At 33.3% G+C, this 57,671-nt stretch carries 36 protein-coding genes (1 of these 36 running past the window's edge); 30 read left to right on the top strand and 6 right to left on the bottom strand.

What is annotated here, in order from left to right; all coding sequences use genetic code 11:
* The first annotated feature begins 63 nt into the window (after positions 1-63).
* The 3 genes from pyrE to ABI657_RS05015 all read left to right on the top strand — a co-directional run bounded on the left by pyrE (position 64) and on the right by ABI657_RS05015 (position 1,975).
* The gene (gene pyrE / locus ABI657_RS05005; protein ID WP_348096202.1) at positions 64-708 is read left to right on the top strand and encodes an orotate phosphoribosyltransferase; all 645 of its coding nucleotides are present in this window, start codon (positions 64-66) and stop codon (positions 706-708) included.
* A 24-nt stretch (positions 709-732) separates the two neighbouring features.
* Entirely contained in the window at positions 733-1,125 is a 393-nt protein-coding gene (locus ABI657_RS05010; protein WP_348096147.1) for an SRPBCC family protein, read from the top strand.
* A 193-nt stretch (positions 1,126-1,318) separates the two neighbouring features.
* Positions 1,319-1,975, top strand: a complete 657-nt coding sequence (locus ABI657_RS05015; RefSeq protein ID WP_348096148.1) for a hypothetical protein — start codon at positions 1,319-1,321, stop codon at positions 1,973-1,975.
* A 65-nt stretch (positions 1,976-2,040) separates the two neighbouring features.
* On the opposite strand, the gene ABI657_RS05020 is transcribed toward ABI657_RS05015, so the two are convergent.
* Positions 2,041-2,769: a biotin--[acetyl-CoA-carboxylase] ligase gene (locus ABI657_RS05020; protein WP_348096149.1), complete on the bottom strand. Its 729-nt coding sequence runs from the start codon at positions 2,767-2,769 to the stop codon at positions 2,041-2,043.
* Between the two features lie 93 nt (positions 2,770-2,862).
* Between ABI657_RS05020 and rsfS the strand changes: the two genes are divergently transcribed.
* The 7 genes from rsfS (at position 2,863) to ABI657_RS05055 (ending at position 8,482) form a co-directional block, all read left to right on the top strand.
* Positions 2,863-3,234 (top strand): ribosome silencing factor, encoded by a 372-nt coding sequence (gene rsfS / locus ABI657_RS05025; RefSeq protein WP_348096150.1) that lies wholly within the window; start codon positions 2,863-2,865, stop codon positions 3,232-3,234.
* 15 nt (positions 3,235-3,249) lie between these two features.
* Complete coding sequence (ftsH, locus tag ABI657_RS05030) at positions 3,250-5,175, top strand: ATP-dependent zinc metalloprotease FtsH (RefSeq protein WP_348096151.1); 1,926 nt, start codon at positions 3,250-3,252, stop codon at positions 5,173-5,175.
* 114 nt (positions 5,176-5,289) lie between these two features.
* Positions 5,290-5,895, top strand: coding sequence for a lactate utilization protein B/C (locus ABI657_RS05035; RefSeq protein WP_348096152.1), 606 nt, complete (start codon positions 5,290-5,292; stop codon positions 5,893-5,895).
* Between the two features lies 1 nt (position 5,896).
* Positions 5,897-6,784 carry a phosphatidate cytidylyltransferase gene (locus ABI657_RS05040; RefSeq protein WP_348096153.1) on the top strand — a complete coding sequence of 296 codons (888 nt, stop codon included), beginning with the start codon at positions 5,897-5,899 and terminating at the stop codon, positions 6,782-6,784.
* Positions 6,774-7,427, top strand: coding sequence for a phosphatidylserine decarboxylase family protein (locus ABI657_RS05045; RefSeq protein ID WP_348096154.1), 654 nt, complete (start codon positions 6,774-6,776; stop codon positions 7,425-7,427). Before ABI657_RS05040 ends, ABI657_RS05045 begins: the two co-directional genes overlap by 11 nt.
* Complete coding sequence (locus ABI657_RS05050; protein WP_348096155.1) at positions 7,427-7,696, top strand: acyl-CoA-binding protein; 270 nt, start codon at positions 7,427-7,429, stop codon at positions 7,694-7,696. The genes ABI657_RS05045 and ABI657_RS05050 overlap by 1 nt, the downstream gene beginning before the upstream one ends.
* A gap of 6 nt (positions 7,697-7,702) precedes the next feature.
* Complete coding sequence (locus ABI657_RS05055) at positions 7,703-8,482, top strand: superoxide dismutase (RefSeq protein ID WP_348096156.1); 780 nt, start codon at positions 7,703-7,705, stop codon at positions 8,480-8,482.
* 80 nt (positions 8,483-8,562) lie between these two features.
* On the opposite strand, the gene glmM is transcribed toward ABI657_RS05055, so the two are convergent.
* Positions 8,563-9,951 carry a phosphoglucosamine mutase gene (gene glmM, locus ABI657_RS05060; RefSeq protein ID WP_348096157.1) on the bottom strand — a complete coding sequence of 463 codons (1,389 nt, stop codon included), beginning with the start codon at positions 9,949-9,951 and terminating at the stop codon, positions 8,563-8,565.
* 192 nt (positions 9,952-10,143) lie between these two features.
* Here glmM and ABI657_RS05065 point away from each other — a divergent pair, with 192 nt between their 5' ends.
* From ABI657_RS05065 to ABI657_RS05095, 7 genes are all read left to right on the top strand, one after another.
* Positions 10,144-10,737, top strand: a complete 594-nt coding sequence (locus ABI657_RS05065; protein ID WP_348096158.1) for an acyl carrier protein phosphodiesterase — start codon at positions 10,144-10,146, stop codon at positions 10,735-10,737.
* Positions 10,738-10,830: 93 nt separating this feature from the next.
* Positions 10,831-12,615 (top strand): chloride channel protein, encoded by a 1,785-nt coding sequence (locus ABI657_RS05070; protein WP_348096159.1) that lies wholly within the window; start codon positions 10,831-10,833, stop codon positions 12,613-12,615.
* A gap of 140 nt (positions 12,616-12,755) precedes the next feature.
* Positions 12,756-15,587: an excinuclease ABC subunit UvrA gene (gene uvrA / locus ABI657_RS05075; RefSeq protein ID WP_348096160.1), complete on the top strand. Its 2,832-nt coding sequence runs from the start codon at positions 12,756-12,758 to the stop codon at positions 15,585-15,587.
* A 128-nt stretch (positions 15,588-15,715) separates the two neighbouring features.
* On the top strand, positions 15,716-16,075 hold the full coding sequence (locus tag ABI657_RS05080) for a cupin domain-containing protein (protein ID WP_348096161.1): 360 nt from the start codon (positions 15,716-15,718) through the stop codon (positions 16,073-16,075).
* A gap of 150 nt (positions 16,076-16,225) precedes the next feature.
* Positions 16,226-16,954 carry a TIGR00730 family Rossman fold protein gene (locus ABI657_RS05085; protein ID WP_348096162.1) on the top strand — a complete coding sequence of 243 codons (729 nt, stop codon included), beginning with the start codon at positions 16,226-16,228 and terminating at the stop codon, positions 16,952-16,954.
* A 290-nt stretch (positions 16,955-17,244) separates the two neighbouring features.
* Positions 17,245-19,995, top strand: coding sequence for an aminopeptidase (locus tag ABI657_RS05090; RefSeq protein ID WP_348096203.1), 2,751 nt, complete (start codon positions 17,245-17,247; stop codon positions 19,993-19,995).
* Positions 19,996-20,183: 188 nt separating this feature from the next.
* A complete protein-coding gene (locus ABI657_RS05095; RefSeq protein WP_348096163.1) occupies positions 20,184-22,592 on the top strand; it encodes a thiamine pyrophosphate-dependent enzyme in 2,409 nt (802 codons plus the stop codon).
* A gap of 182 nt (positions 22,593-22,774) precedes the next feature.
* Here ABI657_RS05095 and ABI657_RS05100 read toward each other — a convergent pair whose 3' ends face one another.
* The 4 genes from ABI657_RS05100 to ABI657_RS05115 are packed head-to-tail and all read right to left on the bottom strand — an operon-like array spanning position 22,775 to position 26,274.
* Complete coding sequence (locus tag ABI657_RS05100) at positions 22,775-23,194, bottom strand: hypothetical protein (RefSeq protein WP_348096164.1); 420 nt, start codon at positions 23,192-23,194, stop codon at positions 22,775-22,777.
* Positions 23,195-23,214: 20 nt separating this feature from the next.
* Positions 23,215-23,955 carry a 3-deoxy-manno-octulosonate cytidylyltransferase gene (gene kdsB, locus ABI657_RS05105; RefSeq protein ID WP_348096165.1) on the bottom strand — a complete coding sequence of 247 codons (741 nt, stop codon included), beginning with the start codon at positions 23,953-23,955 and terminating at the stop codon, positions 23,215-23,217.
* A 57-nt stretch (positions 23,956-24,012) separates the two neighbouring features.
* Positions 24,013-24,843 (bottom strand): 4,5-DOPA dioxygenase extradiol, encoded by an 831-nt coding sequence (gene ygiD, locus ABI657_RS05110; RefSeq protein ID WP_348096166.1) that lies wholly within the window; start codon positions 24,841-24,843, stop codon positions 24,013-24,015.
* Positions 24,844-24,849: 6 nt separating this feature from the next.
* A complete protein-coding gene (locus tag ABI657_RS05115; protein ID WP_348096167.1) occupies positions 24,850-26,274 on the bottom strand; it encodes an AAA family ATPase in 1,425 nt (474 codons plus the stop codon).
* 185 nt (positions 26,275-26,459) lie between these two features.
* Between ABI657_RS05115 and ABI657_RS05120 the strand changes: the two genes are divergently transcribed.
* The 13 genes from ABI657_RS05120 to ABI657_RS05180 all read left to right on the top strand — a co-directional run.
* Positions 26,460-27,281 (top strand): DUF3822 family protein, encoded by an 822-nt coding sequence (locus ABI657_RS05120; protein ID WP_348096168.1) that lies wholly within the window; start codon positions 26,460-26,462, stop codon positions 27,279-27,281.
* Positions 27,278-27,880: an RsmD family RNA methyltransferase gene (locus ABI657_RS05125; protein ID WP_348096169.1), complete on the top strand. Its 603-nt coding sequence runs from the start codon at positions 27,278-27,280 to the stop codon at positions 27,878-27,880. The genes ABI657_RS05120 and ABI657_RS05125 overlap by 4 nt, the downstream gene beginning before the upstream one ends.
* 220 nt (positions 27,881-28,100) lie before the next feature.
* Positions 28,101-32,846, top strand: a complete 4,746-nt coding sequence (locus ABI657_RS05130) for a hypothetical protein (protein ID WP_348096170.1) — start codon at positions 28,101-28,103, stop codon at positions 32,844-32,846.
* Positions 32,847-32,848: 2 nt separating this feature from the next.
* Positions 32,849-34,921: a hypothetical protein gene (locus tag ABI657_RS05135; RefSeq protein WP_348096171.1), complete on the top strand. Its 2,073-nt coding sequence runs from the start codon at positions 32,849-32,851 to the stop codon at positions 34,919-34,921.
* Positions 34,922-34,925: 4 nt separating this feature from the next.
* Positions 34,926-36,197: a hypothetical protein gene (locus tag ABI657_RS05140; RefSeq protein WP_348096172.1), complete on the top strand. Its 1,272-nt coding sequence runs from the start codon at positions 34,926-34,928 to the stop codon at positions 36,195-36,197.
* Between the two features lie 3 nt (positions 36,198-36,200).
* Positions 36,201-37,655 carry a hypothetical protein gene (locus tag ABI657_RS05145; protein WP_348096173.1) on the top strand — a complete coding sequence of 485 codons (1,455 nt, stop codon included), beginning with the start codon at positions 36,201-36,203 and terminating at the stop codon, positions 37,653-37,655.
* A gap of 120 nt (positions 37,656-37,775) precedes the next feature.
* Entirely contained in the window at positions 37,776-38,864 is a 1,089-nt protein-coding gene (locus tag ABI657_RS05150; protein ID WP_348096174.1) for a hypothetical protein, read from the top strand.
* A gap of 1 nt (position 38,865) precedes the next feature.
* Entirely contained in the window at positions 38,866-40,218 is a 1,353-nt protein-coding gene (locus ABI657_RS05155; protein WP_348096175.1) for a hypothetical protein, read from the top strand.
* Between the two features lie 3 nt (positions 40,219-40,221).
* Complete coding sequence (locus ABI657_RS05160) at positions 40,222-41,511, top strand: hypothetical protein (RefSeq protein WP_348096176.1); 1,290 nt, start codon at positions 40,222-40,224, stop codon at positions 41,509-41,511.
* A gap of 20 nt (positions 41,512-41,531) precedes the next feature.
* Entirely contained in the window at positions 41,532-42,569 is a 1,038-nt protein-coding gene (locus ABI657_RS05165) for a hypothetical protein (protein ID WP_348096177.1), read from the top strand.
* 21 nt (positions 42,570-42,590) lie between these two features.
* Complete coding sequence (locus ABI657_RS05170) at positions 42,591-49,145, top strand: T9SS type A sorting domain-containing protein (RefSeq protein WP_348096178.1); 6,555 nt, start codon at positions 42,591-42,593, stop codon at positions 49,143-49,145.
* A gap of 86 nt (positions 49,146-49,231) precedes the next feature.
* A complete protein-coding gene (locus ABI657_RS05175; protein ID WP_348096179.1) occupies positions 49,232-51,682 on the top strand; it encodes a hypothetical protein in 2,451 nt (816 codons plus the stop codon).
* 32 nt (positions 51,683-51,714) lie between these two features.
* Positions 51,715-57,671 carry the 5' portion of a fibronectin type III domain-containing protein gene (locus ABI657_RS05180; protein ID WP_348096180.1) on the top strand. 187 nt of this gene lie beyond the right edge of the window, so 5,957 of the gene's 6,144 nt are visible here — the first part of the coding sequence; the start codon lies at positions 51,715-51,717; the stop codon falls past the right edge of the window.

Below are 57,671 nucleotides of genomic sequence, written 5' to 3' on the forward strand. Positions count from 1 at the left end.
CTTGAGATTTCATTTGTCAAAAAAAGTGGTTTGTCGTTCACAAAAACTTTATACATTTGTACTATGATTTTTAATAAAGATACTGCCGAAAAAACAGCCGAATTGCTTTTGCAAATAAATGCAATTAAATTGAATCCAGAAAATCCTTTTACATGGGCTTCTGGATGGAAATCACCTATTTATTGTGATAACAGGCTAATACTCTCTTTTCCAATGATAAGAAATTATGTCAGAGATGAATTTGCAAAAAACATTGAGAAACAATTTGGAAAACCCGATGTTATTGCAGGGGTTGCCACAGGGGCAATTGGAATCGGTATTTTAGTAGCAGAAAGCCTTGGATTGCCATTTGTATATGTTCGTCCGGAACCAAAAAAACACGGAAGACAAAATCAGGTTGAAGGCTTTTTGCAAAAAGGCCAAAATGTGGTTGTAGTTGAAGATTTAATTAGTACCGGAAATAGTAGCCTGATGGCTGTAGAAGCATTACGTAATGAAGGAGCGAATATTAAAGGAATGGCTGCCATTTTTACTTATGGTTTTAATGTTGCCGAGGAAAACTTCAAAAAGGCCAATGTAGATTTGTATTCATTGAGCAATTACGCTAATTTATTAGAATTGGCTGTAGAAAAACAATACATTTCTGAAGATAACCTGAGCGCTTTGCAGGAATGGAGTGTTACACCATCAACTTGGGGTCAGGAATAATTGTAGAAACAAAAAATAAAAAATATGAACTTAGAAAGTCCAAAAGTTACTGTTCAGAAATCAGCCCAGGAATTATTTGATTTATTATCTGATGTAAAGAATTTTGAAAAATTAATGCCTGATAATATCGCTAAGTTTGAAGTGACCGGCGAAGATGCTTTTATTTTTGGACTGAAAGGTATGCCGGAAATAAAACTGAAAATGAAAGAGAAATCAGCACCAAGCCAAATTGTTTTAGGAGCAGCAAGTGATAAGCTTCCTTTTACTCTGGTTTCTGACATTGAAAGTATTTCAAATTCGGAAAGTGCTGTTCAATTAAAATTTGAAGGAGAGTTTAACGCCATGATGGCCATGATGATCAAAGGACCGATTAGTAAATTTATTGAGACTTTGGCCAACAATATGACTAAGCTTTAATCAATTATTAATTTACTCACATAAACAAAAAAGTCCGATTTTACAATCGGACTTTTTTTGTCTATTACTTTTCCAACTACTTTAAAAACTTCATAAAAACAATTCGTCCTCAAAAAAATACAGTTCAGAAATATAAATTATTTTCCCGCCAATTAATAATCGAAGTTTGGACTATCAAACTAAAATACATCAAATGGAACCAGCTATTAAGATTTTAATTTACATTCATGCCTTTTTTGGAGGACTTGGGTTGATTACAGGGATTGGAAGTGTCATTGTAAAAAAAGGCAGTATCCTGCATAAGAGAATGGGAAAACTATTTTCTTTGGGAATGATAACCAGTTCTCTTATTTCAATACCTATTTGCTGGATGCCAAATCATCAAAATGTATTTTTATTCCTTATCGGATTGTTTACGATTTATCTGGTTATCTCCGGCAACAGAGCGTTAACTTTCAAACATAAATTAAAAGCAGATTTAATTGACAGGATAATTTCAGGCAGCATGCTTTTCTTTTCTGTAATAATGATTTCGTTAGGATTGTATTGTCAATTAAACATTATTGCAAACGGAATTTTGTTTACTTTCTTTGGTGGATTTGGTTTTTATATGACCGTTAAAGATTTTATCTTTTTCAGGAATTTTTCAGAAACTAACAGAAACTGGCTTTCAAAACACATAGGAAAAATGATTGGCGCTTTAATTGCATCAATTACTGCTTATATAGTAGCAGGATTAGGAATTGGGAATTTAATTGCATGGATAACGCCTTCAATATTAGGAACTTTTTATATCATTTATTGGAATAAAAAGATAGAGCCTAAAAAAGTAATAGTACAAAAGATTTAAATTTTATATAAATGTTTCAGAATTACCTTTAGATTTTTTTTAAATTTTTGAACTTTAAAATTCCTCTAATAGAGCATCATAATTTCTTTAATATCAAATTCTGAAACCGAATCGTCTTCGAGTAAAATTTGTATTTTTCCAACAGGCGAAACACCCTGAATTATTCCCATAAAATTTGAATTATCCAAATTTTTAAAAGGCATTGGAACACCTTTTCTGAAAAGTGAATTAAAATATTCCTTCCAGAAATCATCAGATTTTGTTTGCCATGATTCAATTCTCTGTTTCATTTTATTTACAATTAATTCAGGAAGGAGATCTTTATTAAATTCGGTGCTGCAAATTAATTTTAATGAAGAAGCGTTAGGTAAATTTTCAAATTTGGTTTGGTTGACATTGAGTCCAATTCCAACCACTGACACAATTCTGCCATTACTTTTTATCGTATTTTCTATTAAGATGCCTCCAATTTTTTTATTATATGACATAATGTCGTTAGGCCACTTTATAGTTAAATCAGGAATATTCAATGATTTTAAAGCATCAATAACTGATAACGAAACAATAATACTCAGATTAAATACTTGTAAACTATCATAAAGAAAATCTTTAACCAAAACACTCATTGTTAAGTTCTTACCAGCCTCCGAAAGCCACTTCGACCCCATTTGTCCTTTTCCTTTTGTTTGATTTTCAGCCGTTACCACCACAAAATTCTCCAGTTCTTCCTGACTTGACAATGCCTTTAGAAAGTCATTAGTAGAATCTATGGCATCGAGTTTGATTAGTTTCATTAAAGCAATTTAAATAACTTAATTTAATATTTTGTTAAGGTTCAAAATTAATAACAAAATTTGGTAACTTTACAAAATCATATAAAATAATTCATGGCGAAAAAGACTATTAATAACGATGTTCTGTTGGCGAACATAATCAAAGGAATTGAAGAAGTAAAAGGAAACGATATTGATATTCTTGATCTAAGGGAAATAGACACTGCTGTTTGTGACTATTTTGTAATTTGCAACGGAAGCTCTAACACTCAGGTTAACGCAATTGTAAATTCAATTCAAAAAACAGTATCCAAAGATTTAAAAGATAAACCCTGGCATGTAGAAGGAAGCGATAATGCAGAATGGGTATTAATGGATTATGTGCACATCGTAGTGCATGTTTTTCAAAAACATATTCGTGAATACTATAATATCGAGAGCCTGTGGGGTGATGCCAAAATAACTACAATAGAAAATAAATACTAAAAAGAACTTTCTCTAATGGCTAAAGATAATAATCCAAATCAGAATAAATTTAAAATAAGTCCCTGGTTAATATATACTGCAATACTTCTCGTATTTTTATTTATAAGTTTTGCTACCGGAGGATCTAGTTTGAGCGAGCCTATACAATTATCTCCTCCCAACTTCAATAATCTTTTGCAGAAAGGTGAAGTTGAAAAAGTAATTATATATAACAAATCAGAAACCGAAGTGTTTTTGACGGAAGCTGCACTTAAAAATCCGGCTAATAAAAAAGTAGCCAAGGATATGTTTAACGGACTAAATAAAGGCCCACATTACATCGTTAAAGTGGGAGATGTCCAAAACTTTGAAAAAACATTAAAAGCAGCCGTAGATCAGAAAAAATTAAAAGATTATTCTTTTCAGGAAAAAAATAACTGGAGCGATATTCTGATTAGCTTACTTCCAATCATTATTATCATTGGCGTTTGGATTTTCATTATGCGTAAAATGTCTGGCGGTGCCGCTGGTGGTGGTGGACAAATTTTTAATATTGGAAAATCGAAAGCTAAATTATTTGATGAAAAAACGGATATCAAAACTACATTTAAGGATGTTGCTGGTTTAGAAGGCGCAAAAGAGGAAATACAGGAAATTGTAGAATTTCTTAAAAACCCTGAAAAATATACTAATCTTGGAGGTAAAATACCTAAGGGAGCATTACTTGTAGGCCCTCCCGGAACTGGTAAAACATTGCTTGCAAAAGCCGTTGCCGGAGAAGCTCAGGTACCTTTCTTTTCATTGTCAGGATCTGATTTTGTTGAAATGTTTGTGGGTGTTGGAGCATCACGTGTTCGTGATTTATTTAAGCAAGCAAAAGAAAAATCTCCAGCTATCATTTTCATTGATGAGATTGATGCTGTTGGCAGAGCAAGAGGAAAAAGCAATATGTCAGGCGGAAACGACGAGAGAGAAAACACTTTAAACCAGTTATTGACTGAAATGGATGGTTTTGGAACTAACTCTAACGTAATTGTTTTAGCAGCAACTAATAGAGCTGATGTTCTTGACAAGGCTTTGATGCGTGCCGGTCGTTTTGACAGACAAATTTTTGTTGACTTACCGGATATCCGTGAAAGAGCTGAAATTTTTCAAGTCCATCTGGCTCCTATAAAAAAAGTAGAAGGTCTTGATCTAGATTTCCTTGCAAAACAAACTCCAGGATTTTCTGGTGCAGACATTGCCAATGTTTGTAATGAAGCGGCCTTAATTGCTGCACGTAACAACAAAACTGCTGTAGACAGGCAAGATTTTCTTGATGCTGTTGACAGGATCATTGGTGGTCTTGAAAAGAAAAATAAAATTATTACTCCTGAAGAAAAAAGAGCTATTGCTATTCATGAAGCGGGTCACGCAACCGTAAGCTGGATGTTAGAGCATGCTGCGCCACTTATTAAGGTGACTATTGTACCACGTGGACAAAGTTTAGGAGCTGCATGGTATCTTCCGGAAGAAAGACAAATCGTAAGAACTGACCAGATGCTAGACGAAATGTGTGCTACTATGGGAGGAAGAGCAGCCGAGAAAGTAACTTTTGACAGGATTTCTACCGGTGCCTTAAGTGATTTGGAAAAAGTAACACGTCAGGCTCGTGCGATGGTAACCATTTATGGATTGAATGATAAAATAGGAAATGTTACCTATTATGATTCAACAGGTCAAAGCGAATACAATTTCTCTAAACCATATTCTGATGAAACAGCAAAAATAATTGACAAAGAAATTTCAGAATTAATTGAAGGTCAATACCAAAGAGCTATTCAAATTTTAGAAGATAATAAAGACAAACTAAATCAGCTTGCCGATATTTTAATTGAAAAAGAGGTAATCTTTAAAGATGATCTTGAAAACATTTTCGGAAAACGTACTTTCGACAAAAATTTAGGCGAAGTGGTTTCCTAAACTTTAACGTAATAATTTAATATTTTTTAAAATCTTAATTCAAAACACCCTTTTGAATTAAGATTTTTTTATCTTTGAACGTTTTCAATTAACATGTAAAGTATTTCATATATAATGAGTTTTTTCAAAAAAATATTCGGTTCTGGCAGTGCCTCTTCTGATGAAGAACATGAAAGTGAATATGCAGGCGGTTCAACTTCTGAAAGTCATTTATCCATAGATGAAAAATTCATTTTTAATTTTAAAAAAAATGGAGGCAAATTTTTGTATTGTGAAAACAAACAGGAAGTAGCTGATCAATTTGAAAACATATTAGAAGAAAACGATTGGTTTGAAAGTGAAGTTTTATGTTTTGAACCCGGTCTTTTTAGCCTGTTGGATGAAAACAAATTAATTTATAAAGCTGCACCAAATCCAAAATTTTTATTAGCAGGATGTGAAAACCTGATTGGTGAGGAAGGTTCAATTTTATTTTCGTCAAAACAAATTAAACAAACCAAGCCAAACGAATTACCCGTAAATATTGTAATTATTGCAACTACCAGTCAAATTGTCTCTATAAAAAGTGATGGCTTAAGTGCCATAAAGCGTAAATACGAAAGAGATTACCCTACCAATATTACCACAATAAAATATTTCGAAAAAGCAAAAGAAGAAGATTTTACCCAATACGGAAGTGTTGCCAAAAATCTTTATTTGTTGCTTTTAGAAGATCTTTAAGATGAATGAAACACTAAAGAGAGCCATTTCCGGTGCTGTTTATATTGGATTATTATTAACTTCTATTCTGTTTTCTACTGAAAGCTTTATTGCGCTTTTTGGAGTTTTTCTAATTATTGCTGCTTATGAATTTTGTAATTTAGTAAATGTTAACAAAGTCATCTCTCTAATTTTTTCTTTTCTCCTTTATTCTACTGTCATTTTAATAAGTTTTTACAAAACAGAAACTGAAAATTATGTTAATACCTTTTTGAAAGACAATATTGAATTTATCATAAATATTGATTCCTTGTATACAGTACTACTTGTAATCACTTTAATAATATCAATAAAATGCATTGTGTTTTTATTTGACAGCACACAAGAAATAAGCACTATCTCAAAATATTTATATCTTTTAGGTTATATCATATTACCATTTATTTTCATCGTTAAAATTTCTTTTGGTATCAAAGATTATAATCCTAAAATTATCATTGGATTATTTATTCTTATTTGGACAAATGATACATTTGCTTATGTAGTAGGAAAGTCAGTGGGAAAACACAAATTATTTGAGCGTATTTCTCCTAAAAAAACAATTGAAGGTTTTATAGGCGGAACTATTTTTGCCATTCTTGCCGGTTTTTTGATTTCCAAATTATACATTAGACCGAATCCTGATTTCAGTCAAAAATCAATTTTAATATGGACAATAATTGCTTTAATTGTAAGCATTTTTGGAACTATTGGTGACCTTATTGAATCAAAATTCAAACGTATTGCCGGAGTAAAAGACAGTGGCGCCATAATGCCTGGACATGGAGGTGTATTAGATCGATTAGATAGTGTTATATTTGTAGCACCAGTTATATTTTTATTTTATCAAATTTTATATTATGTTTCATAAAGAAGGAGCCCAATCAATTTTATTCGGTACAGTTTTTACTGTTGCTGTACTTTTAATTGCTGACAAATTTATTGATATCTATTGGCTGAGAATGGCAGTTCAAATTGCTGCATTATTAGTTTTGATTATTATCTTGCAATTTTTTAGAAATCCCCAAAGGATTTCAGATAAAAACACAAACCAGATTCTTTCTCCGGTTGATGGTAAAATTGTCGTTATTGAAGAAGTATACGAAGGTGAATTTTTTAAAGATAAACGTTTGCAAGTTTCAATTTTTATGTCACCAATAAATGTGCATGTAACGCGCTATCCTATGGATGGTATCATAAAATTCAGCAAATATCATCCCGGAAAATTTCTCGTTGCCTGGCATCCAAAAGCAAGCGAAGAAAACGAAAGAACCACTGTGGTTATTGAAAATGAAAGCTTTGGACAGGTTTTATACAGACAAATAGCAGGTGCATTAGCCCGTAGAATTGTAAATTATGCTCAGGAAGGAATGCAGGTTGTTCAAGGCACTGATGCCGGATTTATTAAATTTGGCTCAAGAGTTGATTTATTTTTACCTTTAGGCACTCCAATTAATGTAGTACTCAACCAAAAAGCAATTGGAGGAAAAACTATTATTGCTACAAAAGCTTAATGACAGAAAAAGATTTAGATACACGTTTTTCAGAGGCTGTTGAAATAGCTTTAAAAATGACACAAGCCTCATTACCTCAGGACGTGCAGTTACGATTATATGCGTATTACAAACAGGCCACATTTGGTAGTGCCAATTACAATCAATCTGAACATTTTGATCTGCGTAATGCATTTAAAACTAATGCATGGATGCAAATCAGCCATATATCAGTTGAAGAAGCAAAAGAAAACTATATTGAAATCATTAATTCCTTAACATTAAAATAATTACGCATGAAGAATCAATTTAATCAGCTTTGGATTTTAGCTTCATTAATTACATTATTTTCATGTAATGATAAAAAATTAACGGAAGTTGTTGAAGTACCATTACCTACAAAGGAAGAGAAAATAACGATAGGAGTTCCGGAAGATGTAAAAGCTGAACCAGGATCCTTTGAACTTACAAAATTACCTTTTGCATATGATGCATTGGCACCGGCGATAAGATCATTAACAATGGAAACGCATTACTCAAAACATTATTTAACTTACACGAATAACTTAAATAAGGAAATTGCTACAACTGAGTTTGAAAATGCTCCTATTGAAGATATATTAAAAAAATTAGATATGAACAACGCGAAACTTCGCCAAAGCGCAGGAGGTTATTACAATCATACTTTATATTTTAATAATTTAACCCCAAAGGAACAACCCCCTAAAGACACCTTAGCTGGTTCTATAAGTAAGGAATTTGGGTCTTTTGCAAATCTTACCAGTCAATTTAAAAATGAGGCCACAAAACAATTTGGTTCAGGATGGGTTTGGCTAGTTGTTGATAAAGCTGGAAAATTACAAATTACAACTACTGAAAATCAGGACAATCCTTTAATGAGAAATGCCTTAATTCCCGGAACACCAATTTTAGGAATAGATTTATGGGAACATGCATATTATCTTGATTATCAAAACAGAAAAGGAAGTTATATTGATGCTTTTTATAAATTAATCAATTGGGAAAAAGTAAATGAAAATTATAAAACTGCGCTAACAAAAGTGAAAAAATATTAAATTATTAAAAGCTTAAATAAAAAGGGCTGATGAATTTGAATAGAATCCATCAGCCCTTTTTATTTTTTTGACATTCAGCTTTATATACCTGCAATCACCTTTATTTCATCAATAATTCTTAATGCCAGAACATCTGCTTTTTCCTGTGATGGCGCTTCAGTATAAATTCTTATAATTGGTTCTGTATTTGATTTTCTTAAATGAACCCATTCATTTTCAAAATCAATTTTTACACCATCAATTGTAGTAATATCTTCGTTTTTATATTTTTGGGTCATGGCAAGTAAAATGGCATCAACATCAATTTGAGGTGTCAATTCAATTTTATTCTTGCTCATATAATATTCAGGATAGGAAGCCCTTAAAGCCGAAACTGATGTCTTTTTGTTTGCTAAATGCGTTAAAAATAATGCTACTCCTACCAAGCTATCCCTCCCATAATGCGACTCAGGGTATATAATTCCTCCATTACCCTCCCCTCCTATAACCGCATTATTTTTTTTCATCAGTTCAACTACATTCACCTCTCCTACTGCACTGGCTTCATATTTTCCGTTATGCCCAACTGTTACATCTCGTAATGCGCGTGAAGAAGACATATTCGAAACTGTATTTCCAGGAGTTTTACTTAACACATAATCGGCGCAAGCCACTAAAGTATATTCTTCTCCAAACATTTCTCCGTCTTCGCTTATAAATGCCAAACGATCTACATCCGGATCTACCACTACTCCTAAATGGGCTTTCTCTTTTACAACTAATTCTGAAATATCTGTTAAATGTTCTTTTAAAGGTTCCGGATTATGGGGAAAATGACCGTTTGGTTCACAATATAATTTCACCACTTCAACTCCCATTAACTCTAATAATCTTGGAATTATAATTCCCCCTGAAGAATTAACTCCATCAACAACGACCTTAAATTTAGCAGCTTTTACAGCTTCAATATCTACCAAAGGCAGATTCAAAACTTCATCAATATGAATATCCATATAGGCATCATTCACTGTTATTTCGCCTAAATTATCTACATCTGAAAAATCGAAAGCTTCAGCATCAGCAATTTCAAGAATTTTTAAACCTTCATCTCCACTCAGAAACTCCCCTTTTTCATTTAATAATTTCAAGGCATTCCATTGTTTTGGATTGTGGGAAGCTGTTAAAATAATTCCGCCATCCGCTTTTTCTAAAGGCACGGCAATTTCTACTGTTGGTGTTGTCGAAAGTCCCAGATCTATTACATTAATTCCTAAACCTATCAATGTGTTTACAACAAGATTATGAATCATTGGGCCGGAAATTCTGGCATCACGCCCAATAACAACAGTCAATTTTTCTTTTGAAGTATTATTTTTTAGAAAGGTTCCATATGCTGATGCAAATTTTACTGCATCAACAGGAGTAAGGTTATCACCTACTTTTCCACCGATTGTTCCTCGTATTCCTGAAATCGATTTTATTAAAGTCATTTTTATGAATTATGGTTATTTATTACAAATATAAAAAAGTTACTGAGTTACTAGGGTTACTGGATGATAAGATTATAATATATATATAAGTTTACCTAAACGTAATTTTGTAACAAAATGATTTAAAAAAGTTTTTATACATTTACAAGATAACTTGAATTCTTATATTCCCGAATATTAATATTACACAAAATGAATTTTCTTGCCCACATCTATCTTTCTGGTGACAATGATTTTATAAAAATTGGTAATTTTATGGCAGACGGAATTCGTGGTAAACACTATGAACATTTTCCTGAAGACGTAAAAAAAGGGATTATTCTACACCGTTCTATTGATACTTATACTGATTCTCATGATGTATTCAGACAAAGTACTAAAAGATTACATGAAAAATACCACCATTATGCGGGAGTAATTGTAGATATTATTTACGATCATTTTTTAGCTAAAAACTGGAAGGTTTATTCTGATGAAAAATTAGACAATTTCATTAATAAATTTTACCGGTCATTACATGAAAATTATGAAATTCTGACTGAGAAAACCCAGGATTTAATGCCATACATGATAAAACAAAACTGGCTGTTAAGCTATCAGACTATTGAAGGAATCCATCAGATTTTGACACAAATGGACCGAAGATCAAAAAATGCTTCAAAAATGCAATTTGCCAGTGAAGATTTAAAAGAATTTTATTCGGAATTTGAACAGGAATTCACCTTGTTTTTTGAAGATATAAAAAGACACTCAAAAGAAAAGCTGCTTACTTTAAAGGATCAGTAATTTAAAAAGCGTAACAGCTTATAATTTTAATAATTTATTATAAAACTTCAAATGTTAAGGCTAAATTTGCAGTACACTAACTTTTAAAAGATAATGTTTAAAAATTTTTTTCGGAAATTAGAAGGAATTATTGCTTTTGGACAATCCATATTGACTCCAAAACAATTTATATTTTTATCAAGTGTTTTAGTTGGCATATCCTGTTCCCTGGCAGTAATTATATTAAAAACATTTGCTCATAGCGTTTTTTCCTTTGCAACCTACATAAACGGAATTTTAAAATTGAGTTTTATCAATAGTATTTTACCGATAATTGGTATTTTGTTAACCGTATTTGTTGTTAAAAAGATTTTAAACGGCAACATTCAAAAAGGTACTTCACAAATTTTATACGCTGTAGCCAAAAAAGCAAGTATAATTCCGAAAAAGCAAATGTATGCTCAAATTGTCACAAGCTCGTTAACGGTGGGTTTAGGCGGTTCAGCTGGTTTAGAAAGCCCAATTGTAATAACCGGTGCTGCATTTGGGTCAAATTATGCCCAAAATTATAAATTAGCTTATAAAGACAGAACATTACTTATTGGCTGTGGAGTAGCAGCTGGTATATCTGCTGCCTTTAATGCTCCTATTGCCGGGGTTTTATTTGCAATTGAAGTTTTATTAGTAGATGTGAGCATTTCAGCTTTCACCCCTATTATGATTTCTGCTGCTACAGGCGCTTTGGTTTCTGCCATACTTCTGGATGAAACTATTTTATTATCTTTCAAAAAACAAGAAACATTTGATTATAATAACATTCCCTTTTACTTAATTTTAGGAATACTGACAGGTCTGGTAGCCATCTATTATTCCAGAAATTTTCAGCGGGTGGAACACTATTTTTCCACTTTAAAAATGGGACCTTACAAAAAAGCTTTATTTGGATCTTCTCTTTTAGCTGCTTTAATTTTTATTTTTCCTACTCTTTTTGGAGAAGGTTATGAAAGTATTAAAACACTATCTGAAAATGATCCGGGACAATTGTTGGACAATACTTTATTTGGGGATTTCAGAAATAACCAATGGGTTTTGCTTGTTTTTGTAGGTTGTACGATGATGGTTAAAGTTTTTGCCTCGGGACTAACCCTTGGAAGCGGAGGAAATGGAGGGAATTTTGCGCCTTCTTTATTTATGGGATCTTATTTGGGATATTTTTTTTCAAAATTCATTAGCCTGACTGGCTTATCACAGTTACCAATCAGTAATTTTACTATGGTGGGAATGGCAGGTATTTTGAGTGGATTATTCCATGCCCCTCTTACCGCAATTTTTTTGATAGCCGAAATAACGGGCGGATATGGTTTAATGATACCGCTTATGATTGTTTCTTCAATAAGTTTTGCTATTTCTAAACGTTTTGAAAAATATTCGCTTGATGTAAAAAATCTGGCTAAAAAAGGACATGCTTTTACGAGTAATAAAGATTCAAATATTCTATCGACCTTAGATATCAATCATATTATACAAACAGATTATCTTACTGTTTCCCCAGATGAAAACTTAAGTAAACTGGTTGATTTGATTTCCCATTCTAATCAGGTGGTTTTTGCCGTGGTAAGTAAGGAAAATGAACTCGTTGGTATTGTTCATTTTAATGATATCAGGGAAATTATTTTTAATCCTTACAGAGTAAAATATACGATGGTAAAAGATATCATGAAAACTCCTGCCTCCATAATTGACTCTTTTGATAGTATGGAAATTGTAATGCGAAAATTTGAAATTTCAAAAACAGCATTTCTTCCTGTTTTACAAGACGGCAAATATTATGGTTTTATCTCTAAGTCTATAGCGCTAGATGCTTACAGAACAAAATTACGCTCTATGACAATAGAATAATTTTAATTTTGAGGAACATTAAAAAAATAATAGTACCATTTTTTAGATTAGTCATTTTGTTACAATTTTTAACATAAACTTCTATACTGTAGCACAAAAAGAATAAATCAAAATGGTAACTTTGCTTTTTGCTCAAATTTATGTTAGAAAAAGACAATACTATTGAAGTTCTTGGTGCAAGAGTTCATAATTTAAAAAATATAGACATCTCTATTCCGCGTGAAAAACTGGTTGTAATTACCGGTTTATCAGGTTCGGGTAAATCCTCTTTGGCATTTGACACAATTTATGCCGAAGGCCAGCGTCGTTATGTAGAAACTTTTTCGGCTTATGCCAGACAGTTTCTTGGTGGTTTAGAACGTCCTGATGTTGATAAAATTGACGGTCTTTCTCCAGTAATTGCAATTGAACAAAAAACAACCAGTAAAAGCCCTCGTTCTACTGTTGGAACTATTACTGAAATATATGATTTCCTAAGACTTCTTTATGCTCGTGGCGCAGATGCTTACAGTTACAACACGGGAGAGAAAATGGTTTCTTATTCTGATGAACAGATTAAAGATTTGATCATGCAGGATTTTACTGGAAAACGTATCAACATTCTGGCTCCGATTATTCGAGCCAGAAAGGGGCATTACGCCGAATTATTCCAGCAAATTACCAAACAGGGATTTTTGAAAGTTCGCGTTAATGGCGAAGTTCAGGATTTAGTTTCCGGAATGAAATTAGATCGTTACAAAACCCATGATATTGAAATTGTCGTGGACAGAATGTTGATCGAAGATACGGCAGACAATCAAAAAAGATTGGCCGAAAGTATCAATACCGCAATGCATCACGGCGAAAATGTACTGATGATTTTAGATCAGGATACCAATGAAGTGCGCTATTTCAGCAGGAATTTGATGTGTCCTACAACCGGAATATCCTATCAAAATCCGGAACCCAATTTATTTTCGTTCAACTCCCCAAAAGGAGCCTGTCCGCATTGTAACGGATTGGGAACAGTTCATGAAATCAATGCCAAAAAAATTATTCCAAATCCTAAATTATCAATTAAAGCGGGTGGTTTTGCTCCGCTTGGCGAATATAAATCGTCCTGGATTTTCAAGCAATTAGAAGTTATTGGAGAGAAATTCGGTTTCAAAATCACAGATGCGATTGAGAAAATTCCGGAAGAAGCCATGACCATGATTCTCTATGGCGGAAAAGATAAATTTGTCGTTAATTCAAAAGATTTAGGGGTTACACGTGACTATAAAATAGATTTTGAAGGAATATCCAATTTCATCAAAAATCAATTTGACGAAACTTCTTCGACGACAATAAAACGTTGGGCAAAAGATTTTATGGACGAAATCAACTGTCCGGTTTGTGATGGTTCCCGCTTGAAAAAAGAATCTCAGTTTTTTAGGGTCAACGGAAAAAATATCACAGAATTATGTGAGATGGATATTTCCGATTTAACAGCGTGGTTTAAAGATCTAAATAGTCATTTATCGGACAAACAGCTTTTAATTGCTTCTGAAGTGGTTAAAGAAATCAAAGACCGTTTAAACTTCCTGATGAATGTTGGTTTGAATTATCTGGCTTTAAGCCGAAGTTCAAAATCACTTTCCGGAGGTGAAGCACAGCGTATTCGTCTTGCCACACAAATTGGTTCGCAATTGGTTGGTGTTTTGTATATTCTGGATGAACCGAGTATTGGCTTGCATCAAAGAGATAATGAAAAACTGATTCATTCGTTAGAGCAACTACGTGATATCGGAAATTCGGTTATTGTGGTTGAACACGACAAAGATATGATCGAACGTGCTGATTATGTAATTGATATTGGCCCTAAAGCCGGAAAATATGGTGGAGAAATTATTAGTATCGGAACTCCTGCAGAAACTTTAAAATCGAACACGATTACCGCTCAGTATCTGAACGGTACAATGAAACTGGAGATTCCGAAAGTGCGCCGTAAAGGAAATGGTAAGTTTTTAAAACTAACCGGAGCAACAGGAAACAACCTTAAAAATGTATCAATCGAATTGCCTTTAGGGCAATTAATTTGCGTAACCGGAGTGTCAGGAAGTGGAAAATCGACTTTGATAAACGAAACCCTCTACCCTATTCTGAATGCCTATTATTTTAATGGTGTAAAAAAACCGCAGCCTTATAAAAAAATTGAAGGTTTAGAACATATTGACAAAGTAATTGATATTGACCAAAGTCCGATTGGAAGAACACCACGTTCTAATCCAGCGACTTATACGGAAGTTTTTACAGAAATCAGAAACCTGTTTACGATGACTTCTGAAAGTATGATTCGCGGTTATAAAGCGGGCCGTTTTAGTTTTAATGTAAAAGGCGGACGCTGCGAAACCTGCGAAGGCTCAGGTGTTCGAACTATCGAAATGAACTTTCTGCCGGATGTTTATGTAGAATGCGAAACCTGTCAGGGTAAACGTTTTAACAGGGAAACACTGGAAATTCGATACAAAGGAAAATCAATTTCGGATGTTTTGAATATGACGGTGGATGAAGCGGTTCCGTTTTTTGAAATGATTCCGAAAATTTACCGAAAAGTAAAAACGATTCAGGATGTTGGTTTAGGCTACATTACGCTTGGTCAGCAAAGCACAACGCTTTCCGGTGGGGAAGCGCAGCGTATAAAATTAGCCGGAGAATTGTCTAAAAAAGATACAGGAAACACATTCTACATTCTGGATGAACCAACTACGGGCCTACATTTCGAAGACATTCGTGTTTTAATGGACGTTATAAATAAACTAGTTGATAAAGGAAATACGATTCTCGTAATCGAACATAATATGGACGTGATTAAACTGGCTGATTACATTATAGATATTGGCCCTGAAGGCGGGAAAGGCGGCGGACAATTAATCGCAAAAGGAACTCCGGAAGAAGTTGCGAAAAATAAAAAAAGCTATACGGCTAAGTTTTTGAAAAAGGAATTGGAATAAGTATCACACCTTAAGATGTTACATTTTAATTAATAAACATGGGTTTTGTTATATTATTTTAAAAAAAGAACTAATTTAGTACGCCATTTTTGTCAACCTTTTTACTTTTTACATACTAGATAAAAACTATGAAACTAAAAGAAGAATTCAGCAGCGTTAATCAGTATTTTTTACCTAAAATTATTGATGAAGTAAATGATCAATATATTAAAGTGGCTAAAATAAAAGGTCAGGAAATTCCTTGGCACAATCACGAAAACGAAGATGAATTATTTTACATTGTGGCCGGTGAGCTTTTGATGGAAATTGAAAGTCAAGCCTCATTCACAATGAGTAAAGGTGATTTATTCGTTGTCAAAAAAGGCATAAATCACAGGGTTTCATCAGTTGAGGAATGTTTGATAATGCTAATTGAATCTAAAACTACAGAACATACAGGAAAAGTTAAGAGCAACATTACCAAATCAATTGAAGAGCAGATGTATTAAAAGATTTTCTTTTATTAACTAAAAGTTCAATTGAAAACAGTTGCCTTAGCCCTGATGGAAACGGCATCCTTTTGTGCCGGCGTTCGGCATAAAAGATAGAGTGTACAGCAGGAACGAGCTCCTGAAAAATAAATTAATAATACACAGAAAATGAGATTAGAAGATTTTGATAACGATGAGGATAGAATTATCCAGGATCGTTTGAAACAAAAAACATGGAATGAAATCAGGTCAAATGACAGCTGGGCGATTTTTAAAATCATGGCTGAATTTGTGAATGGGTATGAAAGTATGGGACGAATTGGTCCGTGTGTATCAATTTTTGGATCGGCAAGAACAAAACCGGAGGATAAATATTATTTACTGGCTGAAAAAATTGCCTTTAAAATTAGTAAAGCAGGTTATGGTGTGATCACAGGAGGTGGTCCCGGAATAATGGAAGCCGGAAATAAAGGTGCTCATTTAGGAGGCGGAATTTCTGTAGGACTTAATATCGAACTGCCTTTTGAACAGCATTTTAATCCTTACATTGATCACGATAAAAACTTAAATTTCGATTACTTTTTTGTTAGAAAAGTAATGTTTGTAAAATATTCTCAGGGTTTTGTAGTAATGCCGGGAGGTTTTGGAACTTTGGATGAGATGTTTGAAGCAATTACCCTCATTCAGACGAAAAAAATTGGAAAATTTCCAATTATACTGGTTGGACATGAGTTCTGGTCGGGATTGATCGAATGGATAAAAACTGTTTTGGTTGAAAAAATGCAGACTGTAAGTCCTGATGATTTAAACTTATTCAAAATAGTTGACACTGAAGATGAAGTGGTTGAAGCTTTAGATAAATTCTACAAGAAATACGATTTGAGTCCAAACTTCTAAATACAAAGTTTAAACCCTCTACTTTATTCAAACTCATTTAAGAGAAGCCTTTACTTAATTGAATACATTACCAAAGGGTCTAAAACTATTTTTATCAAAAAATTGAAGCTGTTTTTTAAACAGCTTTTTTTATATTATTTTTACAAAAACCAAAAGCTGCTGCTACTCGTAACTTAAGTAATAGTACACCCATTAATTTTGAGCCATCCTTGAAATCATATTATAAAATTATATTCTACATTTTTGTTTTATTGAATTCGGTAAAACAATATGCACAACATCATTCTAAGATGGATGTGGCGGTCAGTATTGAACTAAAAACACTTCATGTACAACAGGATATTACCTATTTTAACACTTCATCCGATACCCTTACTACAATTGTTCTAAATGATTGGAACAATGCTTTTTCTGACAAGAATACACCTCTGGGAAGACGGTTTTCGGATGAATTTTATCGCGGTTTTCATTTGGCTAATGCCGAAGAACGCGGAAGTACAACAATTTTGAATCTTTCAGCTGTTGACGATTCAGCTTTTGAATGGGAACGAACTGAAAAAAACCCTGATTATATTATTGTAAAGCTGAAACAAAAACTGTATCCCGGTGAAAAAACAGAGTTACATATCACCTATATTTCAAAAATCCCGAGTGATAAATTTACGCGGTACGGTCATAATCAAAATGGCGTAATGAATTTAAAAAACTGGTTCCTGTGTCCGGCACGTTTCGAAAATCATGAATTTATTAAATACAATAATTATAACCTGGATGATATTGCAAATGCTTCCTGCGATTATGAAATTTCAGTAAAAATCCCCAATAGTTATTCTATTACAACAGATTTGAATTCGGTTACAAAAGATGTAACAAATACTCAATCTATTACCTACTCATTTTCAGGAAATCAAAGAACTGATTTTAATTTGTTCATTGAAAAGCAAAACAGTTTCAAAACCTACGAAAACGGTTCAATAGAAATCCTTTCCAATTTAAAGAACAAGAAACTTGACGAAATTCAAAAAGCAATCATCATCAATCGGATTGTGACTTTTACCAGTGCGTTTATTGGAAAATATTCACATGAAAAAATCACGGTTTCGGAGACTGATTATGATAGAAATCCCTTTTATGGATTAAATCAGCTTCCTTCATTTATCAGTCCGTTTACTGATGAATTTGTATTTGAAATCAAATTCTTAAAAACCTATCTGAATAATTATTTAAAAAATAGTTTGCGTTTAGATCCGCGAAAAGACAGCTGGATTTATGACGGAATTCAGATTTACACCATGATGAAATACATGGAAGAAAACCATTTGGATCAAAAAATGCTGGGAAGCCTTTCAAAAATGAGACTTCTGAAAAGTTATAACGTTACCAATCTGACTTTTAATGAGCAATACAGCTATTATTACATGCTGATGGCCCGAAAAAATCTGGACCAGCCAATTGGCGCTCCAAAAAACACATTCATAAAATTCAATGAACAAATTGCCGGTAAATACCGTGCAGGTTTAAGTCTGAGTTATCTTGATGATTACCTGAATAATGATATTGTACCTCAAAGCGTTCAGGAATTTTACAGCATGAATACAACACAGCAAGTAAACAGGTCTGATTTTGAAAAAATTTTAATTCACAATTCTCCAAAAAATATAGACTGGTTTTTTAAAACTATTATTGATTCTCGAGATATCATCGATTATAAGTTTTTGGCTGTTTCGAGAACAAAAGATTTAATTCGGTTTTCTGTAAAGAATAAAACGAATGCATTTGCTCCAATTCCTGTTTACGGACTTAAAAAAAACAAAGTAGTTTTTAAACAGTGGATTGAGCCTAAAAATATCGATTCGGTATACATTTTCGAAAGAAAAAATGCAGATAAAATAGTGCTTAATTATGATAATGAAGTTCCGGAATATAATTTAAGAAATAACTGGAAATCGCTAAAAAGTCTTACTATAACCAATCGTCCCATAAAATTTAATTTTATGAAAGACCTGGAAGATCCTTACTATAATCAGATTTTATATGTGCCTACCCTTACCTATAATTTATATGACGGTTTTACACCCGGAATACGATTTCATAACAAAACAATATTAGACAAACCTTTTATATTCGACATTAATCCTGCGTATTCGCTCAAAACAGCATCCCTATCAGGTTCTTCTGCATTTTCATATAATCACAACTATCGAAACAGTACACTATATAATGTAAGATATTCTATAAGTCAGAATTATTTTCATTATGCTGAGGATGCCAACTATTTCAGATTGAATCCGATGGTGCAGTTAAGAATTCGGGAAGAAAATTTCAGGGACAACAGAAAACAACTGATCATGGTACGCCAAGTAATTGTAAATCGCGAAGAAAGTAAATTTGTAACAGACAATTCAGAGCCTAATTATTCTGTTTTTAATGCGCGTTATATCAACACAAAAACAGAATTGATTAATCATTTCAGTTTCATGACAGATGTACAATTTTCAGGTGGTTTTGGAAAAATGTCCGGAGAAATTGAATACAGGAGACTATTTGATGATAATCGTAAACTTAATTTAAGATTATATGCCGGAAGCTTCTTATACAACAAAACAAACTCAGATTATTTTAGTTTTGGCTTAGACAGGCCTACGGATTATCTATTCGACTATAACTTTTATGGAAGATCAGAAAGCACCGGTTTTTTCAGCCAGCAGTTTATTATGGCAGAAGGAGGTTTTAAATCTAAATTAGCCCCCTCTTTTGCCAACCAATGGATGACAACTCTGAATACCAGTTATTCACTTTGGAACTGGATTGAAGTTTACGGAGACATTGGTTTTCTAAAAAACAAACATCAAAGTGAAAATTTTGTTTACGATAGTGGTATCCGATTAAACCTGGTTCCTGACTATTTTGAAGTATTTTTTCCAGTCTATTCTAATAATGGATGGGAAATTTCTCAAAATAATTACAATGAAAAAATACGATTTGTGATCACATTATCACCCAAAACATTAATCAATCTTTTTACCCGAAAATGGTTTTAATTTATTAAATTTTAAACAATAACATAAATTATTATCATTAAAACACCTTTTTAACTATAAATTAATCAAAAAAAATACGTAGTTTTTTGAATTTAACTACAAATAATTAAATTATATTTATTTTAAGGAATTATGATTATTAATAGTTTTTGAGTAATTTTGCAATATAAACATGACCATTCCAGATTATGATTACAGAAAAAAGCAATACGACATTAACCTTCGAAGACTTTAAAACTGAAGTATTAAACGATTATAAAATTGCAGCTACCAGTCGGGAATGCAGTCTTTTAGGGCGTAAGGAAGTATTGACAGGAAAAGCCAAATTTGGAATTTTTGGAGATGGTAAAGAAGTACCTCAGATTGCTATGGCCAAAGCCTTCAAAAATGGAGATTTTAGATCCGGATACTACCGTGATCAGACTTTTATGATGGCGATTGGCGAATTTACACCAAAACAGTTTTTTGCAGGTTTATATGGCCATACTGATATAAAATCAGAACCAATGTCTGCCGGAAGACAAATGGGCGGACACTTTGTAACACATAGCTTAAACGAAGACGGTTCGTGGAAAGATTTAACAAAACAAAAAAATTCAAGCGCCGATATCTCCCCTACAGCCGGACAAATGCCAAGATTATTGGGATTGGCCCAGGCTTCTAAAATTTACAGAAATGTTGATGGAATAACAAAAGATAAATTCTCTGTAAACGGAAATGAAATTGCCTGGGGAACTATTGGAAATGCCAGTACTTCTGAAGGTTTGTTTTTTGAAACCATAAATGCTGCCGGAGTTTTACAAGTTCCCATGGTAATGAGCGTCTGGGATGATGAATACGGAATTTCCGTACACGCTAAACATCAGACTACAAAAGAAAATATATCAGAAATCCTAAAAGGATATCAACGAGACGAAGAGTCAAACGGATATGAAATTTTCAGGGTAAAAGGCTGGGATTATGCTGAACTTGTTTCTACATATGAGAGAGCTGCTTTGATTGCCCGCGAGCAGCATATTCCTGTTTTAATTCACGTAAATGAATTGACACAACCACAGGGACATTCTACTTCAGGATCACACGAACGCTACAAAAATAGCGAAAGACTCGATTGGGAAAAAAATTATGACTGCATTCGTCAGATGCGTTTATGGATGATTGCCATCAATATTGCTTCTCCGGAAGAATTAGAAGAGATTGAATCTGAAATTAAAAAAGAAGTACTGGAAGCTAAAAAAGAAGCCTGGAACTCCTTTATCAATCCGATTATAGAAGATCAAAAAAATCTTTTGGTTTTATTGGAAGAAATTTCAAGTGCAAGCATTAATCATAAAGATAAAATCCAGAAATACATATCTGAATTAAAAGTAATCAAAGCTCCCTTAAAAAAGGAAATGCTCATGATTACAAGACGCATATTACGTTTTGTTGAAGTACCAAGCAGTAAAGTTTTAGTATCAAATTGGATAAAAGATTATATTGCCTTAACGCAGCCAAGATTCAGCAGTAATTTATACTCCGAATCGGAATCAAATGTTTTTTCAGTAAAAAAAGTATTACCTGAATATGCTGAGAATGCCAGACCGGACTTAGATGGAAGAATGATTCTTCGTGATAACTTCGATGCTTTGTTTACCAAATATCCTGAAGCCTTAATTTTTGGTGAAGATGTGGGAAACATTGGCGATGTAAACCAAGGTCTGGAAGGGATGCAGGAAAAATACGGAGACCTTCGTGTTGCCGATGTTGGTATTCGTGAAGCTACAATTATTGGTCAGGGAATCGGGATGGCTTTGAGAGGATTACGCCCAATTGCGGAAATCCAATATTTAGATTATTTATTATACGCAATTCAAATCATGAGCGATGATTTGGCTACGCTTCAATACAGAACAGTTGGAAAACAAAAAGCACCATTAATCATCAGGACCCGCGGACATCGTTTAGAAGGTATCTGGCATTCCGGTTCTCCAATGGGAATGATCATAAATGCTATTCGTGGTATTCACGTTTTGGTACCAAGAAACATGACACAAGCGGCAGGATTTTATAATGCCTTATTAGAATGCGATGAACCCGCTTTAGTAATTGAGTGTTTAAATGGTTACCGATTAAAAGAAAAAACACCTTTAAATTTTGGTGAATTTAAAACACCAATCGGTGTCGTTGAAACACTTAAAGAAGGTTCAGATATCACTTTGGTTTCTTATGGCTCAACTTTAAGATTGGTTGAACAGGCTGCCATTGAATTACAGGAATTAGAAATTGACTGCGAGGTGATTGATATTCAGTCCCTGCTTCCTTTTGACATCAATCAGGATATTGTAAAAAGTATTGCTAAAACAAACCGTTTATTAATTATTGATGAAGATGTTCCGGGTGGAGCTTCTGCCTACATTTTACAGCAAATTATCGATCAGCAGGATGCTTATAAATTTCTGGACAGCAAACCGCAAACTTTGGCTGCTAAAGCACACAGACCCGCTTATGGAACAGATGGTGACTATTTCTCAAAACCTTCTGCCGAAGATATTTTCGAAAAAGTTTACGATATGATGCATGAAGTCAATCCTTCAAAATTTCCTGTGTTGTACTAAGAATAAGTTCTATTTTATATAAAAAAGCTCCAAATCAATTAAGACTTGGAGCTTTTTCATTTTTTAGAAGTATGAAGATCAGGAGCTATTTCCAGCTGTCCTTCCAATCTTTTATGCCGAACCCCGGCATAAAAGGATTTTCCTTCCCATCTGGGCTAGGGCACTCGATTTCATAAAACATATTAATTTCTTATTCTAACATCTGTGTAACGAAAATCCTTATCTGTCAGTGACGTATTTTTAAGCAAATCTTTTCTCATAGCCAAAACAATATTTCCAATAGCTTCTCTTCCTTTTTCTACATTTGGCACTTTACCATCCTGATCAATAATTAGTTGAACTAAATTATTAATAGCAACTATTACTTCATCTGACGAATAAATCCAAGATTTATATTGCTCATCAAAAAATTTTAACTTTGTTTCAGAATTAGCTGTTTCACCAACAAATCCTTTTAGAAGAATTAAGAGATTAGAATACTTTTCTTCTCTAAATTTAATTATCGCTTCTTCCTTTTTTGATTTGGAGGCAAAATAAAATGTAATATAACCTCCAAAAATAGCAGATACGAAAGGAATAATGATTGAAATTGCTACTGTCATTTTTTATTAATTTTAAATAATTAAGTCATATTCGAATCCAAAATCGCTCTAGCCTTTTCCAAATCCTCAATCGTATCAATTCCGATTCCGACATGACTAGTTTCTACCATTTTAATACGTTTTCCAAACTCCAAATAACGAAGCTGTTCCAGTTTTTCTGAAGCTTCCAAAGATTTCATAGGTAAAATGTAAAAATCCAGCAAAGCCTGTTTTCTAAACGCATAAATCCCAATATGCTGAAAATAACGAACACCCACATCTTTATCTCTTGGATACGGGATAACAGAACGTGAAAAATACAAAGCAAAATGTGATTGATCCACCACCACTTTCACATGATTTGGGTTGTTGATTTCCTCTTCATTTTTGATTTCTCTCATTAAGGAAGCTAAATCTACTTTTTTATCAGGATCATTTTTAAAGACAGATAAAACCTGTTCCAGTGGACCGGCTTCTGTAAAAGGTTCATCGCCCTGTACATTCACCACTATATCAACATCTAAACTATAAATTGCTTCGGCAATTCGGTCACTTCCTGATTCATGTTCTTTGATGCTCATAATGGCTTTTCCGCCATGAGAAACTATTTCATTAAATATTAAATCAGAATCGGTTACGACAAACACATCATCAAACAATTTTGTAGCTACTGATGCTTCATATGTTCTTAAAATTACCGTTTTGCCACCCAAATCCTGCATTAATTTAGCAGGGAAACGTGTTGATGCATATCGCGCCGGAATTACAGCTATTATTTTCATTTTTATGTCATTGCGAGGAACGAAGCAATCTCACTCCTATTTAGTTATTTTTTATTTTTATAGTATTTTTACAGAAGTCATACTCAAAGAACCCGCCAATAATTTATCATTAAACAAACTCAATTCTTCTGATTTTTCTTTTAGACCCAAAGTGTACAGTAAAGGCAAATAATGTTCGGGAGTTGGTATGGCTAATTGAACTGCCTTATTCATTTTCTCAAAATCCATCAAAGGCTGAAAATTTTCATCCAACAAATAATTATTAATGGTTTCCCTCGCTTCAATTGCCCAATCGAAACCATAATTATCTTTGTCAAAATTCCTAAAATCGACCAAACGCAAATTATGAACGATATTTCCGCTTCCAATAATCAAAACACCTTTATTTCGCAAAGATTGCAGCTTCTGAGCCAGTTCAAAGTGATATTGCCCTGATTTAGTATAATCAATACTCAACTGGATTACCGGAACATTGGCTTCCGGATATAAATGTTTAATGACGCTCCACGCACCGTGATCCAGGCCCCACTGTTCGTCTAAATCCACATGAACAGGTTCTAATATTTTTTTGGTTGCTAAAGCCAGTTCAGGGCTTCCTTTTGCAGGATACTGCACATCAAAAAGTGCCTGCGGAAAACCTCCAAAGTCATGAATGGTCCTCGGCATTTGCATCGAAGTAACTTTGGTTCCGTTTGTAAACCAATGTGCTGAAATACATAAAATAGCATTGGGTTGTGGCAATGTTTTTGCCAGATTGCGAAAACCCGCCACAAACTGATTTTCTTCAATCGCATTCATCGGACTTCCATGTCCTAAAAACAAAACTGGCATTTTATCAGTATTCGAAAACGTTGACGAAATCGAATGTAAATCGTTTAGTGTTGTCATGATTATTTATTCTTCAAAATTCTCGTCCTTAAATCCTATCAAATATAATTTATTTTTGGCACGCGTCATAGCAGTATAAAGCCATCGGATATAATCGCGGTCAATTCCGTTTGGCAAATAAGGCTGTTCAATAAAAACTGTATTCCACTGCCCTCCCTGCGATTTATGACAGGTAATTGCGTAAGAGAATTTTACCTGCAGGCCATTAAAATATTCGTTGTTTTTCACTTTCTGAAACTTCTTGAATTTCGTTGATTCGTCTTCATAATCCTTCATTACTTCTTCATACAACCTATTGGATTCTTCATACGTTAATGATGGAGATTCACTTTTTATTGTATCTAAAAGCAAAACTGTTTCAAAAGGTTTCTGGTCCGGATAATCGACCATCCTGATCTTAACCTTTGCAAAATTAAAACCGTATAATTCCTTGATTCCAAACATTTCCAACACTTCAATAATATCACCATTGGCAATAAATCCGGCCTCGTCTGTTTCTTTGAGCCAGAAATAATTATTCTTTACTACCATCAGGAAATCACCCACAGAAAGTTCACTTTCCTTAAACAAAATTCGGGTTCTTATTTGTTCATTATATTGATTCGCTCTTTTATTCGAACGAACAATAAATGCCGTATCTTCTATACTGTAATTACTGTATGCCGTATTTATCGCATCCTGAATATCGTAACCATCTGTTAGACGAACTATGTCTTTAAACTTCTTAACATTGAATTTAAACTCGGTTATAAAACTTTCTTTCAGCAATTCCCGTAATTCTGTTGCATTGTATAAAATTCCTGAATTTTCTTCCTGACGCATTACTTCGTCTAGTTCGATATGTTCAATTTCTTTATCGTAATGTGCGCCTAAAGTATGTGTGTCAAGCGCCGGACTAATATCCAAATTCACCGGAGGCAGCTGAGCACTATCGCCCAAAAGAATCATTTTGCAATTGGTTCCGGAATAGACATACTGAATCAAATCATCCAGAAGGGAACCATTATCATACAATTTCGAGTCGGAATTGCTGTCTGAAATCATCGAAGCCTCATCAACGATAAAAATGGTATTTTTATGTTTGTTAATCTGTTTGGTAAAAGCAACGCCTCCACCTGCCGATTTTTTAGGAAAATATATTTTTTTATGAATGGTAAATGCCGGAGTATTTGAATAGTTCGCAATCACTTTTGCAGCACGGCCAGTTGGTGCGAGCAAAACAAACTTTTTATTAATTTCGACAAGATTGTTTACGATGGTAGAAATAACGGTTGTTTTTCCGGTTCCGGCATATCCTTTTAATACAAAGATGGTATCATTATCTGAATCGGTTAAAAAAATAGCTATTTTTTGAAAAAATATGTCCTGTTTGTACGTTGGTGCAAAAGGGAATTTTTTCTGTAAAACGCTATAAAACAATGATGAATTCATAAAATAAAATTGAGAAACAAAGTACGGTTTTTTAAATGCCAATGACAATTACAATTTCAAAATTATAATATCATAAATGCCTATTGAATTTTGGTATTGATTATTATTCTTGCTTTTTAATTTGTAAGTTTGTGTCGAATTAGATTTTCTGCTTAATCTTAAAAAGTGCGAATCGTAAATTAATTATGTCATTGCAGCATACAAATATCACATCAAAAAAATACAAAAAACTTTCTATTCAGGTTTCACTGACTGGTTTGTCTTTTTGCTGTTTTGATACTTTAAATAATAGTATAACTTCGTTAAAAGAAATTAATTTTGGGACGTTTGAAAAATCAGCAAGTATAGAGGAATTGTTCTCAGATACTTTTAAAAGTTATCCTGAATTAAAAGATTCTTACGATGAGATAATGGTAATTCACAATAATAACCTGTCTACTTTTGTACCTGCGGCACTATTTGATGAAAATTTCTTAGGCAGTTATTTACAATATAACACCAAGGTTTTTGAAACAGATTTTTTTACCTATGATCAGGTTTCAAATTATCAAATGAATGCTGTTTATATTCCCTATGTAAATATTAATAATTTTCTTATTGATACTATTGGCTCTTTTGATTATAAACATGCCAACAGTATATTGATTGAGAAAATTCTGGATGCCTCAAAAAACAATGATGAAAAGAAAATGATCGTAAACTTTAATTACGGCCATTTTGAAATTATTGTAGTGCAAAACCAAAAACTGTTATTATTCAATTCTTTTGAATATAAGACTCCCGAGGACTTTATTTATTATTTGCTTTTTACGGCAGAACAATTGAGTTTAAATCCGGAGAGTTTTCAATTAGAATTACTGGGTACAATTGATAAAAGTGATGCATTTTATGCTATTGTTTATAAATACATTCGCAATATTTCTTTTATGGATGTCAGTTCCTTACAACAAAAAAATAGTTTTTCAACTGCTGAAAATCTAAAACATTATATTCTATTTCAATCATGAGAATCATTTCAGGGAAATATAAAGGACGCCGCATCTTTCCGCCAAAAAATCTTCCTGTAAGACCTACAACTGACATGAGTAAAGAAGCATTATTTAATGTTTTGAACAATCATTTTAGTTTTGACGAATTAAAGATTTTAGATCTTTTTTCAGGAACAGGCAATATCAGTTTTGAGTTCGCTTCACGCGGAAGTGCTCCTATTACTTCTGTTGATGAAGATTTTGGCTGTGTAAAATTCATCAAACAAGTTGCCTCAGAATATGATTTTGAAATTGCCGCAACGAAAAGTGATGTTTTCAAATTTCTGGATAACTGCAAAACATCTTATGACATCATTTTTGCTGATCCGCCATACGGATTAGATCAGAATGCTTTTGAAAAAATAGTATTAACAGTATTTGAAAGAGAGTTGCTGAATGAAGAAGGAATGATGATTATCGAACATTCTAAATATACCAAAATGGAACATTTGAGTAATTTTTCATTCCAAAAAAATTATGGCGGTTCCTTTTTTAGTTTCTTCGAATTGAATTCTACTGATAATGATGAAGAAATTATCGAATCTTCAGACAAGATGACCGAAGAGGACGAGGGATAAATTATAAATTGTAAGAAATAAAATCAAAATATTATTAAATATGCAATTTTTTTAACTAATTTTTTAATAATAATAAAACAAAAAAATACTTACAATCTGTTATTAAAAACTGAAAAAGAAAAATTTTTTCCTATTAAATTTATCTTATATTTGACCGCTTTTAATATTTTGCATTAAAAGCTTATAAGAACTATAATAATAAATTTAACAAGTTAAAAATTTGAAAAAAACTACTCTTAAATTTTCTTCTTTTATATCGTTTTTTCTTTTTTTTATTATCAGTAATGTCAATTTTGCTAATAATATCAATGATACAATTATTGGTCCGAAGAAAAACATTCAGGTTCTGAATTCCATTCCACAAAAAGGATCAGATTACAGATCTAATTTTTCACCATATAAAATTGGAGAAAGTGAATTTACAAATTCTTTCATTAAAAAGAATTTCCTTATTGCTGCTGATACTAGCGATGATTTAAGCAAAGCGATGGCAACTTGCGCCGAAATTGATAAGAATAGTAATCTTACTGATTTTTTAGAGCCCAAAAAACTTTCAATGCTGCCATTGGGTATAAAAAAGACTATAGGCGGCATACAATATATGCTAGGTATCAGTAATGCTAAATTTACACCCGAATATACCGAATTAACCGCTTTTGTAAGGATTATAATTCCACAGCATGATTCAATTGGTAAGCCGAAAGAATTATTTTTTGGTGCCAACAACATCAAACTATCACATAAAGGAGGATTAGTTGGTGATACCAATTTAGTGCTGCTTGGAGATGTTCCGCTAAAAATTAATGGTGAAAATTTATTATTAGTTTTAAAAGGAGGCATGAACATGGCCACCGGAATAATAGAGAATAAAACGTATGTTACCATCGATTGTAATGGGTTTAAAGAACTAGGAATTCAGGCAGATGTTATTTTTTCAAGAAACTTTTTAGAGCCTGTTGATGCCAAATACAATGTAATTGCATCTCCTAAAAGAGTACAAGCTGAATTTAAAACGATTATATCCAATTGGAATGATATTCTGGTAGAAATATCACTCCCTGCTTTTCAATTGACCAATTATAAAGGAACCTGTTTTGAACTAAATAAAGCCGTTATTGATTTTAGTGATCTTCACAATTCAAAAGATGTAGTTTGGCCGAAGGATTATCAAAAAGATTATTTAGTTCCCGGAAATGAAAATTTATGGAGAGGATTGTATGTAAATTCATTAAAAGTAGTTCTTCCTTCTCAATTTAAGGAAAAAGGAACCAACAACCGAATTACATTTAAAGCTACTCATTTATTGATTGACCGAATGGGAGTTTCAGGTAATTTCTCAGGAGATAATATTCTGGATTTAGGTAAAGGAAGTGCATCAGGCTGGCAATTTTCTGTAAATCATATAGAAATGGGCTTCAGGGCTAATTCACTAACCTACGCCAGATTTGATGGCGATATTGTTTTACCATTATCCGATCCATCCAAACAGTGCAAGCCGGGTACAAGAAGTGAACTTGGGTACAAAGCAATCATTAATCCTGTTGATAATGAATATCTTTTAAAAGCAGAAGTTAAAAGTGATATCTGTTTTCAGGTATTCAAAGCTGATGCCAAAATTGAGAAAAACTCCTATATTGAATTAAAAGTAAAAGAAGGTGTTTTTCTGCCTAAAGCTGTACTTTATGGGAGTATTGCTATAAATGGAAGTAATAAACCAACTCCTGATGCGCCTTTAGAAGAAAATAGATTTCTCCCTGCAGGATATGCTACAGCAACTCCTTCAACCCCACCTAAAGAGGAGGAAAAAAAGGAGGCAGTTGCATTTAAGGGAATAACTTTTCAAAACCTGCAACTACAAACGGTAACGCCTTATTTTAAAGCTGATTATTTTGGTTATAAAAATAATGCTGAAACTGACCCTGAGTCTTCAAAAGTTTCCAATTTCCCTATAACGATACATGAAATTGCAATTATAGCAGATGATGTATCGGCTTCTTTAAAAATAGATATATCCGTTAATTTGATGAAAGATCAATTTAATGGAAGGACAAAATTTAATATTGTTGGAAAATTTGGAAAAGAGGAAGGAATCCAAAAGTGGAAATTTGATCATTTAAAATTTGAACAAATAGATATTGCTGCGGATCTGGGAGGAGTAAAATTTAAAGGCAGTATTACCATAATGGATAATGATCCTGTTTATGGAAACGGTTTTAAAGGTATGCTTGGAGCTGATTTTACTGGGGGTATAAAAGTGGAAGCTAATGCTATTTTCGGATCAACAACATTCAGGTACTGGTATGTTGATGCCATGGTTGATAATTTGAATATTCCTGCCGGTGCGATTACTTTTAAAGGCTTTGGTGGTGGCGCTTATTATAAAATGAAAAAAGATGGGTTTAGTAATAGGTTTGTCGCTTCAGGATCTAATTATGTACCGGATGCCGATTCAAGCCTAGGAGTAAAAGCCATGATAAAATTTGCCGGAACCGCTACTGCTGATGCCTTTTGGGGTGGTGCCGGTTTCGAGATTGCTTTTAACAATCATGGAGGTCTTAACAGGATTAGCATCTACGGCGAAGGTCACGTTATGCAGCCTTTTGAAATTCCTGGTGCAGAAGAATTAACCGGAGCTCTACAAGCTGTCGCCGAAAATGAATCGTTACTTTCACAAGTCGCTTTAGAAGCATTAAAAACATCTAATTTGTCACAGGCAGCTGAGCAATTGTACCCAAATGATGTAAAAAATTCTATGGGGATTAATGCATTCGCTGCTATTGAATATGATTTTAGAGCCAAAACGTTGCATGGTTCTTTCGATTTATACATAGATACTCCGGGAGGTTTTATTAAAGGTCGCGCATCAGGTAACAGAGCCGGATGGGCCGTTTTACATTTTGGCCCCGATAAATGGTACATCCGTATGGGGACTCCTACGGATAGATTAGGTATTAAACTGGCGATAGGATCTATTGAAGTGGAGGCCGGAGGTTACTTTATGCTTGGGGATGATATTCCTGCCAGTCCTCCTCCACCGGCAATTGTAGCACAACTTCTGGGAGTCGATGCTGCAAAACTGGATTATATGCGTAATGAAAACCTGGTGGCGGGAGGAAAAGGATTTGCGTTTGGAGCCGATTTTAGCATCAAAACAGGAAATTTAAGTTTTTTAATGTTTTATGCTAATTTTCAAGCTGGTTTCGGATTTGATATAATGGTAAAAGATTATGGAGAAGCGGCATGTAAAGGTTCTGGACAGATTGGTCTTAATGGATGGTATGCAAATGGCCAGTCTTACGCCTATCTTCAGGGTGAATTGGGGATAAATATAAAATTGTTCTTCATCAGAAAAAAAATATCAATTATTAAAGGAGGAGGAGCTGTTTTATTGCAGGCCAAACTACCTAATCCTGTATGGATTCGGGGTTATATGGCTGGTAATTTTAGTATTCTGGGAGGCGCAATAAAAGGTAGTTTCCGATTTAAATTACAGTTTGGAAAAGAATGTGAATTTATAAATGCTGATCCTTTGGCAGGATTAAAATCTATTGCAGATATAACACCGGCTGAGGGAACAAAAGATGTTGACGTTTTTGCAATTCCTCAAGTAGCTTTTAATATGCCGGTAGACAAAAACTTTACACTTGAAGATGATAATGGCATAAAAACATACCGACTTAAGCTGGAAGAATTTACGATTAAAAAAGACGGTGTTCCTGTTGTAGGTACATCAAGCTGGAATGTAACCAAAGATTTATTAAGCTTTAATGCTACTGAAGTTTTACCACAAAACTCGAATTTGGCATTAACCGTAAAAGTAAGTTTTCAGGAAAATACAAATGGTACATGGAAAACAATTTATGACGCCGGTCAAATTGCTATGGAAAATGAAGTCAGAAACTTTACATCAGGAGCTGCTCCTAACAATATTCCTGTGAGCAATATTGCTTATTGTTATCCGGTTTTTGACCAAAAATATGTTTATCAAAACGAAAGTAAGGAAGCATACATAGTATTAAAACAAGGTCAGGCGTATTTATTTGATTTAAAACCAGAACAAAATCAGAAAGCTTTTTATAAAACAGGCAATAAAACAGTTACCAGTTCTATGAGATACAACATCGAGTTAAAAAAAGTAATTGTTGATTTACCAGTTTTAGAACCAACAAAACCTTATAATTTATCTCTTATGACATTGGAGACCCAAAAAGATGCAAACAGCAACTTAACCGAAAATTATCAAACTCAAAATTTAGAAAATGATAATAATATTGAGGTAAAAAATAATGAGTTAACTGAAATAATTACAGGAGGGCAAGGCATTGAACTAATTAAATATAGTTTCAAAACCAGTCAATACAATACATTTCAGGAAAAAATGGCCGCCAAAAGACCCAAACAGACATTGGTAGAAATTATCTATTCTGATGTACATGCTTTGCAATCGCTAAATAATTCAACAGAACCTTTCGATGAAATAGAATTAATTGGTGATGCCAAAACCCTATTCGAGCCTTTAATTAAAACCGAAGCTGTACTGGATGATAATTATTATAAAAACGAAATTTACCCTTTAATTTATAAAGGATACCCTTTAGAAGCTGATTTAACACTTAGGAGAAATACAACTCCATTAGGTATTCCTCCCGCTAAGGGAGTAGAAACTATGGCTTGGTATCAGGATTATATTTTTAACAATCCGACCAGCTTTATGCTGAAAGAATACCTTCCGTATCGATACAATCTGCCATTTTACTATAAAACTGATTTTATCGATTTAAGATATAAAATTGTAAATAAATATCTGAATTCTTCAAATCAGGCGATGATTGCAAAATACAATTACATCATCAATGGGGAGTTTCCTTATATTAAAAATGGAACTTATAATGTCAAATTGAATTATACGCTTCCGGGTGGACAAGCAGGTTCCGGTGCAGTTTTTACATTCAACAAATCAAATTAAGCATGAAATTTAAATTTTCAATTCTATTATTTTTTCTAATGGCTGTCAATAGTTTTTCCCAAGAGAAAAAGGAAGAAACTATTGCTGAAAAAAAGCCTGAAATTCAAGTAATAGCGAGAGTACAAAAAGATAAGATTTTATTACGTTGGGCTGTTAATACACCAATTTCCTGGAAAAAGTTAAATAGATATGGGTATACATTAGAACGGTATACTGTAACCCGTGACAATAAGACCCTTGCCAATCCTGAAAAATTAGTTTTAGCTAAAATTTTAAAACCGGACCCTCTTGAAACATGGGAAAAACTTATTGAAACTAATGATAATGCTGCTATTATTGCCCAAGCGATCTATGGAGAAAATTTTGCCGTAGAAGGAGGCGATAACTTAGAAACAATTGTAAATCTTTCTGAAGAAACAGAACAACGATTTACTTTTGCTTTGTTCAGTGCCGATAAAGATTTCGAGATTGCAAAGAAGGCTGGTTTAGGTTTTGAAGATAAAACTGCTAAAATAAATGAAAAATATGCATACCGAGTACTATCAAACGTACCTGAAAATGAAATGAGTATTGATTATGGTGGAATTTTCGTTGGATTGAAAGAATACGAACCTTTGCCGAAACCAATGGATTTTACCGTACACTTTACAGAAAACAGTAGTATGTTAAGCTGGAATTTTAAAACATTAGCTCAGGTTTATGACAGTTATTATATAGAACGCTCGACTGATAAAAAAACTTTTGAAAGAATTACTGATAAGCCTTATACTAGTTTAAATCAGGAAAACTCAAATAATAATCGTATTTTTTATATCGATTCTATAGCGAATAACAAACCTTATAGTTACAGGATACAAGGAATTTCTTCATTTGGAGAATTAAGTCCATATTCTGAAGTTGTGACTGGAAAAGGTGCTTCCATATTAAAGTTTGTACCTCATCTTACGGTTAAAGATTTTAAAGATGATACAACAGTTACATTGTCATGGGAATTTCCGGAAGAAGGCAATAACGAAATTACAGGATTTGAATTGAACCGTTCTGACAGCGATGATGAAAAATACACCACAGTTGTAAAAAACATACCGGCAAAAAATCGTTCTGTAACGTATAATAAACTTTCTTCAACCAATTATTTCACCCTTACTGCCATAGGAAAACAAGGAAGCAACAGAACATCTTTTCCCATGCTCGTTCAGCCTGTCGATTCTATTCCTCCATCCAAACCTCTTGGTTTAAAAGGCACAATTGACAGTTTAGGAGTTATTAAAATAACATGGAATCCTAACAAGGAAAAAGATTTACTGGGATATCGTATTTACAAAGGAAATAACGCCAATGAAGAATTTAGTCAGTTAACTGTAAGTCCAAATGAGTTAAACTCTTATGAAGATACAACAATTATTAAAAGTTTAAACCCTAACGTATATTATAAAATCATTGCTGTTGATTACCATTATAATATGTCGGCGTTTTCAGAGGTTTTAATTCTCAAAAAACCAGATGTTATCCCTCCTACCTCGCCTGTGTTTACCAATTTTGAAATAAAAGAAGGCGCTGTTTTTTTAGAATGGGTAAACAGTCAAAGTGAAGATGTAGCAAAACATCAGCTATATAGAAAAGAAAATGACCAAAAGGACTGGACACTAATTCTGGAAACTAAAAATAAGGAGGAAAAATATCAGGACAAAACAGCTATTGAAGGCAATACTTACAGATATGCAATTTTTGCTAAGGATAGTAGTAATCTGACCTCAAATCCGTCTCCGGAAATTGCTTTGTTTGTACCAAAATACACAGTAATGCCAGCTATAAAAGGTTTTTTTGCCCAAGCGAATAAAACTACCAATACCATAGATTTATCATGGGAATATAGTACTACAGATGTTGATAGTTTTGAAATTTATAAAGCTTCGGATACCGATCCTTTGCAATTGATTCAGGTACTTACCGGAAAAACAAAACGGTTATCTGATCCTACAATTACGATTAATACAACGTATAAATATGGTATCAGGGCATTATTTAAGGATGGAAGGGCTTCTAAAATGGATTTTTTTAGTTTAAAGTTTTAAGAGTATGAAAAAACTGTACATCTTATTGTTTATAGGATTGGGTTTACCTGCATATACACAAACCTACACAATGGAATTCCAGTTTAAAAAGCCAGGTATAGCCTGTAATGAAGTCTCTTGGTATTTAAACGATTATGTTTGGGATGATTATATTACCATAGGAACTAAAATTTACACAGATGTACCAAATTATAAAATATTTGAATTATCAACAAATTTTATGTGTCCAGTACAAACTCCGAGACCTGCCTGTGAGAATGTTAGCATATATAAAGATGAAAAAACAGCTATTCAATTGATTAAAGGATCGTCATTAAGTATAATTGGATGTTATGTAAATATCCAAAGTATAAGTTTTAAACCAAATGTTACAATCGAAAATTCAAAAACAACTTCTGAAATATGTGGAGGCGAAGAAGTTATTCTTCAGGCATCACCGAGCATCGCTCCAAATAAATTCCCTGATGAAGCGTATCACTGGCAATATTCTTTGAACGGAATTTCAAATTGGATAGATTTACCGGAAAACAAAAATAACACACCTATAACTGGGTTTAAAATTGAGGATCTTAAAAATAGCGCTATCAAGTATTTGAGTACTATTTATTTTAGGCTTGGTTACAATCAGAACAGACCATTTACAAATTCGTTAGCTTTAAAATATTATGCTTGTGGACCTACTATTTCAGATGTGAATTTTAAAGGCCCTACATGTAATGGTGATATTGTTAAGTCTCTATCTGTAACATTTAATGAAAAATTAAATTTTGCTATAGGTGAGCAATTAGCCTCAATTTCTGTAGTAGACACTCAAGATGATTCAAAAATATTTATACAGACTACAGGATCTATATTATACTCGGACGATACAAAAAAATACACATACAGCAGTTTTCAGCAATTAGAAAATGGTCATATTTATAGAATAAAATATCAGGCACAAATACCAAATCCTATTGATCCTTCCAATCCTATTGGAAGAGGTGTTCTATATTCTCCTGAAGAATTCAATTTTCAATATAGGGAACCTGAGCCCTTAAAATTTGAAATTGTAAAAGCAGATAATCCTTTGTGCCCTAATGACCTGGCAGAAGTTGCAATAGCTGTATCAGGTGGTACAGGCGATTATAAATTTTATTTAGATGGTATTGAGAAAATAAATCCTAAGCCTGTAAAAGAAGTAGACGAATGTTATCATATAAGAGGATTAGTACCTACTGATATAAATAGTATTAAAGTGGTGGATGAAAACAACTGTATAGAAAAAACACTTTAGTTTATGAGAAAAATTTACTTCTTATTATTTTTAGGCTTTATACTGAATAGTTACTCACAAGCTACCTATGATATTGTAATTGCCTATGAACGCCAACCAACAGATGATAAAAATGAAGCATTTCGAAACTATTATCCTTCAACATCCCAAGAGCAGTTAATGTTTGGTTTAATGGGGTTTGATTTAACTGGATCGCAAGGCCTTGTTAAGCTTAAAAGTAGTGACAACAATAATGACTCACATATTGATAATTCAAGAGGATATTATTTAAAAAACACATTTGGACCGAAATTAACCTTTATTAATTATAAAAATGTACCTGCTTATAAATATTTTGTAGATTTCTCAGTAGATGTGGCAATTTCTAATTATGCCCCAGGAATTGAAATACTCCATGTTGATCAGAGTGATAATAATATAGAATTTGATGACATGATAAATCCAGGTGAAGGCCAACTTTTACTTGAAACTTACATGGGAAATTTTTATATACAATCTTTTAAACCAAATGTTTCCATAGGATTCCCTGCAAACAGAAATCCGGCTACAGGAACCAAAACTATTTGTGCCAATGAGCAATTTGGTGTATTTGCGTATCCTGAAGAATTTCCTGTAGAGATTTATAACTGGCAATATAGTCTGGATAACAAAACTACATGGCGTGATGTACCCGAAGAATTTCATAAAGCCAATCCTAATTTTACAATGTTTGATCTTTTAGGCAATAATCATTTGAATTACATTGGCAAAACTATATATTTTCGCATGGGATATGATAATACGGTTTTTGCCGGTGGAATAGAATTTCCATTATACTATTCATCTTGTGCACCGCTCGTGTATAATGTAGAATATCTTCCTCCTCTTTGTCATGGTGATAATGTTCGTGATGTTACTGTAACATTTGACAGGGATTTATATCCTGATGAAGAATTACATGATTTTCAACTAAAAGCAGTAAACATAAATACAAATCTGCCTGATAGCACACCACCTATTGTTTATCCTTTATTTATTGAGGGTGATCCTAAAAATGGTCTGGTTACAAAGCTAGATGAAAAAAGTCCGGGTGTTTTTAGTTATTCCATGTCAAATTTCAGTGGTCTAAACCCAAATGCAACCTACCAAATACGTTATCAGGCATTTGAAAACAATAAAAACAAGGGGCTGGCCATTTCGGATGAAGAACTAAACATTAAATACACAGAACCTGAACCTGTTATTTTCGAAATAGTAAAAGCAGATAATCCAAAATGTCCTGATGATCTTGTAGAAGTTGCAATAGCTGTATCAGGTGGTACAGGAGATTATAAATTTTATGTAGATGGTATTGAGAAAATAAATCCTAAGCCTGTAAAAGAAGTAGACGAATATTATCATATAAGAGGATTAGTACCTACTGATATAAATAGTATTAAAGTGGTGGATGAAAACAACTGTATAGAAAAAACACTTTAGTCTATGAGAAAAAATTACTTGTTATTGTTTTTTATTTTTTTCCACACTATTGTCTTTTCACAATATAAATTAAACTATACACAAAGTGGCTTTTTTAATGATAATTGTGAAAGTTCTACTATGTATTTAGAAATAGGAACAAAAAATGAGGCTTCATCTTTTATTACACTCGAGTCGGCAATTTGCGGAACAGCTGTTGCATCAAGTAAAAGCATTAATATGAGCAGTAAACCAGATTGTATACGTTTCAGAATGCAAAATTACATCTATTCCGAATACTTAATTACATTTAGAAACAATTCTAATTGCACTGGTGCAGGTATTGTATTACAAGCTGGTCAGGATGTAAATATCAGTTTTGATTTTGCCTCAAATTTCTATTTAACACCCTACACCCCCAGCGAAAATTTAGTTAGTGTTTGTGATAAAATAAAAATCATGGCACCAGAGGATTATAATCCTGAATTTTATGATTGGCAGTATGCAATTGGTAGTGGGAACTGGATTAATCTCACTGCATTTAAAGGTAATAATGTACTTGAGGTAGGAATTAATGATTTATTAAATGCACCAACGCATACTCAAATACATTTTAGGTTACGCAATTGCGGAGGATTACCCAATACCTTAACCTATGTATTTACAGAATGTTCGCCAAAAATACATTTGATAGAACCTAGAAATGCAACTTGTTTTTATAGTAAGGACGGAGGTTTTTTAGTTGAGTTTGAAAGGACTTTAACCATTGATGAAAAAATTAATTTTAATTTATTCAAATTTACTGGAATCGTCGATAATGTAAAGCAATATCAGTTTTTAAGCGATAAATTCAACCAGATTTATGGAAATGACAAATTGTATATCTGGCCTGATCCCTTAGAAAAGGGAGAATATTATATTAAATATCAATTAGTTCCAATTGGCGAGAATATTAGTTCCGAAGTATTTATTATTGATAGTCCAAGTTCCTTACAATTTGAAATTGTAAAAGCTGATAATCCGAAATGTTCTGATGACCTGGTAGGAGTTGACATAGAAGTAACTGGTGGTACAGGAGATTATAAATTTTATGTTGACGGAATTGAAAAGACGAGTCCAAAACCTGTAAAGGAAATTGATGGTTATTATCATATAATAGGATTAGTGCCTACTGATATAAATAGTATTAAAGTGATGGATGAAAACAACTGTATTGAAAAAACACTTTAGTATGAAAAAATTTATAGGCATCTTTTTTATATTCAATTTGACAACAACATTAGGTCAAACCTTAAGTTATACAGCAACTGCGTCATATAATTATGTTACTTGCACAGGTTCAGGTCTTAATTGTTCCACTAGTTATATTAATTATAGCTTTAGCGGTGCCAGTGGGCAAGACCAAATCCTTAATTCAAGTAATCCTACTATTACAAAAGTTTACAGTAATATTCCTTTGGCCGGTAGCTATACATTTTCTTCGTCAGGGTGCTATTGTTTGTATAATAATGGTACTGTACAAGTTCTTCCTGTTCCTAGTTCTGGCACACAATCTATCGGGAATTTAATACAGAACAATAATGCTAATCTTTTGCTTTCGGGATGTTTCGGGAATGCTTTTTTTAGCGGCTTTAAACCTAATAATGTGAGTGTACAAAATTTAGGCAGTACAAGTACAGTGTGTGCAGGTGAACAATTAAATATGGTGGCATTACCTGCTGGGTATCCGCCGGAAGCTTACAACTGGCAATATAGCATAGATAATCAGGTAACATGGGTAACCGTTCCTAAAAAAATGATTAATGGTATTTCTACAAATAACACTACAACTTCTAACTTTACCATTTATGATATATTTGGTGCAGATCATATCAATCATTTTGGAAGTATTTATTTTAGAATAGGATATACTGGAAGACCTTTTTCGGCAAGTTCAATAAAAATAAACTATTCGCCTTGTGCCCCGCTTGTAACTAATGTTGATTTTGTTGGTCCAAAATGTAATGGTGATGGTATTCAAAAATTGGATATCTATTTCAAAGACCCATTAGACGCTTCTAAGAATGAATCCTTATATCAACTTTATGTCAGGGAAACAACAAATAACACGGGGATAATTAAAACAACACCATTTATGCTGGTTAGTGATGTTAGTTATTCAAGTATCAGCAAAGTATATTCATATACCAACTTTTCAAGCTTCTCTAGCTTAGAAAATGGACGTGAATATGAGATTATATATCAGGCACAGGTTAAACATCCTACAAATACTAATCCTGCAATTAAAATATTAAAAGGTTTTTTAGTAGGTTCAAATCCTTTTAGATATCGTGAGCCTGATCCGTTAAAATTTGAAATAAAAAAAGCAGATAACCCAAAATGTCCTGATGATTTTGTAGAAGTTGCGATATCCGTAGAAGGTGGCACTGGCGATTATAAATTTTATGTAGATGGTAATGAGAAAACAAATCCTAAACCTATAAAAGAAGTAGACGAATATTATCATATCAGAGGATTAGTCCCTACTGATATAAATAGTATTAAAGTGATGGATGAAAATAACTGTATAGAAAAAACACTTTAGTTTATGAAAAAAATTATACTTCTATTCTTAATTTTTAGTTGTACAACCCTTATTGGTCAAAGTTTAACATATACTGTTGAATCGACAATATATGTACCTAACAATAATACCAATGGAGATTTTTACAAATTTATATTGAGTGGAAATTATTCAAATTTAGTATATAATAATCATGCTGTGGTAACTACCAATTATAAGAGTATAGTGGATGTCAAAAATACAGATTTCACCTTAACGTACGCTTTTGGCTGTACCGTAGCTAATCAGGGTAATCCATGCGCTGGTCAGCATGTATTTTACGGAACAGTAGCTCAATTACTTACCAGAGCTTATACTTTGGGACACGGTAGTGCATATGTATCTAGATTTATTCCCAACGGTCTTACTATCAAAAGAACTTCAACCAACGATATTAATGCTTGTGAAAATATTGAACTTAATGCCATACCACCTCCACACACAGGAATTGATTTTCCGGATGAAGCTTATCACTGGTTGTTCAAAGTGCAAGGAGACACACAATGGAGGGATATCCCATTACAAACTACAAACGGTAAAAAGATAAATAATGATCGGATCTCCACGTTCACTATGCAAGATTTATTGGGAGACGATTATTTGAATTATTTTGGGTCGGTTACTTTTGCGCTTGGATATGGTCAGGAAATATATTCAACTAATACACTGAACGTTAATTATGTTCCAATGGCACCAGTAATCGATCATATACAATATATTCCCCCAACATGTGCTGGAGACGAAAGAGAATTGAAAATATATTTCAAAAGAAACTTAGTCGCGGGTGAGGTTTTAAAAGATTTTTCAATAATAAATAGTACAAACTCTTCAATGATATTGTATCAGGCAACAAATAGCATAGCAACTTTTATTGACGGTTCTTATATCTCTGTAAAAGGATTTAATGTTGAAGATGCAAAATACGATATTACCTATCAGGCTTTTTTAAATGGTAATCCAAAAGGATGTATAAAGTCTGCTGGTGATATTAAAATTACTAACACTGAGCCGTTAAAATTTAAAATAATAAAAGCTGATAATCCAACGTGCAATAACGACAAGGTTAATATAACCATTGAAGCTAATGGTGGTATACCTCCTTATTTTTATGATGATTTAAATGGCGAAACTGAAATGGTAAACGGACTACCAGAAATAAAAAGAATTCAGTTTGATGCTTCTGATAAAAATAAAACAATAGTTGAATTAAACGATTTAGAATTAAAAGAATACAAAATAAAAGTAACTGATATTAATAAATGTATTGAAAATTGATCAAAACACAAGAAGGCATAATGAAAAAATATATTGTTTTAATGTTTTTAATCATTTGTACGCTTTGCAGCGGACAAATTAACACAACCATGGGTAATTGTGAGGTTATAAAGGTTGATCAAATAAGATCTTTTCCAAATTCGAACGATATGGTATTCTACTACTATAGTTATGACGGATCGAATTGGAACTTATTTAACCGTACACAGGAACAATACAGACAAGGTTTAATTTTTACTGTGAAAGACGATATTGGTGGATTTCTATCTCCGGATGATGATAATGTATCTGCGTATGTGGGACCACTTTATATAAAAGGAGAAATATTAAGAAATGTAGGCTCACATCCCAATCCTCAATTATTAGTTGATGATTGTGAGAAACAAATAATGTTGACTCCTCCCAATAAACCAATACCTTGTGATTTCAGACGTCTTACTACACCAACTCAGTATTACTATATTATTCCTTGTTCCCCTCATTTAGCTGGTGTTCCAGTTATATCAAAATCTACTTGCTTTGAAAATCATGATGCGAAAGTAACTTTTTCATTTGACAGGGATTTACAAGACAAAGAATACTTCTTATTAAATTTAATGACAGTAACAACGAATGGTATACCTATACCCCCACAGGTTAAATATGTCTACAAAGACAGTTATTTAGATCGAAAAATTGCGTTTACAGGTTTAGATTCAGGAACTTTTTATTTGCGTTACCAAACATTTCAGGAAGGAAACCCAACACCTTTTAGTGATAACAATAGTGACCAGTTTACAATTGACCCTGTTACACCTCTCACTTTTAGTGTCAAAGCAGATAATCCAAGGTGTAACAATGACAAAGTTGATATAACCATTGTAGCCAGCGGTGGTACACCTCCCTATTTTTATGATGATTTAAATGGAGAAACTGAAATTGTTAATCAGGTATCACAAATAAAAAGGATACAATTTGATACAGCAGACATAAACAAAACGACTGTAATAATACAACAAGTAGATTTAAAAGAATACAATATTAAAGTAACTGATGCTAACCAATGCATTGAGTACTAATCCCATTTTAAAATACACATTATGAAAAAATATTTACAATTATTATTACTTTTTACATGCTTTTGGGGTTACTCGCAAACACAAGCAACTGTTACTGAAAAGCCAATAAATGGAGCAAGAACTGTTACTTTTGTTAATCCATCACCTATTGAAGTTGATGGAACTCCTGTAATTACTCCAGAAACCGGATTTGATAAAAATAATGGCACAATAAACATTGTATTTAAAGGAGGAACAGGTTCCTACACTTACATCTGGACTAAAGATTCACAATCATTTACCCCCACATCCTGGACTGCTCTTGAAGCAGGAAATTATACAATAACTGCAATAGACACCTCAATACCAACCGGTTGTTCAAGTCAACCTTATCCTTTTACAATCACACAACCAGAGAAGCTTAAAGTTGTCATAAATGGTAATACAATCCTTTGTAATGGCAAAAATACCGGTGCTCTTTCAGTTGTACAAACACAAGGAGGAACAGTAGCAACAGGTTATACATATGAATGGTTTAAATACGATGGAAGTAGCTTTGTAACTACAGGTCAAACCGGAACATCAATTTCTAACGGACTCTCTGCAGGAACATATAAAGTAATAGTAACTGACAATGCAGTTCCTGTTAATACAGCGGAGTCAAATGAATTTATAATAACACAACCTACAGCTCCTATAACAGTAACAGAATCTAAAATGAATGTAAGCTGTAACGGAGGTACTAATGGCACTATTTCACTTACTATTAGTGGGGGGACTTCCGGTTATTCCATACTTTGGAATAATAGTATCACAACAACACATGTTGCGGGACAGCCCAGCAGAACCGGATTACCCGCCGGAAGTTATTTTTATACAATTACTGATGCTAATGGATGTCAATACAACAGCCTTCAAAATATAGAAATAACTGAGCCTAATAAAGTATTCATTAATTCTATAACTCAGAAACAGCCATCTGATGCAACTGCTAACGATGGAGAAATATCCATTAGTGCAACCGGAGGTACGGGAACTTATACTTATTCTGTCACTAAAGATAATGTAACCACAAATTATAGCAACAACACAATCACTAATTTAGAAAATGGCACTTATGAAGTCTTTGTCAAAGATGCAAACAATTGCATTTCTTCATCTTCTATTGTAAAGTTAGAAGCATTGACAATAGCTTTAATAAATCAGGAAAACATTAAATGTTTTAATAAAAAAACAGGAAGTATAACTGTTATGGCTTCCGGAGGAACACTTGCCAATAATTCTTTTTATAAATACCAATGGTATAAAGATTCAAATATAATTAATGGAGAAATCAGTTCGGAAATAAAAAATCTTGATCCAGGGAATTATTTTGTAAAAGTTACAGATGATAAAATGCTCACAGTTACATCTCCTGTATATACCATAACAGCACCCACGGCGGTTTTATCGATTACCAGCAATTCAACACAACAAAAAAATGTATCGTGTAATTCAGGTAATGATGGAGCTATTGCTATTACTGTAAGTGGTGGGACTTCAGGATATACATATCTATGGAATGACGGTTCAACGGAGAAAGACAGAACAGGATTAGCTGCAGGTACTTATTCTGTTACTGTTACTGATGCAAATGCATGTACACAACAATTAAACGGTATTGTAATTTCGGAGCCATCAAAAATAAGCCTTACAGTTCCATCAATAAATAATGTTGCAATCCACGGTCAAAGTACAGGATCTATAATTTTTTCTGCAGATCCAACAGGCGGTAGTGGTGGTTATACATATACATGGACATCAGAAACAGTTAATAGTTTCACAGCAAATACAAGAGATTTATCCGGAAGAGAAGCAGGTATATACAAATTAAAAGTATCAGATAATCAATCTTGTGAATCGATACAGTATACATTTTCTATTGATGAAAAACCTGAATTAAAAGTTATTATAAAAGAATCTGAATTTATTAAATGTAATGGAGATTCTAATGGTGAGCTTATTGCAGAAGTTACGGGAGGTTTAGCACCTTATAAATATATCTGGGAAAAAAATGGAGTGGTATTATCAGGTCAAAATCAAGCAACAATTTCAAATCTTGGTTTTGGTGATTACAATGTGTATGTTACAGATACTGCAAATCCTGAGCCTAATGGTCCTTTTGCACAGGCAGAACAATTAGATTACAAATTAATACAACCTGATAAATTAAAGGTTTCACTAACTAAACAAAACAATGTCTTATGTTATGCTGCTGCAACCGGATCCATCGAAATTTCTATTGAAGGAGGAACCGCACCTTACACTCAAACATGGACTAAGGATGGTGTAATTTACACTGGTAATTTAAATCAGCTTGAAAAAGGGGAATATAATGTTGTCGTTAAAGATGCAGTTGATCATAGTTGTACTGCCACTTTTGCACAGGCAATTAAAATTATACAACCCAATGCCCCATTACAAGTTTCAAGTGTCACTCCTGTTAACTTAACAGGTTTTGAAACAAATAACGGTAGTATTGCTGTTACAGTTTCCGGAGGAACACCAAATTATAAATATGAATGGCGTAAGGATGCTGCCCCATCTCTGATTGGTACAAATTCTTCAATTAGTGGACTTAGTATAGGTACTTATCATTTGATAGTAAAAGATGCCAATGATTGCGCTATTCCTCAGCTTGATTATATAATTACACAACCTGATAAACTCGAAATTACAAGTTTGGTTCAAACTCCTTTTACTAATATTAAATGTTACGGCGATTCTATAGCAGAATTTACAGCCACTGTCAAAGGTGGAGTAAAAGAATATACTTTTGAATGGCTTAATACTACTACAGGAATAAAATATACTTCAACAGAAATAATTACTACAGGTAATACAACATCAAAAGCCTCAAATCTGGGAGCGGGTAATTATATTGTTTCTGTAAAAGATGCAAGCAACAATATTCTTTATGGTCAAAATACTTTTACTATTGCACAACCTGACAAATTAGCTTTTTCCTATACCTCACAAAATGTTTCCTGCTTTGGCGGAAATAATGGTGCAATTATTTTAAACATTACAGGTGGAACAAAAAATGCTGTAATTACGGAACCTTATAATATATATGTCAATGGAAAAACAATACCTTATCAAAATGGTATTGTTTCAGGATTATCATTCGGAAACTATACTATTAAAATAACCGATGTGAATGGTTGTCAAACAGATCAACAAACAATTTTTATTAACCAGCCTACAAATCTACCATACATTTTAAATCCAACGATTACTCCTGCAAGTGGTTTTGGACTGGCAACAGGTAAAATAACAGCAACGGCTGCCGGAGGAACTGCACCCTACTCCTATCAATGGAAAAGTAGTTCAAATTCAAATATTGGTACAGACAGTCCAACTTTAGCTAATGTTGTAGCAGGAGTCTACACTGTAGTTGTAACCGATGCAAAAGGATGTCCTTTTTCTGACACTTTCACTATTCAGCAACCTTCAAAACCTGTACTTACCGAAACCCATTTGCAATCAAAATGTAATGGTTTACTGGGTTCTATGAATGCAATTACAACTGGAGGAGCTTCTTTTAGTCAAATTCAATCAGACAAAATATACAGTTATAAATTAAAAAATAAAACAACCGGGATTACAACAACCCTAACTGGAAATACTGCCGTCTTTACCAATATCGCAGATGGCAGTTATAGTATAATCGCTACTGATGTAAGTGGAGTTGATTCGAACAGTATTGATGTCGAATTTAAACAGCCTACGCCTATTGTGGTTTCTTTAGTCTCAAAAGTTAATGTTAATTGTTTTGGAGGACAGGATGGTGCAATTGCTCTTTCTGTTTCTGGTGGAACTCCACTTTTAGTAAATGGAACTCCGGAATATAAATACCAATGGAAGAAGAAAAACACAGCAACTAATAACTATGAAAACTTTACACCACCAGCACTAAATGCATTTTCTCAGGGTATTTATGCAGTTGAAGTTCGTGATGGTAATTATGATGCTGGGAATGTTGCTTATTGTGTTGGGATTTTAGAGGATATAGAAATTACGCAACCTGACGATTTCAAGTTTGATATCTTGAAGATCGTCTATAGTGATCCTTCTGCCATAAATGGAAATGATGGCAAGTTACATTTTGAAATTACTGGAGGAAAATCAAATTACGATTATAAATTTTACACAAAAGATGCACTTGGAAATGAAATAGTAAAAACTACAGTTCTAAATAGTTCACTAAAAACAGTAGATTTTAATGGATTAATTAAAGATCATTATTTCATCTCTGCCAAAGACGATACAGGGTGTATAAAATATGCAGATTTTGATTTTAGAAATAATCCATTAACAATTAGCGTGAGCCAAACTCAACAGATTAGTTGTAATAATGCCAATAATGGTATTCTGACAATAACAACTGATGGTGGTTTTGGAAGTAAAACAATTTCATGGTATCATAATAATGTTTTGTTGGATAATGAAATAAATGTAAATCTTTTAAATGTAAAACCAGGTAGCTACTACGCTATTATAAAAGATCTTAATAAAGTTGAAGTTACAAGCAATACAATCAAGGTGACACAGCCTGATCCCGTACTATTTTCAATGACACAGGAACCTGTAAAATGTATTGGCGACAGTAATGGAAAAATTACCTTAACCGCTTCAGGAGGAAATGGAAATTTCATTTATCGCTACTCCAGCAATGGCTTATTAATTAAGGACTGGCAAACTTTCTCTAATGGAGCAACTACAACTATTGTAGATTTAGCCGAAGGAGAATATCGAATTGAGGTAAAAGACACTCAGCAATGTGAGAGTAACAGTGCCATTAGTAAAGTTACATCTCCAACGGCATTAACAATTAGTAATACCATAACTCTTCCGGCTACAGGAAAAGGCCTAAGCAATGGTTCAATTGCCATAACTGTACAAGGAGCTAATGGAAACTATACCTATCAATGGTTTAAAAGCGATAATACCAGCATCAATCAAACTACAAATAAAGCTGGAAATTTATTAGCCGGGAAATATTATGTAATTATTACAGATACTAAAGGCTGTAATCTGACTTCACCTTTATTGGAAGTAACAGAGCCGCTTCTTTTAGAAACAAGTATTGCGGTTCAAAACGTTATTTCATGTAATGGAGATACAAACGGAAGCCTTAAACCAACATCTATTGGCGGATTTTTAAATCCCGGAGATAACTATACTTACAAATGGTATGAAGCTGGTACTAATACGCAATTAGTATCAACAACAATTTTAGATAAGATTGATAAAGGATCCTATTATGTAATTGTCAGGGATTCAAATGGTAATGAAGCAACAAGTACAACTTTGATTGTAACGGAGCCAGCAATTCTAACCAATACAATAACATCAGACTACACACTGTGTGGAGATGCGAATGACTGGACAATAAATGCAACTCCATCCGGAGGAACTTCTCCTTACATTTATATATGGAATACAGGAGACCAGACAGCCACTTTAAAAAATGTTCCGCCTGCCAATTATACGATTACTGTAATAGATAGCCAAGGTTGTAGTATCGTAAAAAACATTACAATAACAGCTCCAATTCATTTGGCTGCTTCAGAGAAAATTACAATTCCAACATGCTATGGCGGCTCAGATGCTACCATCGACATTACTTCTTCGGGAGGAAAAGCACCTTATACGTATCTATGGAGTACAGGAGAAAAATCAAACACACTTAGTAATGCAGCAGCAGGAAACTATTCTGTAAGCATAACCGATAGTAAGGGCTGTATCATCAACCACGATTACAGCATTGTAAATCCTCCAAAAGATGTGATCAATTTGGGAGAAGATATTACCTTATGTTTTGATCAGACGTTGACAATAAATGCCACTATTGATGATGACAAAGCTACTTACTTATGGAAATCTGATAAAGGCTTCTCCAGCAATAAAGCAATGATTACAATTTCTGAACCTGCTAATTATACGGTTATCGTAACCAACAAATTAGGTTGTGAAGCTACTGATACCATCCAAATATCAAGTCAGAATACTGCTATCAGTGCCGAATTTGCTATTTCTAGCCAGGTATTTAAAAATGAAAAAATAGTAATTGTAGATATCAGTAATCCTATTGCGGATGAAATTGAATGGATTTTGCCATCTAATGCTACAATTGTTAATAAAAATAAAGACTATGCTGAAATAAGTTTCAGTGAAATTGGTCAGTATGAAATTACACTGAACACCAAAAAAGGAAATTGTACCGCTTTTCAAACCAAACAAATAATAGTAACGGAAGGAGAATTTGAAGAAAATAATCCTGATGAAGCTGAGACGGAGAAAAAATTCGATTTGAAAATTTATCCAAATCCATCAAAAGGAATTTTTACGGTAGATGTAATGCTGGATAAAGTTATGCCGGCACATGTGAAGGTTTATAATTTAAACAACAACCTGCTTATCGATTCAAAATCACAGGAAGGGAAAGATAATTACCTTTTTAATTTTAGCTTAAGCGGACTTCCGGCAGGACTTTATTTTGTTTTATTCGAATCACAGCAGGGAAGTAAATTGAGAAAAATAATCATTCAGTAACGAAGATAATCAGGTTCAATAATTTCAATTAATAATGAGAGTCATACAAGGATAAACTCCAAAACAGATTCCATAGAATATAAAGAATGATTTTAAAAAAGATAATTTTTAATACAGCATTGCTTTTGATTAGTGCATTTAGTTTTTCGCAAAACTTTAATGTACAGGAATTAGGCAAAGCCAAATTAATAAACGTAAGTGGTGGTGCATCAGCCAATAGTATTTTCTATTCCGGTAATGCTGAAAGAGATCCGTTTAGTTATTTTCTGAACGGAAACATCAACATAAATATAGCAGGATTATACAATTTGCCATTTTCATTTTCCTATACCAATCAAAAGTTTGGTTATGGCAAGCCAGTATTAATGAATCGTCTGAGCATTCATCCATCTTACAAATGGATTACGGCCCATATTGGAGATGTTAGCATGAGTTTTTCTCCTTATACACTTAGCGGTCATCAATTTTCAGGAGTTGGGGTTGACTTGACTCCACAAGGAAATTTTAAGATAAGTGCCATGTTTGGCCGATTATTGAAAAGCAGCGAATACGATTTAGCTTACCCTGACATAGTACCTGCTTATAAGAGATATGGTTACGGTTTCAAAACTTCGTATGCTTTTGAAAAAGTAAATTTAGGAGTTACCTTATTCAAAGCAAAGGATGAAGCAGGCTCCTTATCAAATCCGATCCCTTTCGAGTTGGGAATTTCGCCTAAAGAAAATGTGGCGGTAAGCTTTGAGACAAGTTTTGCCTTGTTGGGCAAATTACAGGTTTTTACGGAATATGCCAATAGCAGCATTACAGAAGATACCCGAACTAAAGACGATGGAAAAGCAAAAGGAATTGCCTCTTTTCTATTAAATCGAAATAGTACTTCAGCAAGTTATGATGCTTTTAAAGGCCAGCTTACCTACCCTGCCGGGAAAGGAACTTTGGGTATTGGTTACGAAAGAATTGATCCGAATTACAGAACTTTAGGAGGCTATTATTTTAACAATGACTTGGAAAATATAACCGTCAATGCGACACAAAATATATTGAAAGACAAAATTTCCTTAGCCTTAAATTTAGGACTCCAGAAAGACAATCTTGACAAACAAAAACAAAGCCAGATGAAACGTCTGATCACCTCGTTAAATGCTGATTTAAGGCCTAATGACAAATTAAACCTGAGTCTAAACTATTCCAATTTCCAATCGTATACCAATAGCCGAAACCAGTTTGACTACATCAATCAGGTCTCAAATTATGATTATCTGGATACACTGAATTTTAGACAAGTAAATCAGAATGCAGCTTTAAACATAAATTATTTATTAAGGAATGACAAGCGCTTAAAGAAAGCTATAAGTGCCAACTTTTCTATGCAGGACGCCGTAAACCAGCAACAGGGACAAACTATTGCAGGAGGTGCTTCTACTTATTATAATTCTGCGGTTTCGTACAGTATTGGTTATCCTGAAAAAGATTTGAACTTTAATGGATCTCTAAACAATACATATGGAAAAACCGATTCCGGAAAAAATCTGATTTTCGGTCCAACAATTGGGGCTTCTAAACTCTTTTTTGATAAAAAACTGACTACCAATGCCTCTACAAGCTATAACACAAGTTATAATGACGGCGAAAAACAGAACGATATTTTTAATATCAGACTTAACGCATCTTACATCTACGTGCAAAAACACAATTTTAACATGGGTATAATTTCCTTGTTCAGTAATGCATCGGGAAGAAAAAATAATGACCTCACTGCTACCCTAACCTATTCTTATTCGTTTGATAAGATTAAAATGCGTCCGAAAAGAGAGCCTGTAACAGAAGAAAAAGTCACGTCTGACCCTATTTTAAAAATAAATTTCAAAGACAAAATATTCGAAGGAACAAGAGATCAAATTATAGCACAACTCAAGGAATTGCAGCTTTCATTACACCCATTGCCAACAGAAGAAAATAACAATTTAGAACATTTAATTACGCTTGCCACACTCACTCCTGATGACAAGGAACTGAAAGAAAAAGTTTTGGATTATCTGGATGCTCATTCAGCAGCAGCGGAAACTTTAGAAAAATACAACGACTATTTCCTTGAAGCTGCACAAAAACTGGAAAAAGAAATGAATCAAAAAGATGAGAATCTTGAAAATGGCTATGCAATTGCTATGGGAAGAGTAAACACTCACAAATTACATGGTGTAAATGAAGCAGACATTACCAATAAAACACTTTATAATTCGTATTTAAAATTGGTTGAAAGAAGCAACAGCAGCCGCAATCAATTAAAAAATCACAGATGGATGCTTAGTGAACTCTCTATAGTTGCTAAAACTCCTGCAAAAGAAATTCAGCAAAATGAAAACGCTGCCGAATTCAGTAAACAAAACGTTGAAGAAATTTTCAAACTGATAAGGGACAAAAAAAATGCAGCCGAAATAGTCAATGCCATAGAAGAAAAAATAATTCCGTTTTATCATGATCTGGCTGTTAAAAATACGGACAACGATGAACTAGATTTAAAATATATTCAAAAATAAAGTGGACGAAAAGATACTTAAACTAAAAAATAATGGATAAATCTCAATTACCCAAAATGCTAAAAAAACTACACTTTTACCTGTTGCTGTTAAGCTCTCTGATTGGTTTTGGAGGTTTTGCACAAACCTATCCTATTTCGATATCGACTCAGGTTTCGCAGCCATCGCCCATTTATCTAAGCAGTTATGCTGATGCTACCACCATAAACAGTCCGATAAAAATACAGTTGGTGCTAAACGATTTGACCATATCGAATCGTCAGGTAAAACTAAAAATTTATTTTCAGGGCAACGGGATTTCTTTCAGTACCAATGATTATGTGGTCGGTGCCCGTCCTTTGTATCTTGAAGGAGGATTTCCGCTTCAGTTAACCAATGTTGATCTGGCTCCTTATTTTGAATATCAAAATTTATTGGGTCTTAATCCTAATCAATATGCACAGCCTTTACCGGAAGGGGTTTACAATATTTACGTAGAAGTATTTGATTTTGCTACAGGAAAAAAACTGTCTAATAAAACGGGGACAACCACTATTATTTTCCAAAATGAACCTCCATTTTTAAATCTTCCTTTGAATAATGCTTCAATCATGCAGCAAAATATTCAAAATATTATTTTTAGCTGGACACCGCGAAGCATCAATGTCAGCAATGTAGAATATGAATTTTCATTAGTAGAAATCTGGGATAAATATACTCCTGTTCAAAATGCATTTGCCTATTCTCCACCCTTATATACAACCACAACCAGAACCACTACTTTACAATATGGCATCAGCGAGCCTCAACTAATTCCGGGTAAAAAATATGCCTGGCGCATCAAGGCAAAAGCAATTTTTGGTGCCGAAGAAATAGGTGTTTTTAAAAATAACGGCTACACTGAAATTTTTTCATTTGATTATGAAATGTTTTGTACTGCACCGCTTGGTATAAAAACCTCAGGCGTTAGTGAGAATCAGGCTAAAATAGAATGGAGCGGCAACATTGATAATTATGATTATCAGGTTAACTATCGGGAAAAAAATGCCAATTCAGAATGGTACAAATTGGTTACCCCAAGAGAAAGTATAGCTCTAAGCAATCTAAAACCAAATGCTACTTACGAATACACCGTGGGAGCTTCCTGCGAAGTTGGCAAATATACCCACAGTACCATTAAGGAATTCACCACAATTGCCAGAGACGAAATTGCCTTTGCAGGTTGCGGAATTCAACCAGATCCAAAAGATTTGGCAAACAAAACCCCGCTTCCGGAACTTTTCCCGAATGATGTGGTTACCGCAGGCGATTTTCCTATTGTTGTACTGCACAGTACCGGCAGTAATGGAAAATTTTCAGGAGACGGTTATGTAACCCTGCCTTTTCTGGAAAAATTCAGAAAACTGATCGATGCTGCAGATGCTTTAGGAGGTGATAAGATTAATATAGGGCAATTCTCCCGTATTAGGATCACTTTTGATAACATTGGAGTTAATACCGATTTTAAATTGATTTCTGGGGAGATTGTGGCGAGTTATGATGCAGAATGGAAGGGAATGGCGGATGGAGATAAAATCCTCACTGATATTCTTGGCAGTGATGGCAAACCTGTTCTGGGAACAATAGATTTTGAAGTAAAATCGGCTGTATTAAATCCAAATGGAAGTACGACTATTACAGGTCCAAACGGCCAAAAAATGGTTGTTGAAAAATCGTCGTATGACCGCGTTTATACAGACAACAAAGGCAATACTGTAAACGTTCCTGCAAACGGTAAAGGTGAACCAACTATTACAACTGGTGCTGAAGGTGGCAAAGCACTTGCAGCCAATACCAATGGAATGTCTGCAAGTGGTGAGGTAACGCAGATTTCTTCTCCAGATGTAACTATCACCTTTGAAGATGGAGATGACAGTAAATACGCATTTGATGTACAACCTGAAAAAGGTTCACAAAAGCTTAAAGATACCTATGAGACAATTCCGGTAAAAAACGGAGGTATTTATAAAGTAAACTATAAGGCTGTTACAGATTTAAACGGTCCGGATAATATAGTAGCCAACGCCGATTTTAAAAACGGAAAAACAAAAGACGACATTGTTTTTAAAACAAATACAGGAGCTGCTGTTGACATAAAATGGACAAGTGACACCAAAGCGGAAATAAAAATTAACCGAATACTTAATTTCTCAAAAGAAAGTATAATTGCTACCGTAAAAGGCATAAAAGAAAAAGACCCAAAAGATGCTGCTAAAACTGTTGATGGAAAATCGGAAGTTGCAGGAAAAATAAATATTTGGCAATTGACCCAAAAACCTGCTATAAACATTACGCTGTTAAGTGTAAATGGAGCAAGTACACCAAATGAAGGTGATGCAAAAGAATTCCTCAATGAGGTATATAACAAAGTTGGGGTTCAGTTCGATGTTACCACTCAAAAGGTAACTATAGGAACATTACCAAACGAAATACAATGTGGTGAAAGTGGCGTATTTGATGTTTATACTAATGATCAAAATAATATAATTAGCCAAATAGAATCAAGTACGGACTTTGTGTATAACGACAAGACGTATTATGTTTTATATACAGGAAAATCAGGTCAGAATGGCTATCAGGGTTTTATGCCACTGGGCGGACAATATGCTTTTGTATTTAATAACAATTTAAAAACTGCTGCACACGAATTAGGTCACGGTATTTTTGGGCTTAAACATCCTTTTACAAACAAGGCAGAAGAAGGAAAAACCGACCTTTTGATGGATTACGATGAAAATGGAACAAAACTTTCTCATAACGACTGGGATATTATTCACAGCGGCGGATGGAAATTTTATGGGTTTCAGAAGAGTTCTTCGGGGGCTTTGGCTGGAGGGTATGGTATAACTCCAAATTTTGAATTCATAAGTGCTGGAAAAAGCAATATAGTTTCTACAAGAGCCAATTTAGTTAATAAAGGAATTTTATCAGGCTTTCTTGATGAAAAAGGAGTTAGATATATGTGGAATAAAGAAAAAAAGACATATACGGTTGGTGGCTATGAAAATGGAATAGAATATACATTGAAACCTAAAAAAACTTTAGAGAAAGATGATGTTCTTTGGCTAATATATGATTATTCTACTGATTGTAATATAATAAAATATGTTCACACAACTTATGGAGAATTATCAAAGGAAAAAGACTTTCTAAATACAGATAAAGTTATAGCTCAAAAAGCAGTTGAAGCATATATAGACAAAATAAATAAAGTGTCAGAAAAAGAAAACAGCTTATTTTATTCCGGTTATTTGGGGTGTAATAATTTCAGTGAAGAAAATGTAAACAACTGTGCTAAAATTAGTAATGATGAGATAACACAAAATATAGATATCATTTCAAAAGCTATCAGTGATAAAACAAAAAACTTTTCTGATTTAGAATCTATATTAAAAAAGGCCGTATCAATTTGTGTCCTTGAAAAACTTCCGTTTGAAATTAGAAGCAAAATTCTGGATAAGTACTATGATGTAAGTGACGATGCAGAATGGGAAATAAGCTATGGATTTGCCTCTACCGAAGACCACTTTTTTATAAAAGATGTTTTTCTTACTACTCCCGAAAGTCAACAGCAAGAATTAATTCAAAGTATTAAAGCTGATAATTATAAATGGATAACTAAATTATTCGATCAAGGTAAAACAATCAAGGGATTTGGTAATGATGTAAACTATAATCAGGTATCAGAGATATTTTTAACTTTAGGACAATGGGCAATAAAAAATTATGATGTTCTAAAAATAAAACCTACAAAAAAGCAAATTGATTTTTCTTCTTTAAATGAGTATTATCCAGGACAACTACCATTTCTTTTAGGTGCAGGTGATTACAATGTGATTCTAAATAGCGGCAAAGAAACTGAATCTAGGATTATATCAACAGCTTTAGAAGTAAATAGCGGAAGAATTGGTTTTTATAACAAATATAATTTAATTGATTTAAGAACTTATGTAAGCGCTACGGGATCACCAAGTCCAAAAAGGGATGGTACAATTGAATATAAAGAAGATTATGACCCTTTTGAACCTATTACAATTATAGCCGGAACAGAAAATAAATTTGGATTAGAAGTAGGTAAAGAATATATCGTCCCTGCTGTTGTAGCATTAGCATTCCAAGGAATGTTAAAAGAAGATTTTGCTTCTGAAAATCTAAGAAAAGCTAGTAATTCTGTAATGATCATTAGTGGAACATTAGCTGCTCCACTGTCAGGAGGAGGATCACTTGTCGCAGTAGCAGCCAGTATTTCTACTGGTGGTGTTGCTGTAGGATTAATTGATAATTACATGCAAGATGAAATAAAAGCAGGCAGATTAGATTCTAACAGTCTTTTATCAAAAGTTTGGGATGATGTCTATATATCATATAGTATATTAGATGGGGGAGCTGGCTTTACTAATCTTGCTTTTAATTCATATAGAGCCTTATCAACAGTTAATTTTTTAAATAATTTTAAAAAATTTGAAAGTCTTTTAAATGCATCCAACAGCTTTAAACCAGGGACAGTATTTAATGGTTTTAACGAAATTAAAAATGCTGTTACCGGCAGTATTGTAGATACAAAAGCTCTTAATTCTATTAAAGAATTTAATAAGTTTGATAGTTTCATTACTCCAATTAAAAACTTTGTAAGCAAAAAAGCTATACAGGGAGCAATGATTTCTTTGGTTTTAAATGTATCAATTGATGGATTTGAAGCTTTTAGCACAACTAATAAAGTTGGAAATGTGGTAGAGTTTCTAATTAGTTCATCAAAAGCTGAGGTTGCTACGGCTGAGATAATGAGTCAATTTGCGGGTAAAATCCCAAAACTGACCGAAGATTTAAATAGTGGAGCTACAGTAGCTATTAAAACAACCACAAATGGAATAGCACAGGAAGGAAAAATTGCTTTTGCAAAAATAGATGACAGTAACGTCATTATAGCCACTCAAATAAACAATAAAATTGTTTATAACATTATTAAAATGTCTGGTAATACTGCTCATTTTTATCAATCAAGTCCAGATTCAAATAATTCTGATCCTTCAACAAAATGTACCATTTGTCCTGAGAGAATTGATAATAAAGTTAGTTCTCAATTATGTTTGAATCTGGAGCGTTTACAAAAAAACACAAATAATCTTCCTGCAATTTCAAAACTTTGTGGTCTTTCAAATTTGGATGATATTGTAATTAAATTATTAGAGTTTGATATTGCGAATCAAAAAGCTTTCTTAACTGATATAAATGAAAGCAATGGTAACTCTTATATTTGTTCTAATATTTCAAAAATTGATGTTGAAATTCTAAAAGCATGGAAATTAATTCAGGATGCCCGACCAAATCTTAACTATAAAAAAGATTGGGCAGTACTAGAACAAACAAAAAAAGTATTAAGTCATTCAAATGTCCTTACCAAATTAGGTCAAACTGAAGGTCTTAAAATTATTATTGAAAGAAATTATACAGCTCCCTGCCTTGTCTGTGAAAAAAACAATTTAAAATTAATAATGCTGAATGATTATTTGGATTATGTTGATTATTTTGCAGCAAATTATACAAGTACAGAGAAAAAAGGTTACGAAAAAGTATTAGGAAATCAGGGAATAAAAAGTGGAGGTATCAACCAAGTAATAGCAACAGCATTTGTGTTGCGTGTTTTAAAAGAAAACCCAAGTTATATATCTACAATTACTGATTTTGAAGAAAAAATTGAAGCGATTGATGATGATGGCAATGAAAACAAAGCCTTTGCCGATATTGTAGAAAATAACAACAAAATTATAGAATGCAAATCTTGGGAAATAAACGGTAAAGCCTTTCAAAATTTTGTAAAAGAAGGTGAAGTAACAGGCTCTGTAAAACAGTTTACAACCTATTTGATGGATGCAACCAAGGTAAATTCTATGGACAAAATAGAATATTGGTTTGATAAAAAGAAACTCAATAATAGTACTGACCCAAAACTAATAAAAGAAAAATTTCAAGA

This window comes from Flavobacterium sp. (assembly GCF_039930565.1).
GTDB lineage: Bacteria > Bacteroidota > Bacteroidia > Flavobacteriales > Flavobacteriaceae > Flavobacterium.

Coding starts and splice junctions, on each gene's coding strand:
- pyrE (WP_348096202.1), top strand. CDS start 64: ATGATTTTTAATAAAGATACTGCCGAAAAAACAGCCGAATTGCTTTTG.
- ABI657_RS05010 (WP_348096147.1), top strand. CDS start 733: ATGAACTTAGAAAGTCCAAAAGTTACTGTTCAGAAATCAGCCCAGGAA.
- ABI657_RS05015 (WP_348096148.1), top strand. CDS start 1,319: ATGGAACCAGCTATTAAGATTTTAATTTACATTCATGCCTTTTTTGGA.
- ABI657_RS05020 (WP_348096149.1), bottom strand. CDS start 2,769: ATGAAACTAATCAAACTCGATGCCATAGATTCTACTAATGACTTTCTA.
- rsfS (WP_348096150.1), top strand. CDS start 2,863: ATGGCGAAAAAGACTATTAATAACGATGTTCTGTTGGCGAACATAATC.
- ftsH (WP_348096151.1), top strand. CDS start 3,250: ATGGCTAAAGATAATAATCCAAATCAGAATAAATTTAAAATAAGTCCC.
- ABI657_RS05035 (WP_348096152.1), top strand. CDS start 5,290: ATGAGTTTTTTCAAAAAAATATTCGGTTCTGGCAGTGCCTCTTCTGAT.
- ABI657_RS05040 (WP_348096153.1), top strand. CDS start 5,897: ATGAATGAAACACTAAAGAGAGCCATTTCCGGTGCTGTTTATATTGGA.
- ABI657_RS05045 (WP_348096154.1), top strand. CDS start 6,774: ATGTTTCATAAAGAAGGAGCCCAATCAATTTTATTCGGTACAGTTTTT.
- ABI657_RS05050 (WP_348096155.1), top strand. CDS start 7,427: ATGACAGAAAAAGATTTAGATACACGTTTTTCAGAGGCTGTTGAAATA.
- ABI657_RS05055 (WP_348096156.1), top strand. CDS start 7,703: ATGAAGAATCAATTTAATCAGCTTTGGATTTTAGCTTCATTAATTACA.
- glmM (WP_348096157.1), bottom strand. CDS start 9,951: ATGACTTTAATAAAATCGATTTCAGGAATACGAGGAACAATCGGTGGA.
- ABI657_RS05065 (WP_348096158.1), top strand. CDS start 10,144: ATGAATTTTCTTGCCCACATCTATCTTTCTGGTGACAATGATTTTATA.
- ABI657_RS05070 (WP_348096159.1), top strand. CDS start 10,831: ATGTTTAAAAATTTTTTTCGGAAATTAGAAGGAATTATTGCTTTTGGA.
- uvrA (WP_348096160.1), top strand. CDS start 12,756: ATGTTAGAAAAAGACAATACTATTGAAGTTCTTGGTGCAAGAGTTCAT.
- ABI657_RS05080 (WP_348096161.1), top strand. CDS start 15,716: ATGAAACTAAAAGAAGAATTCAGCAGCGTTAATCAGTATTTTTTACCT.
- ABI657_RS05085 (WP_348096162.1), top strand. CDS start 16,226: ATGAGATTAGAAGATTTTGATAACGATGAGGATAGAATTATCCAGGAT.
- ABI657_RS05090 (WP_348096203.1), top strand. CDS start 17,245: ATGGATGTGGCGGTCAGTATTGAACTAAAAACACTTCATGTACAACAG.
- ABI657_RS05095 (WP_348096163.1), top strand. CDS start 20,184: ATGATTACAGAAAAAAGCAATACGACATTAACCTTCGAAGACTTTAAA.
- ABI657_RS05100 (WP_348096164.1), bottom strand. CDS start 23,194: ATGACAGTAGCAATTTCAATCATTATTCCTTTCGTATCTGCTATTTTT.
- kdsB (WP_348096165.1), bottom strand. CDS start 23,955: ATGAAAATAATAGCTGTAATTCCGGCGCGATATGCATCAACACGTTTC.
- ygiD (WP_348096166.1), bottom strand. CDS start 24,843: ATGACAACACTAAACGATTTACATTCGATTTCGTCAACGTTTTCGAAT.
- ABI657_RS05115 (WP_348096167.1), bottom strand. CDS start 26,274: ATGAATTCATCATTGTTTTATAGCGTTTTACAGAAAAAATTCCCTTTT.
- ABI657_RS05120 (WP_348096168.1), top strand. CDS start 26,460: ATGTCATTGCAGCATACAAATATCACATCAAAAAAATACAAAAAACTT.
- ABI657_RS05125 (WP_348096169.1), top strand. CDS start 27,278: ATGAGAATCATTTCAGGGAAATATAAAGGACGCCGCATCTTTCCGCCA.
- ABI657_RS05135 (WP_348096171.1), top strand. CDS start 32,849: ATGAAATTTAAATTTTCAATTCTATTATTTTTTCTAATGGCTGTCAAT.
- ABI657_RS05140 (WP_348096172.1), top strand. CDS start 34,926: ATGAAAAAACTGTACATCTTATTGTTTATAGGATTGGGTTTACCTGCA.
- ABI657_RS05145 (WP_348096173.1), top strand. CDS start 36,201: ATGAGAAAAATTTACTTCTTATTATTTTTAGGCTTTATACTGAATAGT.
- ABI657_RS05150 (WP_348096174.1), top strand. CDS start 37,776: ATGTATTTAGAAATAGGAACAAAAAATGAGGCTTCATCTTTTATTACA.
- ABI657_RS05155 (WP_348096175.1), top strand. CDS start 38,866: ATGAAAAAATTTATAGGCATCTTTTTTATATTCAATTTGACAACAACA.
- ABI657_RS05160 (WP_348096176.1), top strand. CDS start 40,222: ATGAAAAAAATTATACTTCTATTCTTAATTTTTAGTTGTACAACCCTT.
- ABI657_RS05165 (WP_348096177.1), top strand. CDS start 41,532: ATGAAAAAATATATTGTTTTAATGTTTTTAATCATTTGTACGCTTTGC.
- ABI657_RS05170 (WP_348096178.1), top strand. CDS start 42,591: ATGAAAAAATATTTACAATTATTATTACTTTTTACATGCTTTTGGGGT.
- ABI657_RS05175 (WP_348096179.1), top strand. CDS start 49,232: ATGATTTTAAAAAAGATAATTTTTAATACAGCATTGCTTTTGATTAGT.